Annotated in this window: 40 protein-coding genes, 2 pseudogenes and 1 riboswitch; of the genes and pseudogenes, 19 read left to right on the top strand and 23 right to left on the bottom strand. The window is 66.0% G+C overall.

The genetic code is table 11. The features are described 5' to 3' along the window. The 4 genes and pseudogenes from sucA to Q0071_RS16690 form a co-directional block, all read right to left on the bottom strand. Positions 1 to 1,043 (bottom strand): annotated as a pseudogene (gene sucA / locus Q0071_RS16705) (2-oxoglutarate dehydrogenase E1 component); the annotation flags it as partial. Positions 1,044 to 1,300: 257 nt separating this feature from the next. Then, entirely contained in the window at positions 1,301 to 2,263 is a 963-nt protein-coding gene (gene mdh / locus Q0071_RS16700) for a malate dehydrogenase (protein ID WP_298172032.1), read from the bottom strand. A 219-nt stretch (positions 2,264 to 2,482) separates the two neighbouring features. Continuing rightward, positions 2,483 to 2,833: a hypothetical protein gene (locus Q0071_RS16695; protein WP_298172029.1), complete on the bottom strand. Its 351-nt coding sequence runs from the start codon at positions 2,831 to 2,833 to the stop codon at positions 2,483 to 2,485. Between the two features lie 191 nt (positions 2,834 to 3,024). Further along, a complete protein-coding gene (locus Q0071_RS16690) occupies positions 3,025 to 4,251 on the bottom strand; it encodes a cell wall hydrolase (RefSeq protein ID WP_298172025.1) in 1,227 nt (408 codons plus the stop codon). A gap of 178 nt (positions 4,252 to 4,429) precedes the next feature. Then, a riboswitch (cobalamin riboswitch) is annotated at positions 4,430 to 4,635 on the top strand. A gap of 105 nt (positions 4,636 to 4,740) precedes the next feature. Here Q0071_RS16690 and Q0071_RS16685 point away from each other — a divergent pair. From Q0071_RS16685 to Q0071_RS16645, 9 genes are all read left to right on the top strand, one after another. Next, positions 4,741 to 6,597, top strand: coding sequence for a TonB-dependent receptor (locus Q0071_RS16685; protein ID WP_298172022.1), 1,857 nt, complete (start codon positions 4,741 to 4,743; stop codon positions 6,595 to 6,597). A 56-nt stretch (positions 6,598 to 6,653) separates the two neighbouring features. Beyond that, positions 6,654 to 7,628: an ABC transporter substrate-binding protein gene (locus Q0071_RS16680; protein WP_298172019.1), complete on the top strand. Its 975-nt coding sequence runs from the start codon at positions 6,654 to 6,656 to the stop codon at positions 7,626 to 7,628. Next, positions 7,625 to 8,587 (top strand): iron ABC transporter permease, encoded by a 963-nt coding sequence (locus tag Q0071_RS16675; RefSeq protein ID WP_298172016.1) that lies wholly within the window; start codon positions 7,625 to 7,627, stop codon positions 8,585 to 8,587. The genes Q0071_RS16680 and Q0071_RS16675 overlap by 4 nt, the downstream gene beginning before the upstream one ends. Beyond that, positions 8,584 to 9,324, top strand: coding sequence for an ABC transporter ATP-binding protein (locus tag Q0071_RS16670; protein ID WP_298172013.1), 741 nt, complete (start codon positions 8,584 to 8,586; stop codon positions 9,322 to 9,324). Before Q0071_RS16675 ends, Q0071_RS16670 begins: the two co-directional genes overlap by 4 nt. 379 nt (positions 9,325 to 9,703) lie before the next feature. Further along, on the top strand, positions 9,704 to 12,661 hold the full coding sequence (gene uvrA, locus Q0071_RS16665) for an excinuclease ABC subunit UvrA (RefSeq protein ID WP_298172010.1): 2,958 nt from the start codon (positions 9,704 to 9,706) through the stop codon (positions 12,659 to 12,661). Between the two features lie 196 nt (positions 12,662 to 12,857). Continuing rightward, a complete protein-coding gene (locus Q0071_RS16660) occupies positions 12,858 to 13,718 on the top strand; it encodes a MipA/OmpV family protein (protein WP_298172007.1) in 861 nt (286 codons plus the stop codon). Between the two features lie 323 nt (positions 13,719 to 14,041). Continuing rightward, positions 14,042 to 15,037, top strand: coding sequence for a site-specific DNA-methyltransferase (locus Q0071_RS16655; protein WP_298172004.1), 996 nt, complete (start codon positions 14,042 to 14,044; stop codon positions 15,035 to 15,037). Further along, positions 15,037 to 16,770, top strand: coding sequence for a hypothetical protein (locus Q0071_RS16650; protein WP_298172001.1), 1,734 nt, complete (start codon positions 15,037 to 15,039; stop codon positions 16,768 to 16,770). The genes Q0071_RS16655 and Q0071_RS16650 overlap by 1 nt, the downstream gene beginning before the upstream one ends. Positions 16,771 to 17,036: 266 nt before the next feature. Next, the gene (locus Q0071_RS16645) at positions 17,037 to 17,939 is read left to right on the top strand and encodes a hypothetical protein (RefSeq protein ID WP_298171999.1); all 903 of its coding nucleotides are present in this window, start codon (positions 17,037 to 17,039) and stop codon (positions 17,937 to 17,939) included. Here the strand turns inward: Q0071_RS16645 and Q0071_RS16640 are convergent. The 12 genes from Q0071_RS16640 to Q0071_RS16585 all read right to left on the bottom strand — a co-directional run bounded on the left by Q0071_RS16640 (position 17,893) and on the right by Q0071_RS16585 (position 28,937). Beyond that, a complete protein-coding gene (locus Q0071_RS16640; protein ID WP_298171996.1) occupies positions 17,893 to 18,708 on the bottom strand; it encodes a type II secretion system protein GspK in 816 nt (271 codons plus the stop codon). The two genes, Q0071_RS16645 and Q0071_RS16640, sit on opposite strands and share 47 nt — an antisense overlap. Positions 18,709 to 18,740: 32 nt before the next feature. Further along, positions 18,741 to 20,813 carry a type II secretion system secretin GspD gene (gene gspD, locus Q0071_RS16635; RefSeq protein WP_298171993.1) on the bottom strand — a complete coding sequence of 691 codons (2,073 nt, stop codon included), beginning with the start codon at positions 20,811 to 20,813 and terminating at the stop codon, positions 18,741 to 18,743. Then, positions 20,806 to 21,351 (bottom strand): hypothetical protein, encoded by a 546-nt coding sequence (locus Q0071_RS16630; RefSeq protein ID WP_298171990.1) that lies wholly within the window; start codon positions 21,349 to 21,351, stop codon positions 20,806 to 20,808. The genes gspD and Q0071_RS16630 overlap by 8 nt, the downstream gene beginning before the upstream one ends. After that, on the bottom strand, positions 21,317 to 21,862 hold the full coding sequence (gene gspM, locus Q0071_RS16625) for a type II secretion system protein GspM (RefSeq protein WP_298171986.1): 546 nt from the start codon (positions 21,860 to 21,862) through the stop codon (positions 21,317 to 21,319). The genes Q0071_RS16630 and gspM overlap by 35 nt, the downstream gene beginning before the upstream one ends. Then, entirely contained in the window at positions 21,859 to 22,869 is a 1,011-nt protein-coding gene (locus tag Q0071_RS16620) for a PilN domain-containing protein (RefSeq protein ID WP_298171983.1), read from the bottom strand. Before Q0071_RS16620 ends, gspM begins: the two co-directional genes overlap by 4 nt. Further along, a complete protein-coding gene (locus Q0071_RS16615) occupies positions 22,866 to 23,552 on the bottom strand; it encodes a type II secretion system protein GspJ (RefSeq protein ID WP_298171980.1) in 687 nt (228 codons plus the stop codon). The genes Q0071_RS16620 and Q0071_RS16615 overlap by 4 nt, the downstream gene beginning before the upstream one ends. Continuing rightward, positions 23,549 to 23,920 carry a prepilin-type N-terminal cleavage/methylation domain-containing protein gene (locus tag Q0071_RS16610; RefSeq protein ID WP_298171978.1) on the bottom strand — a complete coding sequence of 124 codons (372 nt, stop codon included), beginning with the start codon at positions 23,918 to 23,920 and terminating at the stop codon, positions 23,549 to 23,551. Before Q0071_RS16610 ends, Q0071_RS16615 begins: the two co-directional genes overlap by 4 nt. Before the next feature lie 3 nt (positions 23,921 to 23,923). Then, positions 23,924 to 24,385 carry a GspH/FimT family pseudopilin gene (locus Q0071_RS16605; protein ID WP_298171975.1) on the bottom strand — a complete coding sequence of 154 codons (462 nt, stop codon included), beginning with the start codon at positions 24,383 to 24,385 and terminating at the stop codon, positions 23,924 to 23,926. Positions 24,386 to 24,388: 3 nt separating this feature from the next. Continuing rightward, entirely contained in the window at positions 24,389 to 24,817 is a 429-nt protein-coding gene (gspG, locus tag Q0071_RS16600) for a type II secretion system major pseudopilin GspG (protein ID WP_298171972.1), read from the bottom strand. After that, the gene (locus Q0071_RS16595) at positions 24,814 to 26,028 is read right to left on the bottom strand and encodes a type II secretion system F family protein (protein WP_298171968.1); all 1,215 of its coding nucleotides are present in this window, start codon (positions 26,026 to 26,028) and stop codon (positions 24,814 to 24,816) included. The genes gspG and Q0071_RS16595 overlap by 4 nt, the downstream gene beginning before the upstream one ends. A 5-nt stretch (positions 26,029 to 26,033) precedes the next feature. After that, a complete protein-coding gene (locus tag Q0071_RS16590) occupies positions 26,034 to 27,791 on the bottom strand; it encodes an ATPase, T2SS/T4P/T4SS family (protein WP_298171965.1) in 1,758 nt (585 codons plus the stop codon). 387 nt (positions 27,792 to 28,178) lie between these two features. Then, positions 28,179 to 28,937, bottom strand: a complete 759-nt coding sequence (locus Q0071_RS16585) for a thioredoxin domain-containing protein (protein ID WP_298171962.1) — start codon at positions 28,935 to 28,937, stop codon at positions 28,179 to 28,181. A gap of 93 nt (positions 28,938 to 29,030) precedes the next feature. On the opposite strand from Q0071_RS16585, the gene modA reads away from it, so the two are divergent. The 3 genes from modA to Q0071_RS16570 are packed head-to-tail and all read left to right on the top strand — an operon-like array spanning position 29,031 to position 31,157. Beyond that, positions 29,031 to 29,804: a molybdate ABC transporter substrate-binding protein gene (gene modA / locus Q0071_RS16580; protein ID WP_298172038.1), complete on the top strand. Its 774-nt coding sequence runs from the start codon at positions 29,031 to 29,033 to the stop codon at positions 29,802 to 29,804. A 23-nt stretch (positions 29,805 to 29,827) separates the two neighbouring features. Further along, positions 29,828 to 30,517, top strand: a complete 690-nt coding sequence (gene modB, locus Q0071_RS16575; RefSeq protein WP_298172035.1) for a molybdate ABC transporter permease subunit — start codon at positions 29,828 to 29,830, stop codon at positions 30,515 to 30,517. Beyond that, entirely contained in the window at positions 30,507 to 31,157 is a 651-nt protein-coding gene (locus Q0071_RS16570) for an ATP-binding cassette domain-containing protein (protein ID WP_298171959.1), read from the top strand. The genes modB and Q0071_RS16570 overlap by 11 nt, the downstream gene beginning before the upstream one ends. 73 nt (positions 31,158 to 31,230) lie before the next feature. On the opposite strand, the gene Q0071_RS16565 is transcribed toward Q0071_RS16570, so the two are convergent. From Q0071_RS16565 to Q0071_RS16545, 5 genes are all read right to left on the bottom strand, one after another. Then, positions 31,231 to 33,246: a potassium transporter Kup gene (locus tag Q0071_RS16565; protein ID WP_298171954.1), complete on the bottom strand. Its 2,016-nt coding sequence runs from the start codon at positions 33,244 to 33,246 to the stop codon at positions 31,231 to 31,233. Positions 33,247 to 33,323: 77 nt separating this feature from the next. Continuing rightward, positions 33,324 to 35,129: a TolC family protein gene (locus Q0071_RS16560; RefSeq protein WP_298171951.1), complete on the bottom strand. Its 1,806-nt coding sequence runs from the start codon at positions 35,127 to 35,129 to the stop codon at positions 33,324 to 33,326. 11 nt (positions 35,130 to 35,140) lie between these two features. Then, positions 35,141 to 36,490: an HlyD family type I secretion periplasmic adaptor subunit gene (locus tag Q0071_RS16555; protein ID WP_298171948.1), complete on the bottom strand. Its 1,350-nt coding sequence runs from the start codon at positions 36,488 to 36,490 to the stop codon at positions 35,141 to 35,143. Beyond that, positions 36,487 to 38,250, bottom strand: a complete 1,764-nt coding sequence (locus Q0071_RS16550; RefSeq protein WP_298171945.1) for a type I secretion system permease/ATPase — start codon at positions 38,248 to 38,250, stop codon at positions 36,487 to 36,489. Before Q0071_RS16550 ends, Q0071_RS16555 begins: the two co-directional genes overlap by 4 nt. Positions 38,251 to 38,532: 282 nt before the next feature. Then, positions 38,533 to 38,904: a hypothetical protein gene (locus Q0071_RS16545; RefSeq protein WP_298171942.1), complete on the bottom strand. Its 372-nt coding sequence runs from the start codon at positions 38,902 to 38,904 to the stop codon at positions 38,533 to 38,535. A gap of 183 nt (positions 38,905 to 39,087) precedes the next feature. Here Q0071_RS16545 and Q0071_RS16540 point away from each other — a divergent pair, with 183 nt between their 5' ends. Both Q0071_RS16540 and Q0071_RS16535 read left to right on the top strand, forming a co-directional pair. Continuing rightward, positions 39,088 to 39,564 carry a protocatechuate 4,5-dioxygenase subunit alpha gene (locus tag Q0071_RS16540; RefSeq protein ID WP_298171939.1) on the top strand — a complete coding sequence of 159 codons (477 nt, stop codon included), beginning with the start codon at positions 39,088 to 39,090 and terminating at the stop codon, positions 39,562 to 39,564. Next, a complete protein-coding gene (locus Q0071_RS16535; RefSeq protein ID WP_298171936.1) occupies positions 39,564 to 40,406 on the top strand; it encodes a class III extradiol dioxygenase family protein in 843 nt (280 codons plus the stop codon). The genes Q0071_RS16540 and Q0071_RS16535 overlap by 1 nt, the downstream gene beginning before the upstream one ends. 19 nt (positions 40,407 to 40,425) lie before the next feature. Here the strand turns inward: Q0071_RS16535 and Q0071_RS16530 are convergent, their stop codons facing one another. Together Q0071_RS16530 and Q0071_RS16525 are read right to left on the bottom strand one after the other, a co-directional pair. Beyond that, positions 40,426 to 41,052 (bottom strand): response regulator transcription factor, encoded by a 627-nt coding sequence (locus Q0071_RS16530; RefSeq protein WP_298171933.1) that lies wholly within the window; start codon positions 41,050 to 41,052, stop codon positions 40,426 to 40,428. Further along, the gene (locus tag Q0071_RS16525; protein WP_298171930.1) at positions 41,052 to 42,557 is read right to left on the bottom strand and encodes a histidine kinase; all 1,506 of its coding nucleotides are present in this window, start codon (positions 42,555 to 42,557) and stop codon (positions 41,052 to 41,054) included. Before Q0071_RS16525 ends, Q0071_RS16530 begins: the two co-directional genes overlap by 1 nt. 329 nt (positions 42,558 to 42,886) lie before the next feature. Here Q0071_RS16525 and Q0071_RS16520 point away from each other — a divergent pair, with 329 nt between their 5' ends. The 5 genes and pseudogenes from Q0071_RS16520 to Q0071_RS16500 form a co-directional block, all read left to right on the top strand. Then, entirely contained in the window at positions 42,887 to 43,555 is a 669-nt protein-coding gene (locus Q0071_RS16520; RefSeq protein ID WP_298171927.1) for a helix-turn-helix transcriptional regulator, read from the top strand. 73 nt (positions 43,556 to 43,628) lie between these two features. Beyond that, on the top strand, positions 43,629 to 43,994 hold the full coding sequence (locus Q0071_RS16515) for a hypothetical protein (RefSeq protein ID WP_298171925.1): 366 nt from the start codon (positions 43,629 to 43,631) through the stop codon (positions 43,992 to 43,994). A gap of 39 nt (positions 43,995 to 44,033) precedes the next feature. Further along, positions 44,034 to 44,480, top strand: coding sequence for a hypothetical protein (locus tag Q0071_RS16510; protein WP_298171922.1), 447 nt, complete (start codon positions 44,034 to 44,036; stop codon positions 44,478 to 44,480). Beyond that, on the top strand, positions 44,477 to 45,061 hold the full coding sequence (locus Q0071_RS16505) for a winged helix DNA-binding protein (protein ID WP_298171919.1): 585 nt from the start codon (positions 44,477 to 44,479) through the stop codon (positions 45,059 to 45,061). Before Q0071_RS16510 ends, Q0071_RS16505 begins: the two co-directional genes overlap by 4 nt. A 276-nt stretch (positions 45,062 to 45,337) precedes the next feature. Then, a pseudogene (locus Q0071_RS16500) lies at positions 45,338 to 45,519 on the top strand (hypothetical protein); the annotation flags it as partial.

The following is a 45,519-nucleotide window of genomic DNA, read 5'->3' as shown; positions in this document are numbered from 1 at the left end:
TGGATCAGGATGGGCAGCACCTGCTTGTGCTTGCCTTTGCCGATGTCATCACGAAACACCTGCTGCGCGCGCGCCTTGCCCAGCACCACCGGGTCCACCGTTTCCAGATGGCTCGGGTTCGGCTGCAGGCTCATGTGCACCTTGATCCCGTCGAACTCGCGGTCCGTGCTGGTGCCAAGGTGATACTTCACGTCGCCCGAACCGCCGACATCTTCGGGGTTCGCGCTGCCGCCAGAAAACTCGTGGAAGATCACGCGGTAGGGCTTGGCCAGCACGTTCGCCAGAACGTTGAGGCGGCCCCGGTGCGCCATGCCATAGATGATCTCGCGCACGCCAAGCTGGCCGCCATACTTGATGACCGCTTCCAGCGCCGGGATCATCGATTCGCCGCCATCAAGGCCAAAGCGCTTGGTGCCGACATACTTCTTGCCGAGAAACTTCTCGTACTGCTCGCCGCGCACGACGGCTGCGAGGATCGCCTTCTTGCCGTTGGGGGTGAAATCGATGGACTTGTCGCCGCCCTCGATCCGGTCCTGCAGGAACTTGCGCTCCTCCACGTCCGCGATGTGCATGTATTCCAGGCCGACCTTGCCGCAATAGTTGCGCTGCAGCACGCTCACGATCTCGCGCGGGGTTGCCCACTGCATGCCCAGCACGCCGCCGACGAAGACCTTCTTGTCGAGGTCAGGCCCCACAAAGCCGTGGTATTCCGGGGTGATGTCCGCCGGCAGCTCCTGCCTTGCAAGGCCCAGCGGATCGAGGTCCGCTGCCAGATGCCCGCGCACGCGGTAGGTGCGCACCAGCATCATCGCGCGGATCGAAGCGCCCGCCGCCGCTTCCAGCGCAGCTTCATCAAGCGGCGCACCGGCGGCCTTTGCGGCCTTGGCGATTTCCTGCTTTAGCGCCATCGGATCGAGCGCGCGGGTCAGGTCGTCGCCCGCGCCGGGATCGCTCACCGGCCAGCGCTTCGATGCCCACGAAGGCCCTGCCTGCGGACCCTCCTGCAACGGATCCACTTCGAACGCGCGCTCTTCGTAACCCATTTCTCACTCCTCTCGCCCCGGGGAGGCCAGTACCTTCGTACCCCGGGCTTCGGACCATCCGGCGCGGCCAGGCGCGCCAGTCACTTTCCTGCGCGGGCGCTTGCGCCGCCCGGAATGCTAACCATGCAAACCCGCACAACCAGCGGGTTTACCCGTGTCCCTGCAAAAGGAGCGCACTCCCGGGGCCACGTAAAACCTCGTAGCTGAACGGGGCGCGAACCTGCTGCGGGCAGGTCTTCGCGCCCCGGCCCAGCCACTCACGCGAGCGAGGGGTCGATCCCCTTGCACGCCACAAGCAGTTCCTTCACCGCATCGACCGAAACCTGCAGGCCGGCCTTGTCGGCCTCGTCCAGTTCGATTTCGATGATCTTTTCCACGCCGCCAGCGCCGATCATCACCGGTACGCCCACGTAAAGCCCGTCAACGCCGTACTGGCCATCGACATAGGCCGCGCAAGGCAGGATGCGCTTCTGGTCGCTGAGATAGGCTTCGGCCATCGCGATGCCCGAAGTGGCGGGCGCATAGAACGCCGAGCCGGTCTTGAGCAGGGCCACGATCTCGCCGCCGCCGCTGCGGGTGCGCTGCACGATCGCGTCGATGCGCTCCTGCGTCGAAAGGCCCATCTTGACGAGGTCGGGCACGGGGATGCCGTTCACGGTCGAATAGCGCGTCACCGGCACCATGGTGTCGCCATGGCCGCCGAGCACGAACGTGTTCACGTCCTTGACCGAAACCTGGAATTCATCGGCAATGAAGTGGCTGAAGCGCGCCGAATCCAGCACGCCTGCCATGCCCACCACCATGTGATGCGGCAGGCCCGAAAACTCGCGCAGCGCCCAGACCATCGCGTCGAGCGGGTTGGTGATGCAGATCACGAAGGCGTTCGGCGCATTGGCCTTGATGCCTTCGCCCACGGACTTCATCACCTTGAGGTTGATGCCCAGCAGGTCGTCGCGGCTCATGCCCGGCTTGCGTGCGACACCGGCGGTAACGATGATGACATCGGCCCCGGCGATATCGGCATAGTCGTTGGAGCCGGTGATCTTCGCGTCAAACCCTTCGACCGGGCCGCACTGCGAAAGATCGAGCGCCTTGCCCTGCGGCACGCCCTCGACCACGTCGAACAGTACGATGTCGCCGAGTTCCTTTTGCGCCGCGAGGTGCGCGAGCGTACCGCCGATGTTGCCGGCGCCGATCAGCGCGATTTTCTTGCGAGCCATGCCTTTGCATTCCTTTCCCGGATACGCGGGACCTGCGGCCATGTACGGCCGCCCGAGAGATACCGCCATAAGGGCCTCCCGCGTCCCGCATGACGGGAAGGAATCCAAGCGGATAGGAGCGACCTAAGCCTGCAGGATGGTGATTGCAAGGCGCAAAAACCCACTCTCTGCGGGTTTTTGTGATAACAGTTCGCAATAGCAAAAAGGCTTGCTTGCGCCTCAGCCTTGCAGTCTGGCCCGCGCTGCGCAGGCCCGCGCAAGCGGCCCGTCCAGCATTGCGCAGACCGCGAGCCACCACTCGGCACCGGCGCTGTCGCCGCTGTCGGCCGCGATTTCCGCCGCCTCGCACGCGCGCTGCGCGGCGGACAGCCCATGCGCGGCGAACAGCCGCAGCGCTGCGGTGAGCAGTGCGTCGTCGTGTGCCTCGGAATCGTTGGCACCGGCCTTGCGCGCCGCCAGCGCAGCGCCATTGTCATTGACCGCGCGCGGCACACGCAGCGCCCGCGGGCGAAGAGTGCCCCAGTGCAGGCAGGGCGAGATGATCCCGTAGCGAGGGGCAAAATGCAGCATGGGGGGCTCTCCTCGGTTGCCGATGTAGCGGATATAGCAGGCGGGGGTGAACAGCGCGTTCGCCCTTAGGGTAAAGGCATAGCTAACCCTACTTAGCGGAGAATAAGTATAATCCGAACAGTGGTTTAGGATAGCTCTAAAGCGCGCAGAGTTGGGCTTGCCCGGCGAATTCGGCCCGAAACGGACTGAACCTAGCCGCCCGGCTGGGCAATCCACTTGCCGGCATTCTCGTAGGCGGGATTGACCGTCGCCCCGCCCGGCAATTGCCCCGCACGGTACAGCGCATCGCCCCCGCGCGCTTCGACTGCGGGCGCAAACTGCGGCGTGGCCGCGCGCGGCTCACCATAGCTCGGCAGCGGGGCCTGGCCGAACGAGGCCGCATTGCGTCCCGCCGCGCCCGGTGCCGCCTGTGCAGACTTGAGCGCTTCGATCCGCCCCGCCTCGAACGCCTTCTCCAGCTGGATCGGATCAGCCACGTCCGCCGCCGCCGGGGTCCAGGTGCGCGGATGCGGCGCCGCCACCGGCTCGCCGCCCGAATAGACCGCATTGAACGCGATCGGCCGTCCAGCCGCGCCGCTCCAGCGATAGAACCGGTGCGCGCCGATCGTGCCGATGAAGGTCAGGCTGTCCGCCCAGTAGGGATGCACCGCCGATGTATGGTAATGCGTCGCCAGCCCCACCGGCGCATAGACGGAGCCTGCCAGCGCATCGGCTGCCACGCGCCGCGCGCGGTCCCAGAACGCGGCCACTGGCCGCCGCGCCATCGATCCGTCGCAGGCAAAGCTGAACTGGCAGCCTGCGCGCTCCGATCCCTGATAGACCACGCCGCAAACCGTCTTGGGCCAGGCCGGATGCGCCACGCGGTTGAGCACGACCTGCGCCACCGCGCGCTGCCCGGCATCGGGCTCGCTCGCCGCCTCGTAATAGATCGCCGCCGTCAGGCACTGCAGCGCGCGCGATTGATCAAGGCTCGTGCCCCGCATCGCGATCGGCCGCGCCGCTGGTCCCACGCCGGTGATCGGGGCCGCGTCGTCGCCATGGATCTGCGTCAGCTGCGCATCCCACGCGGATTTCGCCGCATCGGGCGCGAGCATGCCGGTGTCATCGCTCGCCAGATAATAGAACGCCGAGCCCGGAAAGCTGTCCCCCGGCCGCTCGAACGGCTGCAACCCATCGCGCGCCTGCGCCGAAGGCACCCCCGGCGCGATCCAGCCCGGCCCCGCCAGCCACAGCGCAAAGCCCATCACCGCAACGCCAAGGATTCCGCCCCAGCGCTTGAAAAGCCTCTCCCGTGTGGGGGAGGGCATGTCAGGCACCACCGGCGCCGCAGCCACCTTGACCGCAGGCACCACCACCCGCCGAGGCGCCAGTGCCTCGGGCGGCAGCTTCACCGGCCGGTAGTCAATGATCAGAGGCATAGGACAAGCGCACTCGAGGGGTGTGGCAGCAGAGCACTAGGCCACCATGACGCGCCCCGCACCCCGCCATTTCACCCCGTCCCGCTAAGGCACACCCTCCTGCCATCGGGTTAACGCAAAGACGTCCCCGGTACGGGGAAGTGGAGGGGACTTGCCCCAAAGTGCAGGTCCCGCTACACATCCCCCCGACGCCACCGGTGCCCGCGAAAGCGGGCTAAGAGGGAATTCGGACAAGTCTTCAACGATTTGCCCCCGAAGCTGCCCCCGCAACTGTGCCCGGATAGCGCCCTGTCCATCATGCCACTGGCCGCAAGGCTGGGAAGGCGGGCAGGGGGCGATGACCTCGGGCGAGCCAGGAAACCTGCCGGTGTGTGGTCGTTCCGCGGCCGGGCGGGGTGTACCGGGCGCATGCGTGAGACGGCGCGCCTTATGGCCCCGCGCACTCTCCCGCCATGGACGGCAACGTCCATGGGCCGGGAGGAAAACCGAATGAAAAATCTGTATCTTGCCGCCGCAGCCTCATGCGCTCTGGCAACCCCCGCGCTTGCCCAGCAGGCCGATCAGATCACCGTCGTCGCCACCGGCAGCCCCCAGCGCATCGACCAGACCGGCCAGCCCATCACCGTCCTCACCGCTGCCGATCTCGCCCGCCTGCAAGGCCCCGATATCACCCGCGCGCTCGAGCAGGTCCCCGGCCTCACCATCAGCCGCAACGGCGGCCCCGGCGCGTTCACCGGCGTCCGCCTGCGCGGCTCCGACTCTGAACAAGTCCTCGTCCTCATCGACGGCGTCCGCGTCGAAGACGTCGCCGCCCCCGGCGCCGGCTTCGATTTCGGCACGCTGACAACCGGCGGCATCGAACGCATCGACGTCCTGCGCGGCTCCAACTCGGTCACCTGGGGCAGCGCCGCGCTCGGCGGCGTCATCGCCATCCAGACCCGCGAGCTGAACGGCCTCGAAGCCAGCGCCGAAGGCGGCAGCCGCGGCTCCTTCGCGGGAGAGGCCGCCGCCGGCCTCGCACGCGAAAAGTACGCCCTCTCGCTCACCGGCGGCTACACCACCACCGATGGCGTCTCCGCCGCTGCCGTCGGCACCGAAGCGGACGGCGCGCGCCAATGGCACTTCGGCGGCAAGGCCCGCCTCGATCTCGCCCCCGGCCTCTCCTTCGTCGCCAATGCCCGCTACGCCGATACCCGCACCGATATCGACGGTTACCCCGCGCCCAACTACACTTTCGCCGATACCCCCGAATACCAGACCACCCGCCAGGCGTCCGGCCGCGCCGGCCTGCGCTATGAAGGCGCGTGGCTCACCCTGAACACCGGCTTCGCGCTTTCCGATACGAAGCGCGACTACTACGACCCCACCTTCGGCACCGCCCCCAGCTACGGCTATCGCGGCCGCAGCCACCGCGCCGATCTCACCGGCCGCGCCAAGCTCCCGGCAAACTTCGCGCTCGATTTCGGCGCTGACAGCGAATGGACGCGCTATTCCGGCACCTTCGATGCCCGCCAGACCGCGCGCCAGACCAGCGGTCACATGATGCTCGGCTGGTATACTGATGCCATCTCGCTCGCCGCTGGCCTGCGCTATGATGATCACAACCGCTTCGGCAACGCCACCACCCTTGGCGCCAACGGCACCGTCCGCCTCGCGCAAAACCTGCGCCTGCGCGCCAGCTACGGCGAGGGCTTCAAGGCCCCCACGCTCTACCAACTCCTCTCGGACTACGGCAACGCCGCGCTCCGCCCCGAACGCAGCCGCAGCTACGACGCGGGCCTCGAATACAAGAGCGGCCCCGTCACCGCCGCCGTCACGGTCTACCGCCGCGATAGCCGCAACCTGATCGCCTTCGTCTCGTGCTTCGGCCAGACCACCGCGATCTGCACCAATCGCCCCTTCGGCACTTACGACAACGTCGGCAAGGCCCGCGCCGAAGGCGCCGAAGCCGAACTCACCCTGCGGCCCACCGCCAAGTTCACCCTGCGCAGCCTCTACAGTTACACCAAGGCCCGCAATCTCACCCCCGGCAATGCCCAGTTCGGCAACGATCTCGCCCGCCGCCCGCGCCACGCGCTCACACTCAGCGGCGATTGGGAAACCCCGCTGGCAGGCTTCGCGCTTGGCGCAGACCTGCGCCTCATCAGCCAAAGCTTCGACAACGCGTCGAACACCGTCCGCCTCCCCGGCGGCCCGGTCGCCACGCTCCGCGCCAGCCTCCCGCTGCACGACCGCGTGACGCTCTACGCCCGCGTCGAGAATGTCTTCGACAACCGCCTCCCCACCGCCGCCGGCTACAGCGCCGTCGGCCGAGGCGCCTTCGCCGGTCTCAGAGTGCGCTACTGATGCCGCAGAACCCTTCCACTTTGTCCTCCCCATTTTTGCGCAGCACAAATGGGGAGGTGGCCCGCCGCAGGCGGGTCGGAGGGGTTCTTTGCCTCCTGCTCGCGGCGCTCACCGCCTGCACCCCGCAGCCCAAAAGCGAAACCCGGCGCGAAACCACGCGTTATCTCCCCACGATCGTCAGCCTCAACCCTTGCGCCGACGCGATCCTCGCCGAAGTCACCGCCCCCGGCCAGCTCCTCGCGCTCTCGCACTACAGCGCCGATCCCCGCGCCGCCTCGATGGACCCGGCCAAGGCCCGCCAGTTCCCCACCACGCGCGGCACGCTCGAGGAAGTCCTCACACTTCGCCCCGATGTGGTGGTCGATAGCACCTTCGTCCCACCCGCCACCGCCGCAGCCTACCGGCGCCTTGGCCTGCGCCTCGAAACCATCGGCATCGCCAGCACGGTCGAGGAAAGCCGCGCCCAGATCCGCGGGCTCGCCGCGATGGCCGGTAACCCCGCACAAGGCGAAGCGCTCATCGCGCGCATCGATGCGGCCCTCGCCGCCGCCGCGCCCACCCGTGCGGGCGCCTTGCCCGCGCTGGTTTGGGAGCCGGGCGGCATCGTCCCGGGGGACAACACCCTGATCGCCAATCTCCTGCGCCGCACCGGCTTCGCCAATTTCGCCGCCGCGCGCGGGCTGGGGCAGGCGGACCAGCTCCCGCTCGAACGCGTCCTCGCCGATCCCCCGCGCGTGATCCTCGTCGCCGGGTCGGACCGCGCGCTCAGCCATCCCGCGCTGACCCATCTCACCGGCACCACCCGCGCAGCGCTCGATCCGCGCCTGCTCTATTGCGCCGGCCCCACCATCATCCCCGCCGCCCAGCGCCTCGCCGAAGTGCGACGCACCCTTTCTCCCCTCCCCATTTTTGCCGCAGGCACAAATGGGGAGGTGGCTCGCGAAGCGAGACGGAGGGGTTCTTCTCCCCTCCCGCTTGCGGGAGGGGCCGGGGGAGGGTCTGTTCCGCCCAAGCTGATAGCCAGCCAATGACCCGCCCCGTCCCCCTCCTTCTCGCAGCCCTCGCGCTCGCCATCCCCCTCAGCCTCCTCGCCGGGCAAGTCTGGCTCAACCCCTTCGCGCCCCACACCGCCAACGCCTTCACCATCCTCGCCGAACTGCGTGCCCCCCGCGCCGCGCTGGCGCTGGTCATCGGTGCGGGGCTGGGCGGGGCAGGGGCCGCGATGCAGGGCTACTTGCGCAATCCGCTGGCTGATCCCGGCCTGTTCGGCGTCGCCCCCACCGCCGCGTTCGGCGCGGTGCTCAGCCTCGCGCTTGGTCTCGGCGCGCTGCTCCCGCTTGCATCGTTGCTTGGCGCCGCCATCGCCATGGCCGCGCTTGCGCTGATCGCCGGCAATGCCAGCGGGCAGAACAGCACCACCTTGTTCGCGCTCGCGGGGCTCATGCTCGCCAGTCTCTCGGGCGCGCTCACCAGCCTCGTCATCAGCCTCGCGCCCAATCCCTTTGCGCTCAGCGAGATTGTCACCTGGCTGATGGGCAGCCTTGAAAGCCGCTCGTGGCACGATGTCCTGCTTGCCGCGCCGCCCACCGCGCTCGGCCTGATCCTTCTTTCCCGCGCCGCCCCCGCGCTCGATGCGCTCACTCTGGGTGAGGAAACCGCCCGCTCCTTGGGCGTGAACCCCACCCGCCTGCTCTGGCTCGTGGTTCTCGGCACCGGCCTCGTCGTGGGCGCCGGGGTCGCCGCCGCCGGGATCATCGGCTTTGTCGGCCTCGTCGTGCCCCACATCCTGCGCCCCTATACCGATCAGCGCCCCTCCAGCCTGCTCCTCCCCAGCGCGCTGGGCGGCGCGCTGCTCCTGCTCATCGCCGATTGCCTCTGCCGCCTGCTCCCCCTCGCGGGCGGCGAACTGCGCATCGGCATTGCGCTAAGCCTCCTGGGCGCGCCGTTCTTCCTGCACCTGCTCCTGCGCCTGAGGAGCGAACTCGCATGAACCTCGCCCCCCGAAACCTCACAGCCGCAAACCTCACCGTCCCCGGCCGCCTCACCAGCCTGACCACCGCGCTGCGCCCCGGCGAACTCACCGCCATCTGCGGCCCCAACGGCGCGGGCAAGACCACCCTGCTGCGGGCGCTCGCGGGGCTGGAGGCAGGCCCCGTCACTCTCGGCGAAACCCCGCTCGCCACCCTCCCGCCGCGCCGCCGCGCGCAGGAGATCGGCTATCTGCCCCAGCATGCCGAGCCCGCGTGGAACCTCACCGTCGAAGCACTCGTCCGCCTCGGCCGCCTGCCGCACCGCACCGCGCGCGCCGAGGATGAGGCCGCCGCCCAAGCCGCACTCACCGCGCTAGACTGCGCGCACCTCGCCGCGCGCGGCATCCACACCCTCTCCGGCGGCGAACGCGCCCGCGTCCTCCTCGCCCGCGTCCTCGCCGGCCAGCCCCGCTGGATCCTTGCCGACGAACCCCTCGCCAGTCTCGATCTCGCCCACGCCGCCACGCTCCTCGCGCATTTCCGGGGGCTGGCCGATGCTGGGGCAGGGGTCGTCCTCGTCGTCCACAGCCTCGCCCATGCGATGAACCACGCCGACCGCGTCGTCGTCCTCCAAAACGGCCGCCTCGCCGCCGATGGGCCGCCAGCGGTCGCCCTCTCCGAGGAAGTGATCGAACACGTCTGGAACGTCCGCGCGCAGTGGACCGGCCCCCAAGGCGCCCGCGCGCTTTCGCTCTAGCGTGAAGCCCTCTCTCCTTAAGGGGAGAGGGTTGGGAGAGGGGAACCAGCGTCGTCTGCCAGAACAGGTTTCTCGCAGAGACTCGAAGGGAAAAGAGACCGCAGAGACTGAGCGCAAAGCGGCGAAGCCGCCCCAAGCCTCAATCCGCTTCGGTCCGATAACTGGGGCTGCAACCCGGCCGACCCCTTTCGCGCTCTTCTTCCCCTCTGCGTCTCTGCGAGAACCAACTTTTCTCTTCATTTCTTCCCGCTCACCCTGGGTCCGCCCGCAGGCCTTGCCCCCCGCGCCACCTTGCTATCGCGCGCCCCGCCACCCACGTGTCGCAAAACGCCCGCGCGCCCCTTGCCGGAATCGAACAAATCTGGAACAGACTGCCTCCATGTCCCTCAGCACCATCTCAATCCGCGGCGCGCGTGAGCACAATCTCAAGGGGATCGACGTCGATCTCCCGCGCGATAGCCTGATCGTCATCACCGGCCTCTCGGGCTCGGGCAAATCGAGCCTCGCGTTCGATACGATCTATGCCGAAGGCCAGCGTCGCTATGTCGAGAGCCTCTCGGCCTATGCGCGCCAGTTTCTCGAGATGATGCAGAAGCCCGATGTTGAGCATATCGACGGGCTCAGCCCCGCGATCTCGATCGAGCAGAAGACCACCAGCCGCAACCCGCGCTCCACCGTGGCGACCGTCACCGAGATCTACGATTACATGCGCCTGCTCTGGGCGCGCGTCGGCATTCCCTATTCGCCCGCCACGGGCCTGCCCATCGCCGCGCAAACCGTCACCCAGATGGTCGATCGTGTGCTCGGCCTGCCGGAAGGCACGCGCGCCTATCTCCTCGCCCCCGTCGTGCGCGGCCGCAAGGGTGAATACCGCAAGGAACTCGCCGAATGGCAGCGCGCCGGCTACACCCGCGTGCGCATCAACGGTGAACTGCTCGCCATCGAAGACGCCCCCGCGCTCGACAAGAAGCTGAAGCACGATATCGAAGTCGTCGTCGATCGCATCGCGGTCAAGCAAGCCGACGAAGGCTTCCGCACCCGCCTCGCAGACAGCTTCGAGCAGGCGCTCAAGCTGGCGGATGGCACGGTTTACCTCGATCTGGCGGATACGACGGTTGAGGCGATTGGTGGGGAAGGGGCTGCTCCCACCCCCGCTCAGCCTGAGCCTGTCGAAGGCCCCTCGGCCAAGCGCAACGCCAAGGGCATGAAGAAAACCGGCCTCCCGCCCAACCGCATCGTCTTCAGCGAAAAGTTCGCCTGCCCGGTCAGCGGCTTCACCATCGAATCCATAGAACCGCGCCTCTTCTCGTTCAACGCCCCCCAGGGCGCGTGCCCCGCCTGCGATGGCCTCGGCGAGAAGCTGCTGTTCGATCCCCAGCTCGTCGTCCCCAACGAGGCGCTCAGCCTGAAGCAAGGCGCCGTCGTCCCCTGGGCCAAGTCCAACCCCCCGTCGCCCTATTACATGCAGGTCCTCGCCAGCCTCGCCGGCCATTTCGGCTTCAGCCTTGAAACGCCGTGGGAAAAGCTCGCGCCCGAAGTGCGCATCGTCATCCTCTATGGCACCGCCGGCAAGGCCGTCCCGCTCACCTTCATCGATGGCAAGAAGTCCTACACCGTCCAGAAGGCCTTCGAAGGCGTCATCGGCAACCTCAACCGCCGCATGCTGCAGACCGAAAGCGCCTGGATGCGCGAGGAGCTCTCCAAGTTCCAGACCGCGCAGCCCTGCGAAACCTGCCACGGCGCCCGGCTCAAGCCCGAGGCGCTGAGCGTCAAGGTCGCCATGGCGGACATCTCCTCCATCACCCACCTCTCCGTCGCCGCCGCGGTGGAATGGTTCGGCGCGCTCGATGCCCAGCTCACCCCGCAGCAGAGCCAGATCGCCAAGGCCATCCTCAAGGAAATCAACGAGCGCCTCGGCTTCCTCAACAACGTCGGCCTCGATTACCTCAACCTCGATCGCACCTCCGGCACCCTCTCCGGCGGCGAAAGCCAGCGCATCCGCCTCGCCAGCCAGATCGGCTCGGGCCTCTCCGGCGTGCTCTACGTGCTCGATGAACCCTCCATCGGCCTCCACCAGCGCGACAACGACCGCCTGCTCATCACCCTCAAACGCCTGCGCGATCTCGGCAACACCGTCATCGTCGTCGAGCACGATGAAGACGCGATCCGCACCGCCGATCACATCGTCGATCTCGGCCCCGGCGCGGGCGTCCACGGCGGCGAGATCGTCGCCCAGGGCAACCTCGACGATATCCTGACGAACCCCGACAGCCTCACCGGCCAATACCTCACCGGCGCCCGCCGCATCGAGGTGCCGAAGAAGCGCCGCAAGGGCAACGGCCTCCAGCTCACCGTCGAAGGCGCGCGGGCCAACAACCTGCAGAACGTCACCGCCTCCATCCCGCTCGGCACCTTCACCTGCGTCACCGGCGTCTCCGGCTCCGGCAAGTCCAGCTTCACGATCGACACGCTCCACGCCGTCGCCGCGCGCACGCTTAACGGCGCCCGCGTCATCGCTGGCGCGCATGATCGGGTCACCGGCCTCGAACACTGCGACAAGGTGATCGAGATCGACCAGTCCCCCATCGGCCGCACCCCGCGCTCCAACCCCGCCACCTACACCGGCAGCTTCACCCTCATCCGCGATTGGTTCGCCGGCCTCCCCGAATCCGCCGCCCGCGGCTACAAGCCCGGCCGCTTCAGCTTCAACGTGAAAGGCGGCCGCTGCGAAAAGTGCCAGGGCGACGGCCTCATCAAGATCGAGATGCACTTCCTGCCCGACGTCTACGTCACCTGCGAGGAGTGCGACGGCCGCCGCTACAACCGCGAAACGCTCGAGGTGAAGTTCAAGGGCCACTCCATCGCCGATGTGCTGGATATGACGATCGAGGACGCCGAGGAGTTCTTCAAGGCCGTCCCCCCGATCCGCGATCGGATGCACATGCTCAACGAAGTCGGCCTCGGCTACGTCAAGGTCGGCCAGCAGGCCACCACGCTCTCCGGCGGTGAGGCGCAGCGCGTCAAGCTCGCCAAGGAGCTCGCCCGCCGCTCCACAGGGCAGACGCTCTACATCCTTGATGAGCCCACCACCGGCCTCCACTTCGAAGACGTGCGCAAGCTCCTCGAAGTGCTCCACCGCCTCGTCGATCAGGGCAACAGCGTCGTCGTCATCGAACACAACCTCGATGTGATCAAAACCGCCGACTGGCTGCTCGATCTCGGCCCCGAAGGCGGCGTCCGCGGCGGTGAACTCGTCGCCGAAGGCACGCCCGAACAGGTCGCCAAAAACCCCCGCAGCTTCACCGGCCACTACCTCGCCCCGCTCCTCAAGCGCTAACCGTTGTTCCTCCCCATTTTTGTGAGAGCACAAATGGGGAGGTGGCAGCGCGAAGCGCTGACGGAGGGGTTCTTCCTTCCCGCCCACCCCGGCAACAATACGTTATAACATAGCAACGCAACCACGCCGCCCGCCTGCTATGCGCTGCGCAGTCGCATCCCACTCCGCAAGACGCCATCGTCAGGACCTGGCACCCATGAACACCGCCCACTGCACCGCCCTCGCGGCCGCGCTCACCCTCCTCGCGCCCGCCGCGCATGCCCAGAACGTGCCCGCCCAAAGCGCGCCCGGCCGCCCCGCCGGCCCGCCCGCACCGCCCACCTGGGTCCTCACCGTCGGCGTCGCGCCCATCGTCGCCCCCGCCTGGCAAGGCTCGCGCGATACCGCCTTCTCGATCTTCCCGGATATCCGCCTCGCCTACAAGGATGCCGTCTTCGCCTCGGTGCAGGAAGGCCTCGGCTGGAACGCGATCAACCGCGATGGCTGGAAGATCGGCCCCATCGCCCGCCTCCGCTTTGGCCGACGCGAATCCACCGGCGGCTCGCCCTTCCTCGTCGCCGGCGGCAGCGATGCCCTGCGCGGCTTCGGCAATGTGGGCCTCGCCGGCGAATTCGGCGGCTTCGTGCAATATAGTCCAGACCGCCGCCTCGCTCTGCGCACCGAAGTCCGCCAGGGCACCGGCGGACACGAGGGCCTCGTCGCCGAACCCTCGATCCGCTTCACCGATCGCGCCGGCCCCTTCCGTTACTCGCTCACCGCGCGCAGCACCTTCGCCAGCGCGAAGTACACGCAGGTCTACTTCGGCGTGACCCCCGATCAAGCCGCCCGCGCCGGCCTCACGGCTTACCAGACCGGCTCCGGCCTCGTCTCGGCAGGGCTGGGCGGCACGCTCACCCGCCCCCTGGGGAGCCGCGGCCAGCACGGCGCGCTCACCCTCCTCGCCGGCTACGACCGCCTCGGCAACGCCGCCGCCAACAGCACCCTCATCCGCGAACGCGGTCGCCGCGATCAACTCAGCATCGGCCTCGCCTACGGCTACCGCTTCACCTGGAAGTAAAGCCACAGATCCTCCCCGTAAAAGGAGAGGTGGCTCACAAACCGCTGACGGAGCCGCTAGATCCTCCCAGCTTATGCCGAAGGCACAAATGTGGAGGGGGACCGCCTCGCTCATCCTGAGCCTGTCGAAGGAAGCGGGTGGTGGAGGGGTAGAAGCGCGGCGCCCGCCCGCGCCAAAGCGCCACAAACCGCCCGCGCGCCCACCAAACCCAAGCCGCCCACAAAGCCAAAGCAATGAAGGGGGCCGTCGCCCCCTTCACCCCCGGGCATGGCTGACGGCAACCGCTGTTGCACATCTGTGCATCACGTATAGACTGGTGAAGTATGAACTTCTTTGCACCAAAATCGTCAGAATCCCAGCGAGAACTCCTTGCGACAATGGTTGATGATGAGTCGCATCTCAAATCGAGCATCTGGATTGGGGATGCTCTCGATAAGCTTAATGTGCTGGCGGACGCCAGCGTCCAGCTTTGCCTTACTTCTCCACCTTACAATATTGGCAAAGAGTACGAGAAGGACGATCGGAAGCCGGTCGAACAGTATGTCATATGGATGGAGAAAATTTTTGAGTTAGTCTTTAAAAAACTGAAAGTGGGAGGAAGTTTCTGTCTGCAAATTGGCAATAGTCATAGCGACGGCGGCCTTTATCCATTGGACTACCTTCTGCTGCCAAGTTTACTAAAAATGGGATTTACATTCAGGAATCGCATTATATGGCGATTCAACTTCGGACTTCACGCGCGAAAGCGTTTCTCTGGTAGGTATGAAGTTATCATATGGGTCACCAAGGGGGACGGCTATAAATTTAATCTCGATAGTGTGCGAATCCCCCAGTTGTACCCCGGAAAGCGCCATTCCAGGAAGAAAAAGTTGGCGGGACAGCCGAGTGGCAATCCACACGGAAAGAACCCGTCTGACTACTGGGAGTTTGATCCCAAAAGTGCATTCTTTGATGATCCAGTTTGGAATATTCCAAACGTAAAATCAAATCATCTGGAGAAGACGGTACATCCGTGTCAGTTTCCAATAGAATTGGCTGAACGATGTATCTTGGCACTTACTGATATTGGCGATATCGTACTAGATCCGTTTGCCGGAGTGGGAACGACTGTGATTGCTGCTGACTGTCGAGAACGGATTGGCGTTGGGATTGACCGATCTGAGGCTTATGTACTGCTTGCGAGGGACCGATTGGCTCAAGCCCGTGCTGGGGACTTACCCATTCGACAAGCTGGCGTAGCTCCTCGCCAACCGAAATCTGGTGAGCGAGTTGCGACAATCCCTAATGAGTGGGTACAGTTAGATGGGGGGGAGCCGTAATGTCTCTTTTGTCTGAGAAGTTAAAGAAGTCGGCAAAGCCAAAGAAGAAGAAATTGAGCGAAGAGGCGCGTCGAGATCGTGCTCTTGATCGTTCGTTTCTGAGGCAGCATCGCTCGATATTTGAGAATATCGGCTTTCAGAGATTGTCAGGCATCGATGGTGTCAACTTCACATTTAAAGGGCTAAAGAGTGAAATTGATGACATATTTGTATTTGAAAATCTGATAATAGTTGCTGAGTACACCCGATCTAACTCGGCGAATTTATCTGATCATGCGAAAGGAAAGGCTTCAATCCACAATAAGATTGCAGAGTGCCCTCAAGAGTTTATTGCGTTTTGCAAGGAGAAATTTCCCGAGTTTGATAAGTATATAAATTCAGTTTTATATACTTCAAAGCAGATGATGCTTCGAACGTTATATTGTTCAATTGATGCTCTTCAGGATCATCACAAGGTTATGTTTAGTAACGCGAAGTTTTGGTCGCTTGCTGAGAGGTCATATTTCAAGAGTCTCTCGACTTCGATCCGGCGGTCCGCTCGTTATGAACTTTTCGAGTTTTTCGGTGTCTCGCCAGTTGAAGTTGGAAACTCCGGAGTAATTTCGGCGTCCCAATCGCAAGATCGTTATGATGCTTTGCTTTTACCGCAGGAAAACTCCCATTTTCCCGAGGGTTTTAAGGTCGTATCTTTCTACGTCGATCCGGACGCTTTGCTGCGGAGGGCTTATGTTTTACGTCGCAATGGCTGGCGTGATTCAGATGGGCTGTATCAAAGGTTAATTATTTCACAGAAAATTTCATCAATAAGAAGATATTTAAAGGACAGTAGAAGAGTATTTGCAAATAATATTGTTATAACTCTTCCAGATAGCGTCCAGATTGCCAATGTCTCTGGCGAGCCATTGAGTATGGATTCTGTTAGTAAAACGACGCCGGTGAAGATTGTCTTACCGGATACACCATCGTCGGTTGGTATAGTGGATGGTCAGCACCGGGTGTACTCCTATTTTGAGGGCGATGAGGCGGAGCCACTTATAGACCAGATGCGACGGCAGCAGAACCTATTGGCGACTGGGCTGGTTTATCCTAGTAAAATGAATTCTCGAGATAGGGAGAAGTTTGAGGCTAATTTGTTTCTCGAAATAAATTCAAACCAATCTAGCGCTTCATCTGATGTCAAGCAGGCCATATGGACCATTATAGATCCATTCAGGCCCGAATCAGTCGGAAGAGTCATAATAAATAGAATCGCGCTAAAGGATCCTCTCGCTGGATATCTCGCCCGAACGAATCTTGACGCAGGAAAGATACCAACAACATCCATTGTATCATACGGTCTTCTTCCGCTTCTTAAAAGAAGTGGCAATGATTCTTTGTTTTCAATTTGGAGTGATCCGGAGAAGAATTTGATCGAAGGCAAGGAGAGAAATCCGGACGTTTTAGAGAGATACATTCAATTCTGCGTAAAACAGATATCGGATTTTCTTGTAATTTGCAAGATGAATTTGGAAAGCGCTAAGTGGAATATTTTGCGAAAAGATGGGCAGGGTGTACTATCGGTTACCACTATCAATGGAATTCTCATCGTAATGAGAAAGTTGATTGCAGATGGCAAGATTGATGAATCGAATCTTAATGTTTCGCTTTCTAAGATAATAACATTTGATTTCGTCAATTTTAAATCGAGCCAATATGGGAAGCTGGCCGACGCATTACTTAGTCACCTAAATTGATCCTGTCCTACACACCCCCACCCATGCCACAATGACCCCCGTTTGTTCCAATCGGGAGTCGCATGGCCATGGCACAGCACAACACCAGCAGTTTCGGGCGGGGGTGGATCCCCATGGAGCGCGATATCGGGCTGCCGAATGAGGAGCGGCCTTCTTCCCCCCTCCCGCCTGCGGGAGGGCCAGAGGATCAGTATGCGGGTGGGTTTGAAGGAAGCGCCGCGTTTGCCTCGGCCCACCCCAACCCCTCCCGCAGGCGGGAGGGGCTTATGTCTGCGCTGCCCTTCACGCCCGAACGCCGCGTGCGCTTTCTTCATCACCTTGCCACCACCGGCAATGTCCGCCGCGCCTGCGCTGCGGTCGGCGTTTCGGCGCAGGCGGCCTATGTCCACAAGCGGCGCGATGGCGCGTTCGCCCATGGCTGGCACGCCGCGCTGCTCCTCGCGCGTGATGCGGCAGAGGAAGTGCTGGCCGAACGCGCGCTGAACGGGGTGCAGGAGACGATCTTCTACCGGGGTGAGGCGGTGGGCCACCGCGTCCGTTTCGATGCGCGCCTGCTGCTGGCCCACATCGCGCGGCTCGATCGCCATGCCGATCAGGCGGAGCAAGAGGGTGCGCCTGCGCCTGGCATCGCCGCCCGCTTCGATGAATACCTCGCCGAGCTGCGCGAAGCGGCGGAACCCGGCGACGAGCCCGCCTTCGCGCCGCCGGACTATGATTTCGATGCCCCGCCGCAATGGACCCCCGCGCAGCCCACCCGCGAGGAAGCCCTCCTCGCCGCGCGCGAAGAGGTGCTCTATGCCTTCCCCCCTGAATCGGAGGACCTCCCCGCCGAAGCGCTCGCCGGGCTCGATCTCGATGCCATCGATCCGATCGATATCTGGCCAGAGGCGCTCGCGCACGCCCAGCACACCGCCGAAACCGCCGCCGCCGCCGAATGGGACGCCGCCAGCCAGACCCGCCTCGCCGCGCTCGACACGCTGCTCGATGAACACGAATGCCCGCCCCGCGCTGAACCGGCCATCGAAACCAAGTCCGCAAAAGTCTCTCATGACCGTGTCAACCGTGTCAACTTGCGCGCACTGATCGCGGCCCGCCCGCCGCTTTCCCTCGCGTGGCTGTCCCTCAGGTCCCCCAGCGCAGCACATAGGGCTGGCGCGGGTTGCCGGTGATTTCGGCCACCACGCGCCGCTGGGCCCGCGCGCCGCCGGGGCCGCGCGCCGTGGCGATGATCGTCACCACCCGGCCGCGCCAGTCCGCCGGATCGCTGATCGGGAAGGCGGGGCGCTGTCCGGCGATCTCGCGCTGCCGTTCGATCACGTCGGGCGTGTTGGCGTTGCCGTCGTTCATCACCTGGATCGCCAGTGGATCGGCATAGCGCTTGTCAAACGGCGCGCCGTTCACTTCCACCGTGGCGATCCGGGCCACGCGCGCGGCCAGCGCCGGGGTGAAGCCGCGGATGTCGCCCAGTTCCTCCACGCTCGTCGGCGGCCCGTTGCGCGGGGCATAGCCGCGCGGGCGATAGGCCTCGCTCTCCGCGCCGTCCGTCCGGGGTTCGTCGTCCTGGTCGATCCAGTCGTCAAAGCTGTCACGCAGGGTCTTCACTTGCAGCGGCGGCAGGCCCAGCGTGCTCATCAGCCAGCCGATGTTCTCGCCGTCGATGCGGTTGATCATGATCTTGCCCGCCTCGTCCTCGATCCGGATCGCCAGCGCCGCGGCCTTGTAGCTCTCGGTGTAGGTCCGCCCGTCGATTGCCCAGCGCGCCGCCAGCCCGGGGCGGGTGAGGCGGGCGAGCGCGATCTCCACCCCCGCATCCGCCGCCGCGCCCAGCCGCGCCGCGCTCGTCTCCGCCTCCAGCGTATCGAGCCGCGCCGCCGTCGCCGCCGCCGCTCCCGCCGCGAGCGCCGCCATCACGCCGATCCCCGCCACCACGGCGAGCATCGCGTAACCGCGTTCGTGGCGGGGCCGCTCGGTCAGGGGATCTTGCCCTTGGTCTTGAACGGCTCGACCGACTGGATCTTGGCGCGCAGCTCCTCGGTGATCGCGGTCAGGTCATCCGGTGTGCGCAGCACATGCGGCTTGATCAGGATGATCAGCTCGGTGCGCTTCTGCGTGTTGTTGTTGTTGCCGAACAGCAGTCCGCCCAGCACCGGAATGCGCGAGAGAATGGGGAGGCCGTTCTTCCCGAAGCTCTTGTTGTCGCGAAACAGCCCGCCCAGCGCGATGACCTGCCCGTCCTGCACCGAAACCGTGGTGGCGACGCGGCGGGTGGTGATCGTCGGCGAATTGGTGACGCCGCTCCTGGTCGGCTGCACATCGCTCACTTCCTGGCTGACATCGAGCAGCACCGCCCCGCTGGCATTGACCCGCGGGGTGATCTTGAGGATCACGCCGGTATCGCGGTACTCGACCGAGTTGGCCGAGAGCAGGTTGCCCGTGCTGCTCCCGCCGCCCAGCGGTGTGACCTGCTGCGAGAGCACCGGCACCTGATCGCCCACCTGCAGCGCGGCGGTCTGGTTGTTGAGCACCATCAGCTTGGGCGCGGAGACGACCTTGACAGTGGTGCGCTCTTCCAGCGCGTTGAGCGTGGCGGTGATATCGTTGTTGTTCGAGTAGAAATAGGAAAAGCCCGGAAACTGCCGCGTCGGCGTGGCCCCGTCTCCTTCGCTCAGCGCGAAGTTCGATTGGCCGGTCTGGAAGTTCCACTGCACCCCATAGCGCAGTCCGTCATTGAGCCCGACTTCGGTGATCGCAGCCTCGATCATCACCTGTAGCGGCGGCACATCGAGCTTGCGCAGCGCATCCTCTACGATCGTGAAGTCATGCCCCGAACCGTAGACCACAACCGCATTGTTGAGCTCGTCTGCCGAAACGCGAACCCGAAGCCCGGAGCTGCCCGCATCCGGCCCGCCGCTGCTCGCCATGCCTGGCAATTGTGGCTGGCGGGAGAGGCCGGACTGCTCCGCTGCGCCGTCCGGACTGCGCCGCGGCTCTGGCGCGAAGGGATCGGGATTATCGGACGCGCCGCTGCCGCCGCCACCGCCGAGACCGAAGCTGGCGTTCAGTGTCTTGACCAGATCACGCGCGCGGCTGTTCTGCACGCGGTAGATGTAGAGCCGCGCCTCGTTGCTGGTGCCCTCGCGGTCCAGCACTTCGACCCAGCGGCGCACGTCCTCGAGGTATTGCTTTTGCGCGCTGATCGCGATCACGCCGTTGATCTTTTCCATCCCGATCAGGCGGACCAGCCCGCGCGTCGGCGCATCGGGTGCGTTGATGAGCTTGTCGAGCTCGGGCACGATCAGCCGGCTGTCGAGGTGCTGCGGCACATAGAGCGCGAAGGACATCGAGCGCAGCCAGTTGACGTCGAACTGCGCGATTACGTCGTGCACGCTCTTGCGCTGGGCCTCGGTGCCCGCAATCACCAGCGCGTTCTGCGTGGTATCGAGCGACTGGACCGCGCCGGGCACCACGGTGTCGAGCAGCTTGCGCATCTCGTCGGCATTGGCGAACTGCAGCCGCACAGTCTCGCTGCCGAAGCCGCGGCTGGGCAGGAATTCGGTGCCGCGCGCCTTGGCCGCGTCCACCGTCATGATCCGGTAGCCGGTGCCTTCCCACACCATTGCGAGGTTCGCCCTTCGGAGCGACGCCTCGAACAGATCGAGCAGTTGCTGGCGGCCGACCGGGCCCGCTGTCGTCAGGCCGACATCGACGTCACCCTCGAGGCTCATGGTATAGGGAATGCGCAACGTGTCGCGCAGCACGATCTGCGCGAGCGTGCGCACATCGGCGCTGGGGATGGTGAACTCGATGTTGCCCCGGGGCGCGCTGCGGGTGCTTTCGCTGTTGTTGCCAGGAAGCGCAGGCGCAGGCTCGGTGCCGCCGACCAGCGCGGTCGTCACGCCTTCCGGGCGCGGGGTGGACGAGGGCGGCGCAGCGGGCAGCGCCCGTTCGACCGGCTGGACCGCCGCACGGGGCGCGCAGGCCGTGGTCGCGGTGAGCGCGAGCGCCGGAATGCCGGCCAGCAGGATCGTGTGGTGTTTACTCACTGTTGCTCTCGCTCTCGCTGGAACCTGCGTTGAAACCGCCCGCCGCTGCGCCGGCACCAAAGCCGATGCGCATGATCTTGCCGCCCATGCGGAACCGGGCGCCATCTGACTCGATCCGCAGCAAGTGCCAGCCCCGGTAGTTGCCGCCGGGCGCCAGGCGCAGAACGCGGCCGTTCTCCTCGCGCAGCAACAGTGCCTGTGCCCGGCCCACCTGCATTGCGCCGAGTACGAAGGTGCCGCCAAGCGGACCCACCGGCTTTGGCGCCGTACCCGCATTGACCTGCCCCGCCTGCGCGCCGCCAAGGCGCAGCGGCGAGAACAGCGAGGGCCGCCCCGAAAGATCCGGCGTGGCGATCTGGGCCATCATCGGCAGCCGCCGATCCGGTGCGCGCGAGACGCCAAGCGCCGGCGGCACCGCAGCGCCTTGCGGCAGGGCAAGCTGCAGCGCCGCGCCCGCCAGCAGCACCAGCGCGAGCCCTGCGGGCAGCAGTGCACCGTCCGCCTTATCGGGGCGGTACGAAAGGAGCCGTTGCTTCAAGTCTGACATCGAGCAGATCCGATCGGGTGTTGGTCAGGGCATCGTCGGCGATCACGGTGAGGCTATCGACGGCAAGCGCGGGCTTCAGGGCATTGAGTCGGGCGAGCAAGGTGGCGAGCTGCGCGTGGCTCATCCGCGCATCGATGGCGGCGCGCGCCCAGCCCTGCTCGGCGGGTACGGCTTCGGAGGCCTTGATATCACCGCCGGCATCCTGCGCGGCGATCTCGATCCGCTCGCGCAGCGCCTCGCCCGCCTCGTCAGCATCGGGTGCGGCCAAAAACAGCGCGCGCATCTGGCCGGGCTGTCGTTCGGCCTCCGCCTGCAGCGCGTTCAGCGAGCCGATGCGCCGTTCGTTGGCGTGGAAGGTCTGGACCAGCGCCTCGCGCCGCGCGGCACGCTCGGTGAAGCCCGAGACCACGGGCCCGATCACGATTGTCAGCACCAGCGATACCGCCAGCACGAGGATCAGCACCGCGATCAGCTTGCGCTCGCGCGAGGACAGTGGCCTCATGTGCCAGCCTCCTTTCGCGGGACGAGCACGAGTTCGAACGGCCGCCCGCCTGCGCTTTCGGCCGCCGCTTCGGCGCGGCTCGCGCGCACGCTGGCGAAGAGGCCCGAAGCCTTGAGCGCGGAGACGACATTGACCCCCGGCGCGCCGTAGCCCGAAAGGCGCAAGGTCTTGCCGTCCCACTCGAAGCGCTGGATCCACGCCTTGTCCGGCAGCACGCCGCCCACCATCGCCATCAGCCGCAACGGCTGGTGCGCGGCGCGGCGCGCGTTGAGGGCCTGCACTACCCGGGCATTGCCGATTACCCGGTCCTCGACCCGGCGCACCGCCGTGAGCGCCGGAGCCTGCGCATCAACAAGGGTCTGCAGCCGCTCCACCTGCTGTTGATCGCGCAGCACAGCCGTACCGATGTTGAGGAGCACCAGCGCTGCCACCACCATCCACCAGAACCGCGCGGCGGCGGGGCGCAGCGGCAGCAGCCCGGCCTTGCGCATGGCCGGAGCGAAATCGAAATCGAGCTGTTCGCCTGCCGCATCAAGTGGCCCGATCCGCGCGGGGGAAACGCCCGCCGCGCGCGCTGCCACGGCAATTTCGCGCGCGCGGGAGATGGGCAGCGCGCCGACTTGCACCCGCACCATGTCCGCCCCGCCAGTGGCCTCTCCCGCCGGCCCCACCGTGCGGATGCCGATCACGATGCTGTCTGCCGGCACCGGCATGATCCGATCGGCATCGAGCGCGATCAGCGCGGCAAGATCGTCGGGCGGTAGGCGCGGCAAGGTCAGCGTGCGCACCAGGCACAGTCCGTGCGGGATCACCAGCGTATCGACCCCTGCGCGGCTTGCCGCGAGCACGGCGCCGTGCTCGTAGCTGTGCCAAGCCGTCAGGCTCCGGCCGCGGACGAGACCTTTCGGCAGCAGCCCCTCAAGCTCGCGGACCCACCAATCGAAGCCGCTGCGGGCCATCCGCGCGAGCGTCGTCATGTCCAGATTGAGCAGTTCGGTGAGGGTCATGGCGCTTCCCCGCAATCGCTGCTGTTGCGGCCATTCCGGCATTCAAGGCGCACACCGCTCATCGGCCGCACCATCAGCACCGGCCAGCTTCGCGCATCGCCTGCGGCAAAGCCGAGGCGCAGGCGCACGAGCTTGGGCGGCTGGGCGCGGTTTTGCCAGCGATCCTGCCATGCATCGCGCCCGGTCACTCGGTCTGCGCCATAGTAGGCGAACTCGATCCGCTGCACGCCATCGAGCAGCGGCGCGGCGCGCCAGCCTGCGACGCCCGGCGCGTGCAGATCGACGCCTGCCAGCAGCGGCGCGGTGTAGAGCATGAGCTGGCCGCGTGCGGTGCGCCGCAGCCGGATCGCCTGTAACTGGTGCGCGCCATCCGCCGCAAGGCCCGGCGCCGTGAAAGTTAATTCGTCGCCTTGCCCGACCATCGCGATCGTATCGCCGAGCCCGCGCGGATCGACCACCGCGCGCATCTGTTCGATCCGCGCGCGCAGCACGGTCTGCGCCGAGACGACCTGCTCGGCCGCATCGCCCTGCTGCCGCGCGGCGCCATCGAGCCGGGCGATCAGGTTCACCACTGCCGCGATCAGCACCGAAATCAGGGCGAACAGCGCAAGCGCGACCAGCATCTCTGCCAGCGTGAAGCCGGTCTCGCGCCGAGGCTGCCGAGGGAGGGCCGCCGCGATCATCGCAGCGCCCTGAGCGAGGAGAGCCGGGCGAGCACTCGGCCCGTGGCGGCATCGCTCACCGCGACACTCACCGTCTCGAGCGGCAGGCCCTCTGCCGCCTCGCTGGCATAACCCTCATGTGCGATGCTCCACGCTAGCCGGCCATCGGCCCCGCGCGGAGGGATGGGCGAGCCGGTTCCCGGCACGCTCGCTGCCGCCAGCACCGACCGCGCGAGGAGCAACGCCTGCCGCTGCTGCGCGGCGACGGCGGCGGTGCGGCCCATCTGCCAGACCGTATCAAACACCAGCGCTGCCATCAGTGCCGCAATCGCCAGCGCCACCAGCGCCTCGACCATTAGAAAGCCGCGTTCGCGCGGTTCTGGCCGCATCGCTCAGTCTCCGCTTCCGGCTGGCGCAGCCGCCAGCGATTGCCTGCCCGTGCGCGAGACTTCGATGGCGGTGGCATCGCGCCCGGTACCGAGCGTCAGTCGCCCGCCGGTGGTGCTGCCATCGGGATGGAACGTGATCGTCCGCGGCCGAAGATCCAGCCTCAGCTGGCGCGCGGGATCGACCGTGATCCGCCGCGTGCCTGCTATCACCAGCGCCCCGGCGGCCGGATCCGCGCTGAGCGATACCGGCGCGCCGCTGCGCAGCGCGGCGGCGCTTGCGGCTTCCACTGCCGCTGCCATCTGCTCGCGCGCAAGGCGCTGGCCCACGGCAAATCGCGCGGTGGAGAGCCGCGGATAGAGCAGCCCCGCGATCAGCCCGGTGATCGCCAGCACCACGAGCATCTCGAGCAGCGTGAAGCCGCTCTCGGCATGACGGGTGCGGGGAGGGGTGGCGGCGCGGGGCATGGCCTACCAGTTGCCGAGGTCCTTGGCCTCACCCATGCCGCCTTCGGCATTGTCCGAACCCAGCGTGTAGACGTCGATCTCGCCATGCTTGCCGGGATTGGCATAGCGATAGGGATTGCCCCAGGGATCGGTGAGCGCGGCGCTGCCGGGCAGATAAGGCCCGCGCCACGCCGTCATACCCGGCGGCTGGGTGACAAGCGCCTGCAGCCCCTCCTGCCCCGTGGGATAGCGCCCGGCATCGAGCCGCAGCAGCTTAAGCGCCGCATCGACATTCTTGACCTGCACCGACGCTGTCTCGCTTCTCGAGCTCGACAGGTATCTAATCACCTGCGGGCCGACGATCGCATAGAGCAGGCCGAGAATGGCGAGCACCACCAGCAGTTCCAGCAGGGTGAAGCCATTGCGGACGGGGATCCTGTTGCGCGTTTTCATTGTGCCACCGCCAGATCATTGAAACCGAGGATCGCCGAGAGGATCGAGGCCACCATGGCCGCGACCAGCACGCCGAGCGAGACGATGACGACCGGCGTTGCCACCGCGATCACCCGCTCCAGCCGCTCTTTCACATCGCGGTCGAGCACCGTACTCAGCCGCGCCAGCATCGGGCCGAGTTGCGAAGTCTCCTCACCGGTGCGGATGAAGCTCAGGGCCATCACGGGGAGCACGCGCCGCTCGGCCAGCGGCGCGGCAAGCCCGCCGCCCTGCCGCACGATATCGGCCACCTCGCCGATCCCGGCGTTCATGTGGCGGTTGCCGACGGTGCGGCGGGCCAGCGCGAGCGCATTCGGCAGCGGCACGCCGCCTTCGATCAACGCGCCAAGGCTGCGGGCAAAGCGCACGGTTTCGATATGGCGGATCAGGATGCCGATCTGCGGCACGCCGAGGATCACGCGGTCGAGCCAGGCCTTGCCGCCCAGCCGGGCCAGTGCCGCCCGCGCGGCCAGGCCTGCGCCCCCCAGCACGGCAAGGATGATCAGGCCGTTGGCGCGCACGAACCGGCTCGCGCCCATGACGAAGAGCGATGCGGCGGGCAGCTTGCCCGGCGGCGCGGAAGCGAACAGCCCCTCGAACTGTGGCACCACGAACAGCAGCATGAGCAGGATGACGCCCAGCGCGATCACTGCGAGCACGGCGGGATAGGTCATCGCCGAGGTGATCTGGCGGCGCTGTTCATCGGCTTGCTCAAGCATCTGTGCGAGCCGCGACAGCGCTTCGCCCAGCTTGCCGTTAGCCTCGCCCGCCTCGGTCATCGCGGGGGCGAGGGCGGGGAAGAGATCGGGATGCGCCGCGAGCGCGGCGGACAGGGGCCTGCCTTCGCGCACCGCCGCCAGCACCTCGCCAAGACGCGCGCGCAGGGCGGGGTGATCGACATTCTCGACCGCGATGGCCAGCGCCCGATCCAGCGGGAGGCCCGCCTGCAGCAGCACGCCGAGTTCGGCAAGGACATTGGTGACAAGTCGGGCAGGCGCTTTGCCGCGGCGCTGGCGCAGGGCTGCTGCGCCCGGCTTCGGCTCGGCAATCTCGATCGGGCGCATGCCGGACTTGCGCATCGCCGCGATGGCGTCATCGCGGTTCGCTGCCTCGATCTGGCCGGAAACGGCCGCCCCGTTCGCGGCGAGCGCCCGGTACTGGAAAGTCGCCATGCCGCTCAGTCCTCGCTCGCGACACGGAGCACTTCTTCAAGCGCGGTGAGGCCGGTCCGGGCCTTGGCAATGCCATCGGCGCGCAAGGTGCTGGCCCCGGCGCGGGCAGCCGCGGCGGCAATCGTGCGGGTATCGGCGCGGTGGAGGATCAGCCCGGCCATCTCGCGATCGATACGGATGAATTCGAACACCGCCGTGCGCCCGGCATAGCCCGAACCCTTGCATTGCGGGCAGCCGACCGGGCGGTAGAAAGTATGGCGTTCAGTGGCCTGCACCGTGATCCCCAGCCGCTCGAGCAGCGCCGGGTCCGCCACATAAGGTTCGCGGCAATGCGGGCAGAGCCGCCGCACCAACCGCTGCGCGAGCACGCCGGTGAGCACCGAGGAGAGCAGGAACGGTTCGACCCCCATGTCGAGCAGGCGGGTGACTGCGCCCGCTGCGGTGTTCGTATGCAGCGTGGAAAGGATCATGTGGCCGGTGAGCGCGGCCTGCACCGCGATCTGCGCGGTCTCCGGATCGCGAATCTCGCCGACCATCATCACGTCCGGGTCCTGCCGCAGGAACGAGCGCAAAGCGTAGGAGAACGTATAGCCGATCACCGGATTGATCTGGCTCTGCACCACGCCCGAGAGGCGGTATTCGATCGGGTCCTCGATCGTCATCAGCTTGCGTTCGGGCGCGTTGAGATGCGCGAGCGCGGCGTAGAGCGTGGTCGTCTTGCCGGAGCCGGTCGGCCCGGTCACCAGCATGATGCCGTGCGGCTGGGCCAGCGCGGCGAGGAATTGCGCTTCGAGATCGGCATCGAAGCCCAGCGACTTCGGATCGAGCGCAAGGTTCGCCCGGTCGAGAATGCGCATGACCACGCTCTCGCCATGGATCGAGGGCGCAGTCGCGACGCGCAGGTCGATCTCGTGCCCGCGTACGGTGAGGCGCAAGCGGCCGTCCTGGGGCAACCGCCGCTCGGCGATGTTGAGCCCCGCCATGACCTTGATCCGGCTGACAACGGGCGCGCGCATCGCGGGGGGCTTGGGCGCCATATCGCGCAGCAGGCCGTCGATGCGGAAGCGCACGGCGAGGCGGTCTTCGGTCGGCTCCAGATGAATGTCGGACGCGCGGGCATCGACGGCATCGGCGATCAGGCGGTTCACCGCGCGGATCACCGGCGCGTCGCTCACCAGGTCCTTCAGCCGCTCGAGATCGCCCTCGTCGACTTCGTCTTCCACCTCGGCCGCGCCATCAGTGCGGTAGAGCCGGTCGATTGCGGCATCGATATCGCCGCCGCGCGCAACGCAGCGCTCCACCCGTCGCCCGGTAGCAAAGGCAATGCCCTCCACCGCCTCACGGTCGAGCGGGTTGGCCATGGCGACCACCACGACCGCCCCGTTGAGGCCGAGTGGCAAGACGCGGCGGTCGCGCAGGAACGGGGCCGAAACCTCGGGAACGGTTGCAGTTTCCTCCGGGAAGCTCGCGGCATCGACCAGCGGCAGCCCCAGCGTGCGGGCGAGCGCCCCGGCCAGCGCATCCTCCGAGATCAGGCCGAGCCGGGTGACGATCTTTTCAAGCGTTTCGCCGGTTTCAGTCTGCACCAGCCGCGCGCGGGCGAGCGCTTCTTCGGCCATACCGGCTTCGCTGCGCAGGATCGCCATGAGAGCGGAAGAGGGATCGCCCGCGTATTCCGCAAAGCCAGCCGGATTGGGCCTGCCCGCTGCTTCTTGGCCGGCACCATCAGCAGGAAAGGTAAGGAAGTTGCCGGAATCAGACACGGATTATCGCGCCTTGCGCAGCGCGTCGCACGGTCTGCCCGCAGCGAGCCGACGACCATGCGCGGCGAGTGACAGATCCTTTCCCAACACGCGCACCTTGTTACCCCATCCCCGGCGCTGCTTCGCACTGAAACTTGGCCGAAAACGCACCTTTCCGCAACAAGGGCAGGTGCGGGCGGGTTTGCCGCCGCGGGTGTTGCGTTCATAGCAGGATTTGTTGGGGGAGCGCAGCTATCGCGACGCCCACGCGTGCAATTTCAGCCGGATTGGCCAATTCATCAAAAATTCAGCGCTGCAGCGCTATAGCGGGGCATCACGCTTCTGCGCTGCAGGCGAGCGTTACACCCCTCTCCTGGCGGCGGCAGCTTCGGCTTCCGCCGCCGTTTTTCAATCCGCCCCGTTCGCGCCCAGTGCGCGGATCACACCGGTGATCTCGGACGCAGGGATCGCGCCCTCGGTCATGGCGAGCTTGCCCGAGCGGTTGTCGCGCACCACGATGGCGGGTGTGCCAGTCACCCCGGCGGCATTGGCGGCGTTGAATTCCTGGCCCAACGCCTGAACCGTATCCTGCGCATGGACGCAGGCATCGAGCGCGGCCATGTCGCTCACGCCCGCTTCCCGAGCGAGGGCTTCGACACTTGCGCCCGTGGTTTCGGGAAGACCGGCACCGTTGGTCCGCGTCAGCTCCATGTAGCGATCAAGAAACCGGTAGTAGCCAGCCGGAGGCGTCTGCCGGCTCACGCAGATGGCCGTTGCCGACGCAACGAATGCTGCCCGCCCATGCATGGGCAGCGGCAGGAGGCGCACCACGAGGTTCACCCGGCCGCCGCTGGCATCGACGACCTTTTCCGGCGTCCGCCCCAGCATCTTGCAGTAGGGGCATTCGGGATCGAGCCATACGATCACGCTGAAATCGCTCGCGGGCTGCCCATAGACCGGCTCACGCGCCGCATCGACTGGCGCGACCGTGCCCGCGCTGTGCCAGATCGATTCCGCACCGCCCTGCGCCGAGGCAGGGGATGCCGCCAGCGCCGCAAGGGCGGATGCCGCCAGAAACGGGCGGGAGATGAGGGGGCGGAGACGGTGCATCGGCGGGCCTTCGGCTGAGACGGTGAAACGGATATGACAGCGCAGGAGACCGCCCATCGCGGGAAGCATAGGCGCCGAATTCGCTCTAGGCAATTTGGTGCGGGGTTGTATATCCCGGTATATAGCTGATTGGAGCTGTCCTTGCCGTCTCTGCTACGCCGTCTTCGCCATGGCCTTGCCCTGTGCCTGCTCCTGATCACGGCGCAGGTCTCTCCGGCGCATGCCCAAGCGCGCGGCCCACTCGTGCTGGCGGCCTCCAGTCTGCAGGAAGCGCTGACAGCGGCTGCGGACAGCTGGGCAAAAAAGGGGCACCCGCGGCCCGTCCTGTCGTTTGCAGCATCGTCCGCGCTCGCGCGCCAGATCGCGGCCAAGGCCCCGGCCGACCTCTTCTTCTCCGCAGATGAGGAGTGGATGGATTATGTTGCCGCGCGCAATCTGATCGTTTCCGCAACCCGTACCGATCTGCTCACCAACCGCCTCGTCATCGTCGCCCCGGCCAAGAGCCGCGTGAGCCTTGCGGTAAGGCCCGGCTTTCCGCTTGCGGCCGCGCTCGGCGGCGGGCGGCTCGCGCTCGCTGATCCCGATGCGGTCCCCGCTGGCCGCTATGCCAAGGAAGCGCTGACCCGGCTCAAGGTCTGGCCGAGCGTCGAGGGCAGCCTGGCCCGTGCAGAGAATGTGCGGGCGGCGCTGGCGCTGGTCGCGCGCGGGGCGGCTCCGCTCGGCATCGTCTATGCCACGGATGCGCGGGCTGACGGAGCTGTCCGCGTGACAGGCTGGATTCCGGCGAACATGCACCGGCCGATCGTCTATCCGCTCGCCCGCCTCGTCGCCTCGTCCAATCCCGAGGCAGAGGGCTTCCGCCGCTTTCTCGTTTCGGCGGAGGGCAAGGGCATCCTCGGCCGCTACGGCTTCGGCACGCGCTGAGCGGCGATGGGTCTGGCATGGGCATGACCGCCGAGGAATGGGGCATCGTCCTGCTCTCGCTGCAGGTCAGCCTCGCTGCGATTGCCGGCGCGCTGCCGCTGGCATTCGGCCTCGCCTGGGCGCTCGCGCGGCTGCGTTTTCCGGGCAAGATCCTGCTCGATGGCATTGTTCACCTGCCGCTTGTGCTGCCGCCAGTGGTGATTGGCTGGCTACTGCTGATCGCCTTTGCGCCGGAAGGACCGGGAGGGCGGCTGCTTGCCCTGTTCGGCGTCACGGTGCTGTTCCGCTGGACCGGCGCGGCCATCGCTGCTGCCGTGATGGCGCTGCCGCTGATGGTGCGCGCGATCCGGCTCAGTCTCGAAGCCGTCGATCCCCGGCTCGAACAGGCCGCGCGCACGCTGGGTGCGGGGCGCTGGCGCACCTTCGCCACGATCACGCTGCCGCTTGCTGCGCCGGGCGTGCTGGCGGGCGCGGTGCTCGGCTTCGCCCGCTCGCTCGGGGAGTTCGGCGCAACGATCACCTTTGTCTCCAACATTCCGGAGGAAACCCGCACCCTGCCGCTGGCGATCTATGCCGCGCTCCAGCTGCCCGAAGGCGAGAGTGCGGTCTGGCGGCTGGCGCTGATGGCCGTGGCGCTCTCGCTGGCGGCGCTGGTCGCCTCCGAAGCGCTCAGCCGCGCTTCGGGTAGCGGCAGGGGCGGCCATGTCCTTTGATGTTGATGTAACGCTGCAGCGGGGGGAGCGCACGATTGCCTGCCGCTTCACCGCGCCGACAGGGATCACCGCGCTGGTGGGGCCGTCAGGCGTGGGCAAGTCGAGCGTGCTGGAAGCGATCGCCGGCTTGTTGCGCCCTTCGGCCGGACGGATCGCGGTCGGCAGCACCGTTCTTTTTGACAGCGCGCAGGGTGTTAACCTTCCGCCCGAACAGCGCGCCTGCGGCATGGTGTTTCAGGACTTGCGCCTCTTTCCGCACCATCGCGTGCGCGACAACCTGCTCTATGGTTACAAGCTCGCGCCGTCCGAGCGCCGCTTCCTCGGCCTCGACGAAGCCGCGGCGTTCCTCGACATCGCCCCGCTGCTCGGCCGCCGCCCGCGTACGCTTTCAGGCGGCGAGGCGCAGCGCGTTGCCATCGGGCGGGCGCTGCTTTCGGGCCCGCGCTTCCTGCTGATGGACGAACCGCTCACCGCGCTCGACGATGCGCGGCGTGAGGCGATCATTGCGGTGATAGGGCGCATTCGCACCGAGCTTGCGCTGCCAATCCTCCTCGTCAGCCATGACCGCGCCGATGTTGCCCGGCTGGCTGATCAGGTGGTGGAGTTGGGCAAAACACCCACTTCGTCATTGCGAGCGTAGCGAAGCAATCCAGAGCGCGTTGCGCGGCGCTCTGGATTGCTTCGCTACGCTCGCAATGACGAGAACGGGGGGTCTAAATCTCCAGCTGGCTGCCGAGTTCGATCACGCGGTTGGTCGGCAGGCGGAAGAACACCATCGCGCTTTCCGCATTGCGCACCATCCATGCGAAAAGCTTTTCGCGCCAGATCGCCATGCCCGGGCGCTTCGAGGCGATCAGCGTCTGACGGGCGAGGAAATAGCTCGTCTCCATCGGCTTGAACGCCCCGCCAGCGCGCGTTTCGGCGGCCAGCTCGGCGGGCACATTGGCCTCGTCCATGAAGCCGATACGGATGATCATGCGGAAGAACCCGTAGCCGAGGTCTTCCACCTCGCGCCGCTTTTCGGGCGGCACGTGGGGCACGTTCTGCGTCTCCACCGTCAGCACCACCACCCGATCATGCAGGATGTGGTTGTGCTTGAGGTTGTGGAGCAGCGCGGGCGGAATGCCTTCCGCGTTGGAGGCGAGGAACACCGAAGTGCCGGCCACGCGCCGCACTTTCGGGCAGACCGAACCGAGGAAGATGTCGAACGGCATCGAATCCTCGGCCAGCCGCTCGCGCATGATGCGGCGGCCGGTCGACCACGTGCTCAGCATGGTGAAGGTGATGCTTGCGCCCAACAGCGGGAACCAGCCGCCATCGGGAATCTTGGTCATGTTCGAGGAGAAGTAGGCGCCGTCCACCAGCAGGAACAGGCAGGTGAAGAACCCCGCGATCGGCGCGGGCCACTTCCAGACCTGGAAGGCCAGCACGCCGAACATGCACGAGGTTATGAACATCGTGCCGGTGTTGGCGATGCCGTATGCCGAGGCGAGGTTGCCCGAAGTGCGGAAGCCCAGCACCAGCATCACCACCAGCGCCAGCAGCGTCCAGTTGACGATCGGTACGTAGATCTGCCCGGCTGCGCTCGCGCTCGTGTGGCGGATGCGGATGCGCGGCAGATAGCCCAGCTGCACCGCCTGCTGCGAGACCGAGAACGCGCCGGAAATCACCGCCTGGCTGGCAATCACCGTCGCGGCTGTTGCGAGCAGCACCAGCGGCAGGCGCAGAGCATCGGGGGCGAGCATGAAGAACGGATTGGCCACCGTTTCCGGCCGGTTCATGATCATCGCTGCCTGCCCGAGATAGTTCAGCAACAGGCACGGGAAGGCGAGGCACAGCCACGCCGCCATGATTGCAGGCCGGCCGAAGTGGCCCATATCGGCATAGAGCGCTTCGGCTCCCGTCACCGCCAGCACAATCGAACCCAGCGCAAGGTAGGCCATCAGTGGGTCGTCGGCGAAGAAGAGCACCGCGTACATGGGGTTGAGCGCCCAAAGGATATTCGGCGCTTCCATGATCCCGACCACGCCCAGCACGGCGATGGTCAGAAAATATAACATCATCACCGGGCCGAACAGTTTGCCCATCGCCGCAGTGCCCCGCGACTGGATGGCGAACAGGCCGATCAGGATCGCGATCGAGATCGGCAGGACCAGATGCTCGAAGCCGGGGTGGACCACGGTCAGGCCCTCGACCGCAGACAGCACCGAAACCGCCGGCGTGATCATCGCATCGCCGAAGAACAATGCCGTTGCCGTGAGCCCGAACACCGACATGACATATGTCCAGCGCCGGTCCGACAGGCAGCGGCTGACGAGCGCGAGCAGGGCCAGGCTGCCACCTTCGCCCTTGTTGTCGGCGCGCAGCACGAGGAACAGATACTTCACCGTCACGATGACGATCATTGTCCAGAACACGATGCTGAGCACACCGAACACATGCAACTGGTCCACCTTCATGATGTGGTGGCCGACAAAGGTTTCCTTGAACGAATAGAGCGGTGAGGTGCCGATATCGCCGAAAACCACACCGATCGCGCCGACGGCCAGCGTGGAAAGACCTTCGCGCTGGTGACCGTGGCCTTGCTCATCCGGGTGCTGCTCGCCATGCCCTGCGGGGGCATCGGCTGGGGCTGCGGCCCCTGCAACTGCCCCAGCCCCTGCAACGGCCGGGCCGGAAACGGGCTCACCGCCTGCAGGCGCGCCATCCTGAATCGCGTTGTGGTCCATCGGCGCGCCGCTACTCCTGCCGCCGGATACAAGCGAGAGTTATTTTCAGGCGACCGGCCCCTGGTGGAAGCACCCGCTCATTTCGGCGGATTTGCCAGAGCGCCAGCGGGCGCCGGAGCGGTGGGTGAGGGGGCCGGTTCCACCAGCTTGTCCGCCGGCTGGATCACGATCGGCGCCGCCGTGCGCGCACCTGCCGGATCGCGCACCGGGCGTGTTGCCGTGCTGCCGATTGCGCCTGCGTTCTCGATCGCGCGCGCGATCGGCGTGTAGATCGGCACATCGCCGTTGTGCTTCACCTTGCCTAGATGCCGGTCCACGTCATAGCGCGCGGCATCGGGCATCAGCCACGATTGCTCGAGTGCGCCGGCCGCTGCCAGCACGCGGGCCTTGGCGATGTAGGCGTTGGCAATCGCGGTGTTCGAATTGCTTCGCGCCACCAGCATTTCACGCGCGAGGTCCAGCATGTCGAGCGTGGTGATGAGGCCCGCGCGCTGCTGGAGGATCGCGCCTTCATAGGCCTTGCGCGCGGATTCTTCTGCCGCGCGGTAGCTGGCGATAGCCGCTTGCTGTGCCTGCCAGTCGTTCCAAGATGCGGCGAGGGTCGCCCGGCTTTCCCGCAGCGACGCATCGAGCAGGCGCCAGTCGGCATCGTTTGCCGCCATGGCTTCGCTCACCCGCGCGCGGCGCAACCCGCTTTCGAAGATCGGCCCTGAAATGATGAACTGCCCGCGCAGGCCCCGCTGCCGCAAATCGTCGCTATAGGCGCTCTGCGAACCGTAGCTTGCGCTGCCCTGGAAATCGATGCGCGGCATGAGATCGGACTTGGCCGCCGCCACGCTGGCGCGTGAGACTTTCTCGCGCGCTTGTGCCGCAAGGATCACCGGGCTGTGCATTTCCGAATAGGCATAGGCTTCCTCCAGTTGCCGCACCGGCAGCTGGAGCGGATTGGGCGGGACCAGATCGCCCGCGGGCACGCCGACCATGCGCAGGAAGCTCGCCTCGCTGGAGGCAGCATCGCGCTGCGCCGAATAGACCTGGGCCTGCCCCAGCGCGACGCGGGTGGAAATCTGCTGGACGTCCGTCGCGGTCACTTCGCGCACCGCGAGCCGCGCCTTGTTGTCATTCAACTGGCGTTCCAGCGCCGCAAGGTTGTCCTTGGCGATCAGCACCGCCGCCCGATCCCGCAGCACGCCGATATAGCTCGTGATGGCATCGAGCAGGGCCTGTTGCTCGGTCGAGCGGAGCACCTGCCGCTGGAACTCCAACTGCGCGGCCGAGTTGCGCTCCTGCGAGGCATTGCGGCCGAAGGTGAAGATCGGCTGTGTCAGCACGGCGGAAGCGGCTGTGGTCCAGCCAGACAAGGCAACCGGCAGGCCGCGCCGCTGCTCGAACCGGTCGCTCTGGAAGGTGGTGGCAAGGCTGTAGTTCAGCTTGGGGCCGTAGTTCGCCCGCGCCTGCGCGATGCGGTAATCGTAGCTTTTTACCGTCGAGCGCTGCGCCAGCAGCAAGGGCGAGGTCCAATAGGCAAGCCGCAGCGCATCGGTCAGCGATGTGATCGGCGCTCCGCTCGTCGCGCGCTCAGCTACATCGGCGGGGGTTTCTGCCGGCAGCTCGGGTCGCAACGCGATGCGGTCTGCCTCCGGAATTGCGCTGTCGTCGGCGCTGTCCGCCCCCCCGTCAGCCCTGATGTCGCCCCCGTCGCGTCCGCTGTCGGGATCGTCGGTGCCATAGCTGCCCGCCGGCGCGCCGCTATCGGGCGGGCCCTGCATGGGCGGTGCAGGCAGCGCCGCATCCTCTGCGAAAGCGGGAGCCAGCGCAGCACACGCGGCGCTGGCAGCACACGCGGCCAGGAGCGCGGCGCGCAAGGGCAGGGCAGGTATCATCGCCATGCCTCTCAGTTGTCGCGGAACGCGCGCATGAACTGGTCCATGAACGGCTTCGTGAGGTAGGACAGCAGCGACCGGTTGCCGGTTTCGATGTAGACTTCAGCAGGCATGCCGCTTCGCAGCGCGAGGCCTTCCTTCTTCACCGCGGCCAGGTCCACCTCGATCCGCACCACGTAGTAGGCCTGCCGCGATTCCGGGTTCTCGGTGCGGTCGGTTGCCACATAAGTGACCTTGCCGAGGATTTCCGGCGTGGTCGGCCGGTTGAACGATGTGAAGCGGACGCGGGCGGTCTGCCCCTTCATGGTCTGGTCGATGTCCGAAGGGCTGATCATCGCCTCCACCACGAACGTATCGCGATCGGGCACGATTTCCATGATGGGTTCAGCCGGGCGCACCACATCACCGATCGCGGCGAACGCGATCTTCTCGATCACCCCGGTGTAGGGCGCGCGGATCTCGCTGCGGTCCTGCTGGTCGGATGCGGCCACGCTGCGCAGCTGCTGCTGGTTGAGCACCGTGTTGACCTGCGCGAGATCGGTGCCTGCCTGCACGCGCCGCGTCTGGCCGAGCTGGATCGATTGTTCCTGCGCTTCGGTGATCTTCGCACGGGCCTGCGCGATCTGTGCCTGGAGCGAGCCGACATTGCCATCCAGATCGACCGCCGTGCGCTCCAGCTGGTTCAGGCGGTTGATCGTGACGAGCTGCTTGTCCCACAGGTCCTTGACGCCCTGCCGTTCGGGCTCGATCAGCTTGCGTTGCTGCTTGAGCGCGGAAATCTGGGATTCCAGCCCGTGGATTTCCTCGTTGTATTGCAGCACCCGCGCGGCAAGCTGGGAGCGCAGCCCTGCTTCCTCGGTCTGACGGATCGCGAAAAGCCGCGCCTCGTCGGCCATGGCCTTCGCTGCGCTGGTGCTTTTCGAGTTCGTCAGTTGGGGAGGGAACAGCAACTTGCCAGAGCCGAGCCGTTCCGCCTCCAGCCGCGCTTTCTGCGCCAGCAGCTGCTCGACCGTGAGGTTCGAATAGGTCGCGTCGGCGCCGGTCACAGTGTCGTCGAGCCGCATGAGCAGCTGGCCCTGCGCCACGTGCTCGCCATTGCGCACGTAGATCGCCTTGATGACGCCGCCGGTCGGGTGGGCGATGCGCTTCACGCGCGATTCCACGCCGACAGAGCCGCCGCCGATCACCGCGCCGCCCATCGGAACGAGGGCCGCGAGCGCGAAAAGGACGATGAACAGACCGCCGACCGCATAGAGCAGCCGCTTCAGCAGGACCGGCGAGTTCGCCTTTTCAGCCCCTTCCTCGCCGAACACCGGCAGCAACTGGCGCGCGGGATCGGAAATGGTGGTGGGCAATGTCATGCGGTGGCTTCCTTGGCCGAATTGCTCTCACCGGGCGCGCCCTGCGGGACCTGCGCCGCCGCGCCGCCGGGGCCGTTCTGGGCCTGCATGCGCTGCAGCACTTCGTCGCGCGGGCCGAAATCGGCGAGACGGCCGCTGTTGATCACGGCAAGGTGGGTCGCCGGGCCGAGCGTGGCCGGGCGGTGGGTGATCATGATCACGATGCCGCCGCGCGCGCGCATCCCGGCAATCGCATTGGCCAGTGCGGCATCGCCCGCCGCGTCGAGATTGGAATTGGCTTCGTCGAGCACGAGGAGAAATGGATCGCCATAGAGCGCGCGGGCGAGGCCGACTCGCTGGCGTTGGCCTGCGGAAAGCTCGACCGCCCCGGCAGAGACCGGCGTTTCATAGCCATCGGGCAATGCGAGGATCGCTTCATGCATGCCGGCCGCCTTGGCCGCAGCCATGACGCCTTCCGATGTCGCCGCAGGATCGAAGCGCGCGATGTTCTGGCCGATCGTGCCGTCCACGAGGTCGACCGTCTGCGGCACATAGCCGAAATAGCTGCCCAGCGCTTCCGGATCCCACTGGTCGAGCGTCGCCCCATCCAGCCGCACTTCGCCGCGGTTGGCTTTCCAGATGCCCAGGATTGCGCGCACCAGCGTCGTCTTGCCGGCGGCGCTGGGGCCGATCACCGCCAGAACCTGGCCCGGCGTGAGCGTGAACGAGACCCCGGACAGCGTGAGGCGCTGCGTGCCCGGAGGCGCGACCCAGATGTCGCGCACCGAAAGCTCAGCCGAAGGGCGCTCCAGCGTGACGCCGCGCACGGGCGGCTTGCGGAACGTGGTGACCGCCTGCGCGATCCGGCCCCAGCCAGTGCGTGCGGCAACGAGGCCTTTCCAGTTGGCGATGGCCTGGTCCACCGGCGCCAGCGCGCGGCCAGAAAGCACCGAGGAGGCAAGGATCACGCCGCCGCTCGCCTGCCCATCGATCACCAGCAGCGCGCCGACCGAAAGGATCAGTGATTGCAACAGCATGCGAAACGCCTTGCTGGCGCCGCCGAGCCGCGTGACCGTGCGCGAAAGGTAGGACTGCGCCTCGATAAAGCCGGTTTCCCAGCTTGCCGTGCGCGCCACCAAGCGCTCTTGCATGCCCATCGCCAGCGCGCTTTCGGCAAAGCGGATCTCCGAAAGCGCGGCAGCAGACCGGCGTCCGGTTATGGTCGCCAGTTCGCGCGATCCGGCCTGGGTGCGGCGATTGGAGATGATCGCGATGCCCGCCATGATGAACACGCCGACCAGCGCCGTCACGCCAAGCCACCAGTGCAGCGCAAACAGCACGATCATGAAGGTGATCACCCACGGCAGATCGATCAGCGCAACCGGGCCTTGCCCGGCGAGGAACGTGTGGATGGAATCGAGGTCGCGCGTGAACTGCAGCCCGTCGCCCTTGTCGGCGCCCGCGCGTAGGGGGCGGGTGACGGTGGCGTAGTGCACCGCCTCGAACAGGTCGTCGTGCACGCCGTTGGCGATGCCGAGCAGGGCTTCGCCGCGGATCGCCTCGAACACCGACTGGAACGCATAGACCAGCAGCAACATGCCGAACAGGCCGATCAGGGTGGGCACACTGCGGCTCGGCAGAACAGAGTCGTAAACAAGCAGCATGTACGCCGAACCGGCGAAAACGAGCACATTGAGCATCACGCTGGCGATGCCGACAAGAATGAGGCTGCCGCGATAGCGCGCCGCAAAGAGCCGCATGAACTGACGGTCGACGCTCATATTTCTCCTGACGTCCGGCGGCTAACCCATCGGAACTACCCCAGCAAGCGCCAATACATCCTCAATGGCGCATACCCAGGTTAACAGTATTCTGTTTCAGACCCTGGTAAATACCGAATAAACGCCAACAAATTGAAATCCGGTTAGAACGAGGCAAATGCTGGCGGCGACAGTACCTCCAGGACCGGACGCGGAAGGGGGGCGGCTAGCGCGAGGATACGCGACTTACCCCAGATCAGGCATGGGGAATGCAGCCTTTTCCCGATTTTGCGGGAATGCCGGTCAGGTGGCTTCGGGTGCGCGGCCAGCGCGGCGCGGGGCAAGGCGCAACGCGTCGGAAATCTCGATGATCACGGCAATGGCGCGCGCTTCTTCTGGTGAGAGATCGGCAAAATCAGGCAGGAAGGCCCGAGCGGCCTGGATCAGGTTGCCCGGGCTTCGCTCCAGTTCCGATCGATATTGTGCTATCGTCGTGCAGCCGTCGATCGCGGACCAATCGATCCCGCCCGGCCCCGGACGCTGATGGAATGCCCAGAGCGCCTGCACTGCGCGCTCCACCGCCATGCGCGCCTGCGCACCCACGCCGTCCGGTGAAGCGCGCATTCTCAGATTCTGTCGGTAGCGGCGCTGCCGCTCGGCGTTGGAGAGGGCCATGACATCGGATGTGCGCCCCGGCCCGGTGCCGCGCAATCCGCATTGTCTGTTACGTAACACTGCCTATCGGGCCGCATTTCATAATCGCACCCTGCGGATTGACCCCGGTCAATTCCTCGCCGCGTCCGCGCTGCTAGGTGGGAGATGCCGGGGCATCCCGGCCTTCCGTGAAGAGAAGTGCCCATGTCGCCACCATCCAGCGCTCCGTCCGAAGGCACTTCTGGCCCTGCGGTCGACCCCCGCGCCTTGCGCCGCTCCATTCCGGGGACCGCGCTGTTCGATGGCGATCTGGCGATGCGCGGCTTTGCCCTCAATGCAATGTGCTATTCGTTCAACCTTGCGGCCAATCGCGCTGCCTTTGTCGCGGATGAGGAAGCCTACTGCCGCAGATATGGCGTAACCGGGGAGCAGCGCGCCGCCGTCGCCGCGCGCGATGTGCTCGCCATGCTCGATGCCGGCGGGAACGTCTATTACCTCGCCAAGCTGGCCGGGATCCTCGGGCTCAACGTGCAGGATCTCGGTGCGCTGCAGACCGGCCGCAGCGTGGACGATTTCAAGGCCATGCTCGTCGCCGCGCGTGCCGGGGTCGATCCCGATCTGGGCGGCCTGCATTTCGGGTCGCGGCCATCGGCCTCTTCCCGCCAGAGGGAAAATGCGTGATGGCCCAGGTTGTCGGCGGCTATTTTACCAGCCACGTTCCCGCGATCGGCGGCGCCATCCAGCGCGGTGACCAGCAGTCGGCATATTGGAAGCCCTTCTTCGACGGGTTCCCGCCGGTCCGCCAGTGGCTCGCCGAAGTCGCTCCTGATGTCGCTGTCGTGTTCTACAACGACCACGGGCTCAACTTCTTCCTCGATGCCATGCCCACGTTCGCGGTCGGCGCGGCCGCGCGGTATGATAACGCTGATGAGGGCTGGGGCCTGCCCGTCTACAAGAGCTTCGAGGGCCATCCCAACCTCTCCTGGCACTTGATCGAGGCGCTGGTGGAGGCCGAGTTCGACATTACCACCTGCCAGAAGATGATGGTCGACCACGCGCTGTCGATCCCCTTCGAGCTCGCCTGGCCCGATGCCGAAGCCTGGCCGGTCAAACTCGTGCCCATTGCGATCAACACGGTGCAGTTTCCGCTGCCCTCGCCGCGGCGCTGCCTTGCCCTCGGGCAGGCGGTCGGTCGGGCGCTGCGCAGCTGGAAGGGTGATGACCGGATCGTGGTGATGGGTACCGGCGGCCTTTCGCACCAGCTTGAAGGCGCTCGCGCCGGTTTCATGAACCCGGACTACGACCGCTTTTGCCTCGATCATCTGGCGGACGATCCGGCGGCGCTGACGGCGCATTCGGCGGAGGAAGTGGCCGAACTGGCAGGCACGCAGGGCGTCGAGATTCTCAACTGGATTGCCGCGCGCGGCGCGCTGGGCGATGCGCCGCAGGCGATGGTCATGCGCAACTATCACGTGCCGATCAGCAATACCGCTGCGGCCACCGTGGTGCTCGAACCGGCCTGAACCGGCTGCAGAGCGAACCCTATTCGCCCGGATCGTTGACCGCGAGCAGCGCCAGCTCGGTGCGGTTCTCGATGCCCAGCTTCTGGTACATCGCGTGAAGGTAGACCTTCACCGTGCCTTCACCGATGCCCAGTTCCGTGCCGATATCGCGATTGCGCATCCCGCGCGCGACGAGCCTTGCGATGCGCCGCTCGCGCTGGTTGAGCCGTTCGAGCGGGCCGCCGGAATCGGCACTGAGAGAAAGGTCGAGTGCGCGCTGCAGCAGCGCGGAATCGATGGCTTTCCCGCCCGAATGCACTTTGTCCAACACATCGACGAGGCCGCCTTCGGCACCGTCCTTGTACACGATGCCTTCAACCCCTGCGCGCATCACCGCGAGCAGCTGGCGGTCGTTGATCCCGGCGGTCAGCAGCACCACCGCGCGCTTGTCCCCCTTGGACCGCAGCGCTTCGAGGGCCTGAACCCCGTTCATGCCCGGCATGTTGATATCGAGCAGCACGATCGCGGGATCGTGGGTGGCGATGGCGGCCAGCGTCTCTTCGCCGCTGGCAGTCGCGGCGACCACCTGGAACCTGCTGCCACGCAGCACGGCTTCCACACCAGCACGAATGAAACCGTGGTCATCAGCAACAAGAACGGGAATCATCAGGCAATCCTATTGGGCAAGGCGATTTCGAGCAACGCGCCGGGGTGATTATGGCAGATCGAGAGCGTTCCGCCCAGAGCCTCGACCCGTTCGCTGATCGAGCGCGGGCGGGGCGGGGGGCGGTCGGTCGGGAAACCCTCGCCGTCATCACCAATGCGCAGTGTCAGTCCCGATGCGCCGGTGCACACCGATACGACGACTTCGCTGCAATGACCGTGACGCGCGGCATTGGCCACCGCTTCGCGCAGCACCTGCCGCAATTCATGGGCGAGGCCGATCGAGACCGGCATCGGCCGCACTTGCGCGTCGAGCTGGACTGCAATGTGCCAATGCTGGCTCATTTCGCCGAGCAGCGTTTCCATTTCCTCGACGAGGTCGGTGCGCCGGTCGCCCTCCTCGCCGCGCCGCAGCCGCTGGATCATCGCGCGCAGCTCGCCCTGTTCGCGCCGGAGCGCCGTTTTCAGATCGTTGATCTCAGCTGTGGGGTCATGGCCCTCGCGGATCCAGCGGGACAGGGCCTCGAGCCGGAACAGGGTGCCGGCCAGGAACTGCGCCACGCTGTCATGCAGGTCGCGCGCCAGTGCATCGCGCAGCGCGGCGGCCGAAGCCGCCTGCGCCAGCTCGGCCAGATCCTCGCGGTCGAGCTCGGTGCTCAGGTGGCGGCCGATCGTCTCGACCAGTGGTAGGTCGTCCACGCACATGTCCGGAATGCCCCAGATCAGCAACTGCCCTGGGCCCGCCGCCGTTTCGAAGGTGACGATCATGGCTTCGTTTATCCCGCAGTGGGCAGCCAGCGGCGCGTTGACAGGGCCGGGGATCGCGAGCGGATAGGAACTGGTGCGGCTGATGATCCGCCGGCCGCGCGTTCGATCGATCAGGGCCGCGCGGTCAGGCTCGCCGAAGCTGCCTTCGAGCGCTTCGGGCCCCAGCCGGTCGACGATAACCGCATAACCGGAATCGCGCAGTAACTCGGTCCATGGCTCCTCGCCATGCGGGACTGCGATCGCTGCCCCGCGCGCCTGCAGCGCGACCCGTGCGAATGTGAGCGTCTCGACCAGGATGGCGTTGCGCCGCTCACCAGGCGTGCCTGGCGTTCGCGGCATCGGGGTTGCTCGGGGACCACGCTGTTCGCCGCTCAGCCAGACCATCATGATCGACAGCACGCCGAGATACATCAGCCGCCGTCCGTAGCGATAGGGGTCGATCGGCAGCCCGGATACCAAGAGGCTCGCGCCAATTGCCACGTTTAGGGTTACGAGCGCGACCGAGGTCCAGGCCACCGCGAACCAGCCCCAGCGCAAGGTGGCGCTGATCAGCAGGAAGGCAGTGAGGGCCATGAACGGACTGTTGAAATCGGCCTTGTCCGCCTCCGAGAAGTAGACCGCGAGGACAAAGGCCAGCGTATCGATACCGTGCACCCAAGGGGCGAGGCGAAATTCCCACCACCAGCTGCGCCAGGCGATCATGATCATCCCGGCGGCGCCGGCGAGGTAGGCGGCCAGCATGAAGTAAATGGCAGTGCCGTTCCGTCCAGGCGCGGCGGGATCAAGGGCAAGCGCGACCAGGAAAACAAGCGCCATGGCCGCGCGACTCGTCGCCAGAACCTTTCCAGTTCTCCGCGCGAACATCCTCGGCCTCATTGTTTGCTTTCTCTCAGGTTAATAACAAATTTATCCTATGTTAGGGAGCTATGGTGTTTTGGATGGGTTCGCAATGTCAAGTTCTCGTGATTGGGCTGGCGCTTGCTGGTGCGGTTGAGTTGTTCTTGCGGTCAAGCCGGTATTCATCCATTTTTACCCCCGGATTGGCGATTTCAGGGTCGTAACAAGAAAACATGGGCAAGTCCGATCATAGCGTTGCAGCGCCGCCTCCGCCGGGGGCGCGCGAACCGGTAGATGTGCCTGCTTTTCGCGCGCTCGCGGACCGGGATGGCGCAGCGCTTTCAAAGCCTGCCGAATCAGACGATGGCGAAGCAATCCTGACATCCCTTACCGACAAGCAGCGCGCCGTTCTCGATCTCCTGATCGAGCACAAGACCTCGAAGGAGATTTCGCGCATCCTCGGGATCTCGCATCACACCGTCGACCAGCGCATCATGCTGGCGCGTGCCAAGCTGGGTGTTGCGACGCGCGGCGAGGTGGCGCAGGCCTATCGCCGCCTTGCTGCGCATTCTGCCAATGTTGCAGCCATATACGAACGATCCGTATATGACTTTTCCGACGTCGCGCCGCCGGTCGATGTCCTGCACGTTCCGATTCGGGAAGACAGGACGGACAGGGACCAAAGCCCTCCGATCCGCAGGGAAGCGCTGACTCAGGTCGCGTTCCAAAGCGGTGAGGCATTGGCCGAGCCCTACCACCATGTCCTCCCGGAGATGTTCGACGGGCCTCACGGGACCTATATCCGGCTCGGGACCATTGCGATCCTGGCCATGTTCCTGATCCTGATCGTTATGGGTGGTTTGGCGATGTATGCGCAGTTGTCGCAGATCCTCGCGAGCTGATCTCGACGCGAACCTCTCCATCTTATTGGCAAACGTGGGCCCAGGGGAGGGCTCCAGCATCGGAGATTGCGTTATGACCGCTTTTGCTACCCAAACCATGCCCGAAATGCCGCTTTCGGTGGCGCAGCTTCGGATTGCCCGCGATCTGCATCAGGCCGAAGCCGCGCTGGATGAAGCGCTCGCGCGACAGGCCCAACTGCTGCAGACGATGGTCGGCGCCCGCCGCGACACCGGCGTTGCCCCCTTCCTCGGCCAGGAAGCCCTGATGCGGCTGGTCAAGAGCCAGCAGGCCACGCTTAATGCCGGCGGCGAACTCGCCCGTGTCCACGGCCGCCTCAGCACGATTTCGGCAGAAACCTGCGGCGGCAACGATGCCTGCCCCCCCAGAGCCGAGCTCAAGGAGGATGAACCTGCCTCGGCCGCGGTCCGCGCTGCCTGAATGTTAGGCCGGTCTGCACATTGAAGGTCTTGCACCACAATGATCTGGCTTTGGATACTTCGCATAGCGCTGATCGCCACCGTGTTGTTCGCGGCCCGCAAGGGAGATGAACCCGAACAACTGGTGGCGACGGTGCTGCTCTCCACATTCGCGCTGGATGTGGGCAATCATATGATGTTCGGCGATCCGGCCTGGTACACGGTCAATCCGGGACACCTGGTGATCGATACTTGGGCTTTCTTCTCCCTGCTTTGGGTTGCGCTCTATGCCAATCGCGGCTGGCCGATGTGGGTCTCTGCCTCACAAGTCCTCGTCGTGCTCGGCCATGTCGCAAAGCTCTGGGACGTGGACATGGTCCGCCGAGCCTACTGGACGATGACGCAAATGCCTTTTCTGTTCCAGCTGATCGTGCTGGCAATCGGCACGGGGGCGCATGTGGAGCGCCAGCGCCGCATTGGCCGCTACCATTCGTGGCGGCTCGTATGAGCGGGCGCATCATTCGCCGCCATGATCGCGGCCGCCGCCGCGCGGTTCTGCGCCGCGCCAGTCCTGCCGCCCTTGCCGAGGCCACGGCCGTGCAGGATCCGCTTGGCGACGCCGACCGTGTTGCCGTGCCGGACGCGACGGCCTCGGTCGCTGCGGCCTTGCACGAATCGTCGGCGCGCATCACCCCCGAAGCGCTGCTTGCCTTTGCGCGGGAAACTTACGCGATCCGGCGCCGGCGCGATCGTCACTTGCCCGGCGATCTGTTCGGCGAGCCGACGTGGGACATCCTGCTCGATCTCTACGTCGCCACGCGGGAAGGCCGGCCGGTGCCCACCACAAGCGCCTGCATCGGAGCCAATGTCCCGCCGACAACCGCGCTGCGCTGGCTTCGCATCCTGGAGGCGCGCGGGCTGGTCGAACGCGAGGACGATGGACGCGATGGTCGGCGTACATTCGTGCGGCTCTCGGCACGAGGTCTTGCCGCGATGGACAATTGGTTGCAGGTGGCCCTTGCCACGCTCGATCACGCAGTCGGACCGATCCTGCGTCGGTCCATGCCGCTCGCAGAGGCTGCCGAATAGGTCCCGGTTCCCGCCCGCCGGTGGCTTGCTGCTTGACCGGTGGGCGGTTCCGGCCTAATGGCCCGCCGTCCCGAACGGCCTTTGGCCCACCGGTTCAACAGAGCTGAACATTGCCGGTGCGCGGCAAGTGGGGCCTCGAAGGCGGTGTTTTCCGTCATTCGCTGGTCCCTCTTGTGTTTGGTCCGTTCCCCCGAATCGGGGGTATTGGCCAGTCCACGCCGTAAGCCGTCAAAGTAACCCGGTGGCGACTTGCCCCGGGTGGAGTGTTTTCGGCTCATGCAGCGCCCGGGCGCGAGGCTTCATCGGCCTTGCCCGGCGCTGGATGAGATATTCCGTGACGCTTCACCTGGTTCCTGCCGCGCCCGCAACCAAGGTGAAGAGTCCTTCATGCCTACGATCAACCAGCTGGTCCGCAAGGGCCGCGAACCGCAGAAGACCAAGTCCAAGGTCCCTGCGAT

The organism is Novosphingobium sp., assembly GCF_027486195.1.
In the GTDB taxonomy this organism is placed as follows: Bacteria; Pseudomonadota; Alphaproteobacteria; order Sphingomonadales; family Sphingomonadaceae; genus Novosphingobium.
The sequence above is the reverse complement of the archived record's forward strand: the minus strand, read 5'-3'. Positions and strand labels throughout refer to the sequence as shown.

What these genes read in the sequence shown, in the direction of transcription:
- mdh (WP_298172032.1), bottom strand. Translation starts at nt 2,263, where the DNA reads ATGGCTCGCAAGAAAATCGCGCTGATCGGCGCCGGCAACATCGGCGGT.
- Q0071_RS16695 (WP_298172029.1), bottom strand. Translation starts at nt 2,833, where the DNA reads ATGCTGCATTTTGCCCCTCGCTACGGGATCATCTCGCCCTGCCTGCAC.
- Q0071_RS16690 (WP_298172025.1), bottom strand. Translation starts at nt 4,251, where the DNA reads ATGCCTCTGATCATTGACTACCGGCCGGTGAAGCTGCCGCCCGAGGCA.
- Q0071_RS16685 (WP_298172022.1), top strand. Translation starts at nt 4,741, where the DNA reads ATGAAAAATCTGTATCTTGCCGCCGCAGCCTCATGCGCTCTGGCAACC.
- Q0071_RS16675 (WP_298172016.1), top strand. Translation starts at nt 7,625, where the DNA reads ATGACCCGCCCCGTCCCCCTCCTTCTCGCAGCCCTCGCGCTCGCCATC.
- Q0071_RS16670 (WP_298172013.1), top strand. Translation starts at nt 8,584, where the DNA reads ATGAACCTCGCCCCCCGAAACCTCACAGCCGCAAACCTCACCGTCCCC.
- uvrA (WP_298172010.1), top strand. Translation starts at nt 9,704, where the DNA reads ATGTCCCTCAGCACCATCTCAATCCGCGGCGCGCGTGAGCACAATCTC.
- Q0071_RS16660 (WP_298172007.1), top strand. Translation starts at nt 12,858, where the DNA reads ATGAACACCGCCCACTGCACCGCCCTCGCGGCCGCGCTCACCCTCCTC.
- Q0071_RS16655 (WP_298172004.1), top strand. Translation starts at nt 14,042, where the DNA reads ATGAACTTCTTTGCACCAAAATCGTCAGAATCCCAGCGAGAACTCCTT.
- Q0071_RS16650 (WP_298172001.1), top strand. Translation starts at nt 15,037, where the DNA reads ATGTCTCTTTTGTCTGAGAAGTTAAAGAAGTCGGCAAAGCCAAAGAAG.
- Q0071_RS16645 (WP_298171999.1), top strand. Translation starts at nt 17,037, where the DNA reads ATGTCTGCGCTGCCCTTCACGCCCGAACGCCGCGTGCGCTTTCTTCAT.
- Q0071_RS16640 (WP_298171996.1), bottom strand. Translation starts at nt 18,708, where the DNA reads ATGCTCGCCGTGGTGGCGGGGATCGGCGTGATGGCGGCGCTCGCGGCG.
- gspM (WP_298171986.1), bottom strand. Translation starts at nt 21,862, where the DNA reads ATGAGGCCACTGTCCTCGCGCGAGCGCAAGCTGATCGCGGTGCTGATC.
- Q0071_RS16620 (WP_298171983.1), bottom strand. Translation starts at nt 22,869, where the DNA reads ATGACCCTCACCGAACTGCTCAATCTGGACATGACGACGCTCGCGCGG.
- Q0071_RS16615 (WP_298171980.1), bottom strand. Translation starts at nt 23,552, where the DNA reads ATGATCGCGGCGGCCCTCCCTCGGCAGCCTCGGCGCGAGACCGGCTTC.
- Q0071_RS16610 (WP_298171978.1), bottom strand. Translation starts at nt 23,920, where the DNA reads ATGCGGCCAGAACCGCGCGAACGCGGCTTTCTAATGGTCGAGGCGCTG.
- Q0071_RS16605 (WP_298171975.1), bottom strand. Translation starts at nt 24,385, where the DNA reads ATGCCCCGCGCCGCCACCCCTCCCCGCACCCGTCATGCCGAGAGCGGC.
- gspG (WP_298171972.1), bottom strand. Translation starts at nt 24,817, where the DNA reads ATGAAAACGCGCAACAGGATCCCCGTCCGCAATGGCTTCACCCTGCTG.
- Q0071_RS16595 (WP_298171968.1), bottom strand. Translation starts at nt 26,028, where the DNA reads ATGGCGACTTTCCAGTACCGGGCGCTCGCCGCGAACGGGGCGGCCGTT.
- Q0071_RS16585 (WP_298171962.1), bottom strand. Translation starts at nt 28,937, where the DNA reads ATGGGCGGTCTCCTGCGCTGTCATATCCGTTTCACCGTCTCAGCCGAA.
- modB (WP_298172035.1), top strand. Translation starts at nt 29,828, where the DNA reads ATGACCGCCGAGGAATGGGGCATCGTCCTGCTCTCGCTGCAGGTCAGC.
- Q0071_RS16570 (WP_298171959.1), top strand. Translation starts at nt 30,507, where the DNA reads ATGTCCTTTGATGTTGATGTAACGCTGCAGCGGGGGGAGCGCACGATT.
- Q0071_RS16565 (WP_298171954.1), bottom strand. Translation starts at nt 33,246, where the DNA reads ATGGACCACAACGCGATTCAGGATGGCGCGCCTGCAGGCGGTGAGCCC.
- Q0071_RS16560 (WP_298171951.1), bottom strand. Translation starts at nt 35,129, where the DNA reads ATGATACCTGCCCTGCCCTTGCGCGCCGCGCTCCTGGCCGCGTGTGCT.
- Q0071_RS16555 (WP_298171948.1), bottom strand. Translation starts at nt 36,490, where the DNA reads ATGACATTGCCCACCACCATTTCCGATCCCGCGCGCCAGTTGCTGCCG.
- Q0071_RS16550 (WP_298171945.1), bottom strand. Translation starts at nt 38,250, where the DNA reads ATGAGCGTCGACCGTCAGTTCATGCGGCTCTTTGCGGCGCGCTATCGC.
- Q0071_RS16545 (WP_298171942.1), bottom strand. Translation starts at nt 38,904, where the DNA reads ATGGCCCTCTCCAACGCCGAGCGGCAGCGCCGCTACCGACAGAATCTG.
- Q0071_RS16540 (WP_298171939.1), top strand. Translation starts at nt 39,088, where the DNA reads ATGTCGCCACCATCCAGCGCTCCGTCCGAAGGCACTTCTGGCCCTGCG.
- Q0071_RS16535 (WP_298171936.1), top strand. Translation starts at nt 39,564, where the DNA reads ATGGCCCAGGTTGTCGGCGGCTATTTTACCAGCCACGTTCCCGCGATC.
- Q0071_RS16530 (WP_298171933.1), bottom strand. Translation starts at nt 41,052, where the DNA reads ATGATTCCCGTTCTTGTTGCTGATGACCACGGTTTCATTCGTGCTGGT.
- Q0071_RS16525 (WP_298171930.1), bottom strand. Translation starts at nt 42,557, where the DNA reads ATGCTGGCCGCCTACCTCGCCGGCGCCGCCGGGATGATCATGATCGCC.
- Q0071_RS16520 (WP_298171927.1), top strand. Translation starts at nt 42,887, where the DNA reads ATGGGCAAGTCCGATCATAGCGTTGCAGCGCCGCCTCCGCCGGGGGCG.
- Q0071_RS16515 (WP_298171925.1), top strand. Translation starts at nt 43,629, where the DNA reads ATGACCGCTTTTGCTACCCAAACCATGCCCGAAATGCCGCTTTCGGTG.
- Q0071_RS16510 (WP_298171922.1), top strand. Translation starts at nt 44,034, where the DNA reads ATGATCTGGCTTTGGATACTTCGCATAGCGCTGATCGCCACCGTGTTG.
- Q0071_RS16505 (WP_298171919.1), top strand. Translation starts at nt 44,477, where the DNA reads ATGAGCGGGCGCATCATTCGCCGCCATGATCGCGGCCGCCGCCGCGCG.